Annotated in this window: 57 protein-coding genes, 4 pseudogenes and 1 other annotated feature; of the genes and pseudogenes, 17 read left to right on the top strand and 44 right to left on the bottom strand. The window is 36.8% G+C overall.

Going from position 1 to position 57,671, the window contains the following annotated elements; translation table 11 throughout:
- Positions 1–118: 118 nt before the first annotated feature.
- Positions 119–1,102 carry a S66 family peptidase gene (locus AB1279_RS04030; protein ID WP_429757909.1) on the bottom strand — a complete coding sequence of 328 codons (984 nt, stop codon included), beginning with the start codon at positions 1,100–1,102 and terminating at the stop codon, positions 119–121.
- Positions 1,103–1,769: 667 nt separating this feature from the next.
- Complete coding sequence (trmB, locus tag AB1279_RS04025) at positions 1,770–2,423, bottom strand: tRNA (guanosine(46)-N7)-methyltransferase TrmB (RefSeq protein WP_429757908.1); 654 nt, start codon at positions 2,421–2,423, stop codon at positions 1,770–1,772.
- A 186-nt stretch (positions 2,424–2,609) separates the two neighbouring features.
- Between trmB and AB1279_RS04020 the strand changes: the two genes are divergently transcribed.
- Positions 2,610–2,888: a YtzH-like family protein gene (locus tag AB1279_RS04020; protein WP_336484467.1), complete on the top strand. Its 279-nt coding sequence runs from the start codon at positions 2,610–2,612 to the stop codon at positions 2,886–2,888.
- A 1-nt stretch (position 2,889) separates the two neighbouring features.
- On the opposite strand, the gene AB1279_RS04015 is transcribed toward AB1279_RS04020, so the two are convergent.
- From AB1279_RS04015 to pepV, 4 genes are all read right to left on the bottom strand, one after another.
- Positions 2,890–3,687, bottom strand: a complete 798-nt coding sequence (locus AB1279_RS04015) for a phosphotransferase (RefSeq protein ID WP_429753493.1) — start codon at positions 3,685–3,687, stop codon at positions 2,890–2,892.
- A gap of 244 nt (positions 3,688–3,931) precedes the next feature.
- Entirely contained in the window at positions 3,932–6,073 is a 2,142-nt protein-coding gene (gene pulA / locus AB1279_RS04010; RefSeq protein ID WP_429757907.1) for a type I pullulanase, read from the bottom strand.
- 67 nt (positions 6,074–6,140) lie between these two features.
- On the bottom strand, positions 6,141–6,695 hold the full coding sequence (gene thpR, locus AB1279_RS04005; RefSeq protein ID WP_429757906.1) for an RNA 2',3'-cyclic phosphodiesterase: 555 nt from the start codon (positions 6,693–6,695) through the stop codon (positions 6,141–6,143).
- Between the two features lie 379 nt (positions 6,696–7,074).
- A complete protein-coding gene (pepV, locus tag AB1279_RS04000; protein WP_429757905.1) occupies positions 7,075–8,481 on the bottom strand; it encodes a dipeptidase PepV in 1,407 nt (468 codons plus the stop codon).
- A 354-nt stretch (positions 8,482–8,835) separates the two neighbouring features.
- Between pepV and AB1279_RS03995 the strand changes: the two genes are divergently transcribed.
- The gene (locus AB1279_RS03995) at positions 8,836–9,057 is read left to right on the top strand and encodes a DeoR family transcriptional regulator (RefSeq protein WP_035436379.1); all 222 of its coding nucleotides are present in this window, start codon (positions 8,836–8,838) and stop codon (positions 9,055–9,057) included.
- A 91-nt stretch (positions 9,058–9,148) separates the two neighbouring features.
- Here the strand turns inward: AB1279_RS03995 and AB1279_RS03990 are convergent, their stop codons facing one another.
- Positions 9,149–9,886, bottom strand: coding sequence for a pseudouridine synthase (locus tag AB1279_RS03990; RefSeq protein ID WP_429757904.1), 738 nt, complete (start codon positions 9,884–9,886; stop codon positions 9,149–9,151).
- 45 nt (positions 9,887–9,931) lie between these two features.
- The gene (locus AB1279_RS03985) at positions 9,932–11,587 is read right to left on the bottom strand and encodes a putative polysaccharide biosynthesis protein (RefSeq protein WP_429757903.1); all 1,656 of its coding nucleotides are present in this window, start codon (positions 11,585–11,587) and stop codon (positions 9,932–9,934) included.
- A 151-nt stretch (positions 11,588–11,738) separates the two neighbouring features.
- On the opposite strand from AB1279_RS03985, the gene AB1279_RS03980 reads away from it, so the two are divergent.
- The 3 genes from AB1279_RS03980 (at position 11,739) to AB1279_RS03970 (ending at position 14,923) form a co-directional block, all read left to right on the top strand.
- Positions 11,739–13,004, top strand: a complete 1,266-nt coding sequence (locus AB1279_RS03980; RefSeq protein WP_429757902.1) for an NAD(P)/FAD-dependent oxidoreductase — start codon at positions 11,739–11,741, stop codon at positions 13,002–13,004.
- A gap of 66 nt (positions 13,005–13,070) precedes the next feature.
- On the top strand, positions 13,071–14,519 hold the full coding sequence (locus tag AB1279_RS03975; RefSeq protein ID WP_429757901.1) for an MDR family MFS transporter: 1,449 nt from the start codon (positions 13,071–13,073) through the stop codon (positions 14,517–14,519).
- A 173-nt stretch (positions 14,520–14,692) separates the two neighbouring features.
- Positions 14,693–14,923 carry a DUF3973 domain-containing protein gene (locus AB1279_RS03970; RefSeq protein ID WP_429757900.1) on the top strand — a complete coding sequence of 77 codons (231 nt, stop codon included), beginning with the start codon at positions 14,693–14,695 and terminating at the stop codon, positions 14,921–14,923.
- A gap of 153 nt (positions 14,924–15,076) precedes the next feature.
- Here the strand turns inward: AB1279_RS03970 and AB1279_RS03965 are convergent, their stop codons facing one another.
- Both AB1279_RS03965 and AB1279_RS03960 read right to left on the bottom strand, forming a co-directional pair.
- Positions 15,077–15,262: a sporulation protein Cse60 gene (locus AB1279_RS03965; RefSeq protein WP_429757899.1), complete on the bottom strand. Its 186-nt coding sequence runs from the start codon at positions 15,260–15,262 to the stop codon at positions 15,077–15,079.
- 1 nt (position 15,263) lies between these two features.
- On the bottom strand, positions 15,264–15,500 hold the full coding sequence (locus AB1279_RS03960; RefSeq protein WP_098306719.1) for a DUF2553 family protein: 237 nt from the start codon (positions 15,498–15,500) through the stop codon (positions 15,264–15,266).
- Positions 15,501–15,820: 320 nt separating this feature from the next.
- Between AB1279_RS03960 and AB1279_RS03955 the strand changes: the two genes are divergently transcribed.
- From AB1279_RS03955 to AB1279_RS03945, 3 genes are read left to right on the top strand one after another with little or no spacing between them, the layout of a single operon-like run.
- Positions 15,821–16,378 carry a TetR/AcrR family transcriptional regulator gene (locus AB1279_RS03955; protein ID WP_429753481.1) on the top strand — a complete coding sequence of 186 codons (558 nt, stop codon included), beginning with the start codon at positions 15,821–15,823 and terminating at the stop codon, positions 16,376–16,378.
- Positions 16,379–16,392: 14 nt separating this feature from the next.
- Positions 16,393–16,755 (top strand): DMT family transporter, encoded by a 363-nt coding sequence (locus AB1279_RS03950; RefSeq protein WP_429753480.1) that lies wholly within the window; start codon positions 16,393–16,395, stop codon positions 16,753–16,755.
- On the top strand, positions 16,752–17,159 hold the full coding sequence (locus tag AB1279_RS03945; protein ID WP_429757898.1) for a YvaD family protein: 408 nt from the start codon (positions 16,752–16,754) through the stop codon (positions 17,157–17,159). Before AB1279_RS03950 ends, AB1279_RS03945 begins: the two co-directional genes overlap by 4 nt.
- Before the next feature lie 268 nt (positions 17,160–17,427).
- Here the strand turns inward: AB1279_RS03945 and AB1279_RS03940 are convergent, their stop codons facing one another.
- A complete protein-coding gene (locus tag AB1279_RS03940; protein ID WP_429757897.1) occupies positions 17,428–17,832 on the bottom strand; it encodes a VOC family protein in 405 nt (134 codons plus the stop codon).
- Positions 17,833–18,275: 443 nt separating this feature from the next.
- On the opposite strand from AB1279_RS03940, the gene AB1279_RS03935 reads away from it, so the two are divergent.
- Positions 18,276–18,776 carry a CPBP family intramembrane glutamic endopeptidase gene (locus tag AB1279_RS03935; RefSeq protein ID WP_429761291.1) on the top strand — a complete coding sequence of 167 codons (501 nt, stop codon included), beginning with the start codon at positions 18,276–18,278 and terminating at the stop codon, positions 18,774–18,776.
- 86 nt (positions 18,777–18,862) lie between these two features.
- On the opposite strand, the gene AB1279_RS03930 is transcribed toward AB1279_RS03935, so the two are convergent.
- The 8 genes and pseudogenes from AB1279_RS03930 to AB1279_RS03895 all read right to left on the bottom strand — a co-directional run bounded on the left by AB1279_RS03930 (position 18,863) and on the right by AB1279_RS03895 (position 25,083).
- The gene (locus AB1279_RS03930; protein WP_429757896.1) at positions 18,863–19,162 is read right to left on the bottom strand and encodes a YjdJ family protein; all 300 of its coding nucleotides are present in this window, start codon (positions 19,160–19,162) and stop codon (positions 18,863–18,865) included.
- Positions 19,163–19,565: 403 nt separating this feature from the next.
- Positions 19,566–20,405, bottom strand: a complete 840-nt coding sequence (locus tag AB1279_RS03925) for a DUF2935 domain-containing protein (protein ID WP_429757895.1) — start codon at positions 20,403–20,405, stop codon at positions 19,566–19,568.
- A gap of 396 nt (positions 20,406–20,801) precedes the next feature.
- Positions 20,802–21,140, bottom strand: coding sequence for a YmaF family protein (locus AB1279_RS03920; protein ID WP_429761290.1), 339 nt, complete (start codon positions 21,138–21,140; stop codon positions 20,802–20,804).
- A gap of 209 nt (positions 21,141–21,349) precedes the next feature.
- Positions 21,350–22,520, bottom strand: a pseudogene (locus tag AB1279_RS03915) (nitrate/nitrite transporter).
- 91 nt (positions 22,521–22,611) lie between these two features.
- The gene (moaD, locus tag AB1279_RS03910; protein ID WP_429757894.1) at positions 22,612–22,845 is read right to left on the bottom strand and encodes a molybdopterin converting factor subunit 1; all 234 of its coding nucleotides are present in this window, start codon (positions 22,843–22,845) and stop codon (positions 22,612–22,614) included.
- Entirely contained in the window at positions 22,842–23,312 is a 471-nt protein-coding gene (locus AB1279_RS03905; RefSeq protein ID WP_429757893.1) for a molybdenum cofactor biosynthesis protein MoaE, read from the bottom strand. The genes moaD and AB1279_RS03905 overlap by 4 nt, the downstream gene beginning before the upstream one ends.
- Positions 23,309–23,824, bottom strand: a complete 516-nt coding sequence (gene mobB / locus AB1279_RS03900) for a molybdopterin-guanine dinucleotide biosynthesis protein B (protein ID WP_429757892.1) — start codon at positions 23,822–23,824, stop codon at positions 23,309–23,311. Before mobB ends, AB1279_RS03905 begins: the two co-directional genes overlap by 4 nt.
- Positions 23,791–25,083 carry a molybdopterin molybdotransferase MoeA gene (locus tag AB1279_RS03895; RefSeq protein WP_429757891.1) on the bottom strand — a complete coding sequence of 431 codons (1,293 nt, stop codon included), beginning with the start codon at positions 25,081–25,083 and terminating at the stop codon, positions 23,791–23,793. The genes mobB and AB1279_RS03895 overlap by 34 nt, the downstream gene beginning before the upstream one ends.
- A gap of 95 nt (positions 25,084–25,178) precedes the next feature.
- On the opposite strand from AB1279_RS03895, the gene moaC reads away from it, so the two are divergent.
- Positions 25,179–25,661 carry a cyclic pyranopterin monophosphate synthase MoaC gene (gene moaC, locus AB1279_RS03890; RefSeq protein WP_429757890.1) on the top strand — a complete coding sequence of 161 codons (483 nt, stop codon included), beginning with the start codon at positions 25,179–25,181 and terminating at the stop codon, positions 25,659–25,661.
- Positions 25,662–25,705: 44 nt separating this feature from the next.
- Here moaC and AB1279_RS03885 read toward each other — a convergent pair whose 3' ends face one another.
- The 3 genes from AB1279_RS03885 to AB1279_RS03875 form a co-directional block, all read right to left on the bottom strand.
- Entirely contained in the window at positions 25,706–26,719 is a 1,014-nt protein-coding gene (locus tag AB1279_RS03885; RefSeq protein ID WP_429757889.1) for a molybdopterin-synthase adenylyltransferase MoeB, read from the bottom strand.
- 16 nt (positions 26,720–26,735) lie between these two features.
- The gene (gene moaA / locus AB1279_RS03880) at positions 26,736–27,749 is read right to left on the bottom strand and encodes a GTP 3',8-cyclase MoaA (RefSeq protein WP_429757888.1); all 1,014 of its coding nucleotides are present in this window, start codon (positions 27,747–27,749) and stop codon (positions 26,736–26,738) included.
- 296 nt (positions 27,750–28,045) lie between these two features.
- Positions 28,046–28,384 (bottom strand): winged helix-turn-helix transcriptional regulator, encoded by a 339-nt coding sequence (locus tag AB1279_RS03875; protein WP_429757887.1) that lies wholly within the window; start codon positions 28,382–28,384, stop codon positions 28,046–28,048.
- Positions 28,385–28,509: 125 nt separating this feature from the next.
- Here AB1279_RS03875 and AB1279_RS03870 point away from each other — a divergent pair, with 125 nt between their 5' ends.
- Positions 28,510–29,181, top strand: a complete 672-nt coding sequence (locus AB1279_RS03870) for an NAD(P)H-dependent oxidoreductase (protein WP_429757886.1) — start codon at positions 28,510–28,512, stop codon at positions 29,179–29,181.
- Positions 29,182–29,348: 167 nt separating this feature from the next.
- On the opposite strand, the gene AB1279_RS03865 is transcribed toward AB1279_RS03870, so the two are convergent.
- The 5 genes and pseudogenes from AB1279_RS03865 to AB1279_RS03845 form a co-directional block, all read right to left on the bottom strand.
- Positions 29,349–30,575 carry a YHYH domain-containing protein gene (locus AB1279_RS03865; RefSeq protein ID WP_429757885.1) on the bottom strand — a complete coding sequence of 409 codons (1,227 nt, stop codon included), beginning with the start codon at positions 30,573–30,575 and terminating at the stop codon, positions 29,349–29,351.
- Positions 30,576–31,088: 513 nt separating this feature from the next.
- A pseudogene (locus tag AB1279_RS03860) lies at positions 31,089–31,364 on the bottom strand (hypothetical protein); the annotation flags it as partial.
- Positions 31,365–31,383: 19 nt separating this feature from the next.
- On the bottom strand, positions 31,384–31,605 hold the full coding sequence (locus AB1279_RS03855; protein WP_429757884.1) for a spore germination protein: 222 nt from the start codon (positions 31,603–31,605) through the stop codon (positions 31,384–31,386).
- Between the two features lie 132 nt (positions 31,606–31,737).
- A complete protein-coding gene (locus AB1279_RS03850) occupies positions 31,738–32,043 on the bottom strand; it encodes a rhodanese-like domain-containing protein (RefSeq protein ID WP_098306683.1) in 306 nt (101 codons plus the stop codon).
- 78 nt (positions 32,044–32,121) lie between these two features.
- Positions 32,122–33,246: an alpha/beta fold hydrolase gene (locus AB1279_RS03845; protein ID WP_429757883.1), complete on the bottom strand. Its 1,125-nt coding sequence runs from the start codon at positions 33,244–33,246 to the stop codon at positions 32,122–32,124.
- 307 nt (positions 33,247–33,553) lie between these two features.
- On the opposite strand from AB1279_RS03845, the gene AB1279_RS03840 reads away from it, so the two are divergent.
- From AB1279_RS03840 to AB1279_RS03825, 4 genes are all read left to right on the top strand, one after another.
- On the top strand, positions 33,554–35,275 hold the full coding sequence (locus tag AB1279_RS03840) for a spore germination protein (RefSeq protein WP_429757882.1): 1,722 nt from the start codon (positions 33,554–33,556) through the stop codon (positions 35,273–35,275).
- Positions 35,276–35,291: 16 nt separating this feature from the next.
- Positions 35,292–36,386, top strand: a complete 1,095-nt coding sequence (locus AB1279_RS03835) for a GerAB/ArcD/ProY family transporter (protein ID WP_429757881.1) — start codon at positions 35,292–35,294, stop codon at positions 36,384–36,386.
- The gene (locus AB1279_RS03830; RefSeq protein ID WP_429757880.1) at positions 36,362–37,468 is read left to right on the top strand and encodes a Ger(x)C family spore germination protein; all 1,107 of its coding nucleotides are present in this window, start codon (positions 36,362–36,364) and stop codon (positions 37,466–37,468) included. Before AB1279_RS03835 ends, AB1279_RS03830 begins: the two co-directional genes overlap by 25 nt.
- Before the next feature lie 127 nt (positions 37,469–37,595).
- Positions 37,596–38,024: an HAD family hydrolase gene (locus tag AB1279_RS03825; protein ID WP_429757879.1), complete on the top strand. Its 429-nt coding sequence runs from the start codon at positions 37,596–37,598 to the stop codon at positions 38,022–38,024.
- 358 nt (positions 38,025–38,382) lie between these two features.
- On the opposite strand, the gene AB1279_RS03820 is transcribed toward AB1279_RS03825, so the two are convergent.
- The 3 genes from AB1279_RS03820 to AB1279_RS03810 form a co-directional block, all read right to left on the bottom strand.
- Positions 38,383–38,637 (bottom strand): hypothetical protein, encoded by a 255-nt coding sequence (locus tag AB1279_RS03820; RefSeq protein WP_429757878.1) that lies wholly within the window; start codon positions 38,635–38,637, stop codon positions 38,383–38,385.
- A gap of 162 nt (positions 38,638–38,799) precedes the next feature.
- The gene (leuS, locus tag AB1279_RS03815; protein WP_429757877.1) at positions 38,800–41,208 is read right to left on the bottom strand and encodes a leucine--tRNA ligase; all 2,409 of its coding nucleotides are present in this window, start codon (positions 41,206–41,208) and stop codon (positions 38,800–38,802) included.
- A 66-nt stretch (positions 41,209–41,274) separates the two neighbouring features.
- Positions 41,275–41,491 (bottom strand) — a binding site (T-box leader).
- A 50-nt stretch (positions 41,492–41,541) separates the two neighbouring features.
- Complete coding sequence (locus tag AB1279_RS03810; RefSeq protein ID WP_429757876.1) at positions 41,542–42,735, bottom strand: MDR family MFS transporter; 1,194 nt, start codon at positions 42,733–42,735, stop codon at positions 41,542–41,544.
- A gap of 315 nt (positions 42,736–43,050) precedes the next feature.
- Here AB1279_RS03810 and AB1279_RS03805 point away from each other — a divergent pair, with 315 nt between their 5' ends.
- The gene (locus AB1279_RS03805; protein ID WP_429757875.1) at positions 43,051–43,800 is read left to right on the top strand and encodes a hypothetical protein; all 750 of its coding nucleotides are present in this window, start codon (positions 43,051–43,053) and stop codon (positions 43,798–43,800) included.
- Between the two features lie 273 nt (positions 43,801–44,073).
- Here AB1279_RS03805 and AB1279_RS03800 read toward each other — a convergent pair whose 3' ends face one another.
- The 4 genes from AB1279_RS03800 to AB1279_RS03785 form a co-directional block, all read right to left on the bottom strand.
- Entirely contained in the window at positions 44,074–44,946 is an 873-nt protein-coding gene (locus tag AB1279_RS03800; RefSeq protein WP_429757874.1) for an ABC transporter permease, read from the bottom strand.
- Positions 44,918–45,883, bottom strand: coding sequence for an ABC transporter ATP-binding protein (locus AB1279_RS03795; RefSeq protein ID WP_429753446.1), 966 nt, complete (start codon positions 45,881–45,883; stop codon positions 44,918–44,920). Before AB1279_RS03795 ends, AB1279_RS03800 begins: the two co-directional genes overlap by 29 nt.
- Before the next feature lie 65 nt (positions 45,884–45,948).
- On the bottom strand, positions 45,949–47,124 hold the full coding sequence (locus tag AB1279_RS03790) for an anti-sigma factor family protein (RefSeq protein ID WP_429757873.1): 1,176 nt from the start codon (positions 47,122–47,124) through the stop codon (positions 45,949–45,951).
- A 3-nt stretch (positions 47,125–47,127) separates the two neighbouring features.
- Positions 47,128–47,655 (bottom strand): RNA polymerase sigma factor SigX, encoded by a 528-nt coding sequence (locus AB1279_RS03785; protein WP_429754420.1) that lies wholly within the window; start codon positions 47,653–47,655, stop codon positions 47,128–47,130.
- 336 nt (positions 47,656–47,991) lie between these two features.
- Here AB1279_RS03785 and AB1279_RS03780 point away from each other — a divergent pair, with 336 nt between their 5' ends.
- Positions 47,992–48,384 carry a DUF5412 domain-containing protein gene (locus AB1279_RS03780; RefSeq protein ID WP_429753444.1) on the top strand — a complete coding sequence of 131 codons (393 nt, stop codon included), beginning with the start codon at positions 47,992–47,994 and terminating at the stop codon, positions 48,382–48,384.
- Positions 48,385–48,649: 265 nt separating this feature from the next.
- On the opposite strand, the gene AB1279_RS03775 is transcribed toward AB1279_RS03780, so the two are convergent.
- The 10 genes and pseudogenes from AB1279_RS03775 to AB1279_RS03730 all read right to left on the bottom strand — a co-directional run bounded on the left by AB1279_RS03775 (position 48,650) and on the right by AB1279_RS03730 (position 57,496).
- Positions 48,650–49,177, bottom strand: a complete 528-nt coding sequence (locus AB1279_RS03775; RefSeq protein ID WP_429757872.1) for an isochorismatase family protein — start codon at positions 49,175–49,177, stop codon at positions 48,650–48,652.
- A 161-nt stretch (positions 49,178–49,338) separates the two neighbouring features.
- Positions 49,339–49,797 (bottom strand): annotated as a pseudogene (locus AB1279_RS03770) (S-layer protein); the annotation flags it as partial.
- A pseudogene (locus AB1279_RS03765) lies at positions 49,798–50,277 on the bottom strand (choline-binding protein A); the annotation flags it as partial.
- Between the two features lie 412 nt (positions 50,278–50,689).
- A complete protein-coding gene (locus AB1279_RS03760) occupies positions 50,690–51,151 on the bottom strand; it encodes a DUF2231 domain-containing protein (protein ID WP_429757871.1) in 462 nt (153 codons plus the stop codon).
- A gap of 249 nt (positions 51,152–51,400) precedes the next feature.
- A complete protein-coding gene (locus tag AB1279_RS03755; protein ID WP_429757870.1) occupies positions 51,401–51,658 on the bottom strand; it encodes a hypothetical protein in 258 nt (85 codons plus the stop codon).
- Positions 51,659–51,800: 142 nt separating this feature from the next.
- A complete protein-coding gene (locus AB1279_RS03750) occupies positions 51,801–52,223 on the bottom strand; it encodes a hypothetical protein (protein ID WP_429757869.1) in 423 nt (140 codons plus the stop codon).
- Between the two features lie 11 nt (positions 52,224–52,234).
- Positions 52,235–53,731, bottom strand: coding sequence for an FTR1 family iron permease (locus AB1279_RS03745; protein ID WP_429757868.1), 1,497 nt, complete (start codon positions 53,729–53,731; stop codon positions 52,235–52,237).
- Between the two features lie 275 nt (positions 53,732–54,006).
- Positions 54,007–55,857 (bottom strand): FtsX-like permease family protein, encoded by a 1,851-nt coding sequence (locus AB1279_RS03740; protein ID WP_429757867.1) that lies wholly within the window; start codon positions 55,855–55,857, stop codon positions 54,007–54,009.
- 16 nt (positions 55,858–55,873) lie between these two features.
- Positions 55,874–56,635: an ABC transporter ATP-binding protein gene (locus AB1279_RS03735; RefSeq protein WP_429757866.1), complete on the bottom strand. Its 762-nt coding sequence runs from the start codon at positions 56,633–56,635 to the stop codon at positions 55,874–55,876.
- A 237-nt stretch (positions 56,636–56,872) separates the two neighbouring features.
- Complete coding sequence (locus tag AB1279_RS03730; protein WP_429757865.1) at positions 56,873–57,496, bottom strand: hypothetical protein; 624 nt, start codon at positions 57,494–57,496, stop codon at positions 56,873–56,875.
- Positions 57,497–57,671: the final 175 nt, after the last annotated feature.

Raw genomic sequence — 57,671 nt, 5'->3', positions numbered from 1 at the left:
TTTAACTAGATTATTAACACAAAGACTTGTATGCTTTTTGCAATAGAAAAAGTCCCTTTAGATTTTTTTCTGAAGGGGCTTTTGTAGCGTTCTAGTTATACCGAGTATAAGTAAAAAGTTAAAAACTCAAAATGCGAACCGTTTTCTGTGTTGCATTTAATTCAATCGTCGCTCCAATTGGCATTGTTACGATAGGATGTGTATGGCAGCAATCAAAATCCGCTAAGATTGGGATGTCAGTGTCCCCGATTACTTCGAGTAAAATGTTATATGGTGTTAACCCTGTTCCTTGATCGTCAAACTGTTCATGCTTTCCTAAGATAATCCCACTAACCTTGTCGAATACACCATTTATTTTTAAGAAACTAAAATGCTTTTCAACGATCGCTGCTGTTTTTTTGCAGTCTTCGATCATTAAAATATCTCCCTTATGAATAGCAGGCATATACGGACTTCCCCATATACTTAACATTGTCATTACATTTCCAGCTATTAATCGCCCTGTTGCTATACCTTCTTTTACACAAATCCATTCATTGGGATAACTTTTTTTGGAGCGATTTTGTTCCTGCCAATTTAATTGCTCATCTGTCCAAACAGGATATAGCGGGTATTCATATGGAAGTGCTTCATTTTTTATTAGCACATCTTCAAATGATGAAAATGTATGATTCACATACGGAGGAAATTCTCCCAATGACGAAATTAAGGAAGGCCCATAAAATGTTTGAATACCTGTTTGAGCATAAATCCCCAATAAAATTGCTGTAACGTCTGAATATCCAACAAAAATCTTAGGGTGTTTCTTTATTGCTTCGTAATCCAAATAAGGAAGTAAAGAATTTGAATTGCTCCCTCCAACAGACGACATAATACACTTAATTTCTGGATTTCGAATGAGTTCATTTAACTCTTGAACACGATCCATTATACTTCCAGATCGATACCCATCATGTTTTCCAGTAAGACTTCCATCAACGATACGAAATCCTTTACTTTCTAGAAACTGTTTGGAACGTTTGAATCTATTAGGCGATGTATATGTACCTGGCAGTGATGGTGAAAAAATACCTATTTGATCTCCTTTGTTTAACTGAAACAATCCTTTTCACTCCTATGTATTACATGTAATGTCCACATTTAATATGACCTAATAATAGCTTAGATGATTCTAATGTAAAGTGAAACTTCCATCAATGTTTTTTCACTCTCCACTGATAGAAAGCCCTCACCAATCAGGCGCATGCCAGCAGTTATCTCCCACCTATCTTCTGTAGAAAAGCGGAAGCGGCTCGCCCAGAATCGCAGGACGTTGGAGCACCCGACAGAGAGGCGCTTTTTGCCTCGTACGAGGGGGCGAAACGACCGGAGATTCTAGCCGCTAGAGCTGGACAACGCTTTCCTCACAATCTTGAGGTGGGGGTCTACTTGCTAACGAATGGCGGGAGTGCAGCGAATATCTAGATATATTAAGTTTTCATAAGTAGGCTTATATCAATCTACTTAAATGTCGAATTATAAAGAAAATTGTCTATTTTTTGTTGATTTATTTTATTTTTAATGATAAACTCATAATCATAAAGAAAGAGTAGAAAAAAACACCCTATAAGCTTTATATTTTTCTGAAAATTGAGTTTTTGAACCGTTTTACTTTCATTGACATTCTTGTGCTTCTCTAACTCTTTCTTTTTTCCAAGAAGCTGTCACAAAGCTAGTACTTTGTGGCGGCTTCTTTACTTTATTCCCTAAAAAAAGAAAAAACCTGCGCATTATTGCGCAGGTTCTGTACGATATTTTGCTTCAACGCGGTAAATACGATTTCCCTTGCTTGAGAATTTTTCTTCGTATTCCGTCATAATATTGCCTTCAAAATCACTGTTATGAAGATCTAAACTAATATACGGCAACAGCATGCCATATTCCGCCATACTTGTAAGAGAGTATTCGAACAAGGCTTGGTTATCTGTTTTGAAGTGAATTTCTCCACCCTTTACAAGTACCGTTTCATAATTACGTAAAAACGTTTTATACGTTAAACGACGTTTTTCATGACGATTCTTTGGCCATGGATCAGAGAAGTTTAAATACACGCGATCAATTTCATTCTCCGCAAAGAATACTGTTAAATCTTCTGCATCTTTATTAATCAATTTTAAATTTGGTACTGCTTCTTCAATTAGCTTATCAAGCGCATCTACAATTACACTTGTAAACTTCTCAATTCCAATATAGTTTACATCTGGATTTGCTTTTGCCATTTCGTACATGAAGCGGCCACGGCCTGTTCCAACTTCAATATGGATTGGATTATCGTTACCAAATAACTCTTTCCATTTCCCATTCTGTTCTTCCGGATTTCCAATTACAAACTGCGTATATTCTTTCGTTCGGTCCATTGCATATGGTTTATGTCTTAAGCGCATAGTTCTCTCCCTCTCTGTATTTCAAGATGTGTGTATCAAATAAAAAACCAAGTACGTACGAGCACTCGGTCCGTTTCTTTCAAGTATAAGATTTGCTATTTTGATGGAAACTACAAAGTGTATTCATCAGCGGTTCATTACGCTCGTTTCATTGTTACGATAACAACTGAAAAGGATGTGTCAAAAATGCCACTTAATCATGAACATCAAATGGCAATCTTAAAAGACATCTTAGTCAATCATCAAAGTGATTGCTGTGGAACGGTTTCTGAGTGTGAACAATTAGAACGTCTTATTCAATCATTACTCGCAAATGACAGTGTGAGAAATGAAGTGAAAACAATGTTAAACGATGTATATTACTATAGTCAATCGGGTAAATACTCTTCTGATTTAGACGGCCATATTTCTGGTCATCAAGAACAACTGTCACAATGGATTACAGGAATGGATAGTTTTTCTTAAATTATTCTGAAGCGAGTAGTTGCATTAAATATTGAAGCCAATATTCTGCTTCTACTTGCTTATTTTTTGCTGTATACCATTGTACGAAAATCATACATTGCAGCGTAACATACCATTTCATACGGCTCAACAAAGAATCAGTCAGTTCTAATCCGTAATGCTCAAGCCACTCATGCCATTCATCTCTTGGGATGTACCAATGGAGTAACATTCCAATATCAAGAGCTGGGTCTGCAATAATTGCCCCATCCCAATCAATCAAGAACAATTCATTATCATCTGTTAATAACCAATTGTTATGATTCACATCGCAATGACAAACAGCAAGATTATCAAATTCTACATTTTGAAGGGACTTTTGTAAATACTGAAGTCCTTTTTGAATGATTTCATTTTGCTTTACATCCTCTTGCAAAGTGAGAAGCGCTTCTTCTAATATATCTTGCGCTTGCAAAGGCTGTTTACCAAGCTTTTGAATCATATGCACTAACGCTTCAGAAGAATGAATTTTTTTCAGCAATGCTGCAACTCGCTTAGATTTCATATCTTCAGGCTCTAATCTTTGCCCTGGTAGCCACTTTTGTGCCGAAATGACATCACCATTTGTTAATCTCCTTGTCCAAAGTAGCTTCGGAACAATCCCTTCTGCTGACAATACCGCAAGAAAGGGCGATGAATTGCGCTTTAAAAATAGTTTATGTTGTTCATCATGCGCAATGTAGGCATCTCCTGTCGCCCCTCCGGCTGGTATAACTTTCCACTCTTCTCCTAACAATTGTTCCAACCATTCCATGTTCATTACCCGTTAACAATTCCTTATCTTTTATAGTTATGAAAGGAAACACCGCAACATATTTCAAAACATGTTGAGGGTTTCCAGCCATTCTGTTTCACTGTATGCAAATGTAAGAAAAAAGAGACAAACAAACTGTTCAATCTTTTACTTTATTTTACAAAAACAATAATATATATGGCAACTTATATGAATAGCCACCTTTGTCAATTCTACATTTATTATATTCGCATCGTCAAGGGTCGATTCGTCACATTTTCGCCAATATATAGGTACTAATCGGAGCAACCACAAATGTATCTCCATTAAATGAAGAAATTGGAATTTCTGCTGCCTTTATATCATTTGCAAGTACATGCCATACACCGCTATTTGGCAATGAAACAGTTTTCTCTTCTGTTCCATTATGAAAGAGCACAACAATTTCTTTCCACGTTCCAAACTGCTGCACATCTTGTAAATAATAGGAAATAACAGAAGGATCTGCATGAAAAAAAGACATATGCCGCTTAATGAGCTCCGACGACCTAAAACGAAATGCTCCGTGTGATTTTCGAATACGAATGATTCCTTTTATATAGGAAACATTTTCTTCTTCCCGCTCTTTTTGATCCCAGTCCAACTGATTGATGCAATCTGGAGCATTATAACTGTTTTCATTTCCTTGTTTTGTACGGTAAAATTCTTGACCAGCATGTAAGAACGGAATACCTTGTGCTAATAATGTCATAGTTGTTGCGAGGCGATGACGACGTTTTTGCAACTGTTCCTCTTCTTTACTGCTGCTTACAATCTTATCCCACATTGTCATGTTATCGTGACATTCTACATAATTAATGCTTTGCACAGGCTCTTGAAATAAACTAGACGACTTTACATAAGGGATACTTCCTGTAAGTAAATATTGGATATGTTCTTTATTTGCTGTTTCACCAAGAGCGTAACCGCTTTTTTGCACATCAAATGTACTTCCCTTGATTCCATCTCGAAATTGATCATTAAACTGAGCAATACATGGAATTTTGATGGCATTTTGCAATGTTGCTTTCTTATCAGCAGCAAGCGGTGTTTGCAAATCCCATCCTTCTCCTAGCAATACTACATGTTCTTTCACTGTATTTGTTTTTTCACGAATTTCGTTCATCGTATCAACATCTAAAATACCCATTAAATCAAAACGAAACCCGTCCACATTGTATTCTGTTAACCAATATAATACCGAATCGACAATAAATTTCCGCACCATATTACGCTCTGACGCAATATCATTTCCAACCCCCGTCCCATTCGAAGGCATCCCATTTTCATCGTGCCGAAAATAATATCCTGGTACAAGCTTTTCAAAAGAAGATGTTTCTCTTTCATACACATGATTATAAACAACATCTATAATAACGCGTAGACCGTGCCGATGAAGTGCTTGAATCATTTGTTTACATTCCACAATTCGGTTGTACGGATCAAGCGGATTTGTTGCATAGCTGCCATTCGGAACGTTGTAATATAACGGATTATATCCCCAGTTATACGTTTTGAATGGCTGCTCCTCATCTACTCCGGCATAATGATGAATAGGCAATAGCTCGATATGTGTAACTCCCAATTCCTTTATATAAGAAAGAGCTGTTAACGTCCCAAGTTTTCCTACTGTTCCTTCTTCCGTTAATCCGAGGTACTTTCCTTTATTCCTTGCACCGCTATTAGGATGAACCGTTATATCACGAATGTGTGCCTCATAAATAATGGCATCCGTCATAGAAGTCATTGGCGGTAATGGTTCATGGTCTTGTACATATGTTTTCGCAAGATTTACGACGATTCCATATGTGCCATTTAAAGAAACTGATTTTGCATATGGATCAACGGCCTCTCGCCAAATGAGATTGATACAGACAAGAAATGTATATTGCGCACCATCCCAGTCTCCCGGCAACTCATAACACCAAACGCCTTTTTCTTGTCCATTCATTTCATAATCTGTATACGCATCAGCGCTTTCATAAATACGAACTTTTGCTTTAGTGGCTGTTGGTGCCCACACTTTAAACTTAGTTTGCTCCTTTGTATAAGAAGATCCTAAATCGTTTCCTTCATACATATATAACTCATCAAACTTCGCTGTGCGAATGACAGCACCCATCTGCAAATCCGTTTCTACGCCACGCTCATCACATATGATATAACACTGATTCAGTGTTATGAATTCATTCACTTTACATTCATATTTTATTGCATGTGGAAGAGAGGTGACACGTTCGATAGAGAGCTCCCATTCATTTGCACCTTGTTTTAAATGGAAGATGCTGCTCTTTCCGTACGCATGCGGAAGTAAAATTGTGATTTTATCCATTTCATCTAAATATGCTTCAAACGTACGTTGTATGTTTAACATATGTACTCACATCCTCCCGAGAAACATTCCATTTTCTATAGTATATTCAAAAAATCAGAAAACGTTTTCAAGCTTGTGTCTTCTGTAAAGATATTTCATAGATTGCCTCATACTTCGGCATCCGGTCTACATGAGTTTCGTATAAGGTTACTGTTTCGACTTCAAATGCACGCCGCGGCACTGCTGAAAGCTGTTTTTCATCAAATTTTTCTTCCCCTTTCCATTTACGAGCTATCGTAATGTGAGGATGATATGGGCGTGTTTCTAATTGAAAACCATTCTGTTCACATATCGTATACACTTGTTTTTGTAAGTCAAACAAAGCTCTTTCTTCTTCTACTCCCACCCAAAAAACACGCGGCTGTTCTTTTCTTCCAAACGTATGACATCCTTGCAATGTAAGTGAAAAACATGAAGTTTTGGCTAACTGCTGCAAATCTTGTTTCAGTTTTTCAAGTTGCGTTTCCTCAGTACTTCCTAAAAACGACAGTGTAATATGATAGTCCTCTTTATGCACCCAAGAACGAAACAGAGCGGTTTCTTCTATCGCTCCTTTCCACTCTGCCAACACGTTCTTTATCTCATTCGGTAATTTCACTGCAATAAAGTAATGTCTCGCCATCTTTTCCAACTCCTTTGCCCAGTATTACATTATCTAACACAATACAAAGCAGAATTTTTCACTATTATTAGTGTGAAACGTCTTCTTATTCTCCATACATACAAAAGAAGCCGCTCTCCTTGTAGAGAGCGGTTTATTCATTGGTTTCGATTTTTCAACATGTCATATTGCAAATAGCAGAAAGATGCTTTCCCCTCTTTCTATACGTAACCAGTGTCGCTGGTACGGCAAACAAAAAGTGACTTGTACTCGTTTGCTCTCTTTGTTTTCGTACGGCACGTGGCAGAAATAGGCCCTGACCGCTTCTATGCACCGCCAGTCCCTCTCGCCTACCTAAAAAAGAAAGGTTTTATGTTTTTTAATTTGCATTTCCATACTACTATTTCGCTAATTCATAAATAGCATGCGCATAGATAGCTGTCGCTTTTAATAAATCCTCAATTTCAATATACTCATCTTTTTGATGCGCTAATTCTTCTTTTCCCGGGAATAGAGGACCAAACGCAACGCCAGCTTCCAATGAACGTGCATATGTACCGCCACCGATTGCTAATAACTCTGCTTTTTCTCCTGTTTGCTCTTCGTATACACGCTGAAGTGTACGAATTAACACATGATCTTTATCTACATGATGTGGACGAGAGTCTGACACATTTGTTATAGCAAAGTCCTGTGCACTCACATAATTCGTTAATGTTTGCAGCGTTTCTTCTAAGTTTGTTGTAACTGGATAACGAATATTTAATCCCAGTTTACCGCCTTCTTCTTGTGTATAAGAAAGAAGACCAACGTTTACTGTTAATGGCCCAGTAATCTCATCTGCATAAGCAATGCCAGCTTGTTTTCCAAGCGTATCATTTGTGAATGTTTCCGCCGCTAGGCTCACAAATGCTGCACCTTGCTCATCTAAAGAGATTGCTGTTAAAAAGTTCGCAAGTGTTAATCCTGCATTTTCTCCTTGTTCAGGCGTAGAACCATGTGCAGAAATGCCTTTTACTTGCAGTGTAACTGTATTTCCTTCTACAATTGCTTTTCCATTTTTCTTTGCTTCTTCCACATATTGTTCATACTGACTTGCAAGTTCTGCTGCTTTTTCGCTCGTTACAACAGCCTCTGCAAAATCAGGAACCATATTTAAACGACGTCCAGATGAAAATGATACTAATCCATTCTCTCCTGCTGCATGTTCTTTTTTATTTTGAACAACATATAAATCGCAAATTCCTTTTTCAGCATTAATAATCGGGAAATCTGCATCCGGTGCAAATCCCATCGTTGGCATTTCTTCATGTTTGAAGTAATGATCCACACACTTCCAATTACTTTCTTCATCTGTTCCTAAAATCATACGAACACGCTTAGAAAGCGGCAATCCTAATTCTTTTACAATTTTCATTGCATAGTAAGCAGCCATCGTTGGCCCTTTATCATCAATTGCACCGCGTGCAAAAATTTTACCATCGCGAATATCCGCACTATATGCAGGAGTTGTCCAGCCGTCTCCTTCTGGTACAACATCAACATGACATAAAATACCAAGAAGTTCTTCTCCTTGTCCCATCTCTAAATGACCTGCATATCCTTCTAAATTTTTAGAAAGAAATCCGTCAGCTTCTCCCTTATCCAGCATGAAAGATAAGGCCTTTGCTACACCCTCTCCAAACGGTGCACCTTCTTTTGCCGTATCTTCTTCCCATACACTTTTAATTTGTAAAAATTGCTGCACATCGTGAATAAGAGCATCTTTTCGTTTCTCTACTTCTTGCATCCAATTTATATTTGCCATACCTTCACCTTCTTCTCTAATCTCTCTTTCATCATAGCAAACGATTTCTTATTATGCTAGCAAGGAAAGGTAGAATACCGAACAATTTAAATATTTCAGATAATTAAATTTAGGTTTTTCTTATTTTTCTCAAAATTTTTTGCAGGAATTTGACGTTTTCCGTAGAAATTTAGTAAGATAGTTGATAAAGAGAAACAAAATGTCAACAACTTTCTTTCTACAAACTCTATTACATGTTAAAATTTTGTAAAAATTGAGCAAGTTAGAGCATGATTTTTTTCATATGGAGTACAATGGAAGTAAAGACCTTCTTTCCTGAATGGGTCAAAAAACTTGTAGAGGAGTGGTTTTTTGATAAAACCTACAACTACTCGTATGCTAACACGCATTAAATCTATCTATATGTACATTAATGAGAAAGGCACCGTAACGACGCAAGACCTTGTAGATGAGTTCGGGATCACACCGCGAACGATACAGCGCGATCTGAATGTGTTGCAATTTAATGAACTCGTGTATAGCCCTTGCCGCGGCAAGTGGACAACAACAGGAAAGAAAGTGAGAATGACCTCGTGACAAATATAACTTGATTTACAATATACATCCCCTTCCTATACAGAGAAAGGGGATTCTTTTTCGTTTTCGGAATCGGTCTCAGGATACTATATTAATTATCTAAACCCTCTGCTTGAGAATGATATGACTTCAGCATTTCTACTTCTTCATCTGTTAGCTCACGATATTGGCCAAGTTCTAATTCTTCATCTAACACTAAAGGTCCCATTTCTGTACGCTTTAAGTACACAACCTTTTTTCCAACTGCTTCAAACATGCGCTTTACTTGATGAAACTTTCCTTCTGTAATGACAAGTTCAATTTCAGAGACATCATCGCTTGTTAGAATTGTCAGCTCTCCTGGCTTCGTTTCATATCCATCCTCTAAAATAACACCTTTTTTGAATGCTACAACATCTTCTTCAGTAACTTTTCCAGCTACTCTCGCAAAATATTTTTTCGGTACGTGCTTTTTCGGAGACAGTAATTGATGTGCTAGCTTTCCATCATTCGTTAATAATAGAAAACCTTCCGTATCGATATCAAGTCTTCCAACTGGAAATGGATCAAAAATAGCATCTTCTAGTTCTAATAAATCAACAACCGTTTCATGGTTATCATCTTCTGTTGCAGAAATAACGCCTTGCGGTTTATGCATCATTAAATACACAAATTCTTTATACTCCACTACTTCACCGTGAATCATAACCTCTTGTTCTTCCACATTCACATGATATTTCGCATCTTTTACCGGTACGCCATCTATTTTTACAACGCCGTCTTTTAATAACTTCTTCACTTCTTTGCGGCTACCATAGCCCATGTTTGCTAATAATTTATCTAATCTCATTATTTCACACCTTCTTTTTATACTAAGAAAAAGAGAGGCGCACAATTACGCCCCTTTCGTTTTCACTTTAATCTTGAATCTATTACCAAGTTTACGCTGAATCTTCTCTAAAAATTCACCGCCAAGTACTCGTTCGATTACGCCTGTACGAAGTGCTAAATAGCCATATACAGCCGCTCCTCCCAATGCGCAAATACCTACTGTAACCAATGCCGCAAAACGGCTTGTCTCATATGGAAGCATAAAGGATAGAATCCATAATAATAGCTTTACAACAATCACCATCACAGTTGTTAATACTGCAATTTGGAACGTTCGTTTATATACAAGTCCAAATGAGAACTGGGCATATTTTCGAATTTGTTTATTTGTATACCAAATGGATACGAAAAACCCTACACCTGTTGCTACGATGGCACCGATTGTTCCAAAATAACGAATAAACAGCACATTACATAAAAATTTTAAAATAATCCCAATGCCAAGTGCAATAATTGCATGCTTTTGTTGATTAATTCCTTGCAAGATGGCTGCTGTCACTGTGAATAATGCAAATAATAATGCGACTGGTGCATACCACATTAATACTTTTCCGCCAAGCGGATCAGCTTCGTAAAATGCTGTATAAATCGGATAAGCTAAAGCGGAAATTCCAGCTACAGCTGGCAATGTTAAAAACATATTCACTTGAAACGTTTGTGTAATTTGCTGTTTTAAATAACGGAATTGTCCTTCTGTAAACGACTTTGTAATCGCTGGTACAAGCGTTAAACTGAACGCCGTTGCAAGCGATACTGGAATCATAATTAACTTATGTGTCCACATCGTAAAAATACCAAGAGCACGTTCTGCAATATCACCCTGTCCAATTGCTTGCATAATTGAGTTAAATGTTAACGCGTCAATTTGCTGATAAAGCGGAATCGTTAATCCAACTACAACGTAAGGAATCGCATAAGCAAACAGTTCTTTAAATAAGTCAAATGTACGAACTGTTGATTCTGGCACTGTTTGATTCATAATATATTGATCTAAATGATGCTTTCGTTTCATCCAATACCAAATGAGCACAGCTAATGCTCCAACTGCGGAAACAAACGCTGCAAACGTCGCCACACCAACTGCTGTTGCGACTGAACCCTTCCATACTTTTATTACGATAAAACTACCTGCAAGTAAAAATACGATACGAATAATTTGTTCAATAATTTGCGACACTGTCGTAGGTCCCATCGATTGATGACCCTGAAAATAACCGCGAATTAAGCTCGCTGCCGGTACGACAATAAGTGCAAAGCTGACTAGGCGAATAATCATTGTTACATCTGCTAAGCTGTTATGTAAACTCTTTTTCCCTAGCATTGCCTCGGCAAATAACGGTGCTGACATATACAATACGAAAAAGGAAAGAATTCCGCTCACAATCATCATGATCATACCCGAGCGAAACATTCTTCGGCTCGTTTTATAATCTCCGAGCGCATTATACTTCGAAACAAACTTTGAAACTGCAAGCGGCACTCCCGCTGTTGCGATGCTTAAAAAAATTGTATATGGAATATATCCATACGTATATAGCGTCCCGCCTTCTGTACCAACTAACGCATGAAACGGAAAGACGTAAATCATACCAAGGAACTTTACTAAAAATGTCCCAAGCGTCACAATAAGCGTTCCGCGTAAAAATTTTGAATCGGACATAAAAAATCCTCCTCCATTATTCAAAACGCTGAACTCAACTTTTGTATTGTACCACAATTTCTCGTGTAAACAGTACCTTCCCTCATTTTTCTTTTCTATGAAAACGTGATATTCTTGAATGCAGCAAAATAAGAAAATGAGGTCGATTTATATGCATTATGATGTAATTGTCATCGGAGGAGGTCCTTCCGGATTAATGGCAGCAATCGGAGCTGCAGAAGAAGGTGCACGCGTCTTACTTCTTGATAAAGGCGATAAGTTGGGGAGAAAGCTTGCGATTTCTGGTGGAGGACGCTGCAACGTGACAAACCGTCTCCCGCTTGATGAAATTGTAAAACATATCCCTGGAAATGGTCGTTTCTTATATAGCGCGTTTTCTATTTTTAATAATGAAGATATTATTCAGTTTTTCGAAAAGCTCGGCGTGAAATTAAAAGAAGAAGATCACGGCCGCATGTTCCCAGTATCGAATAAAGCACAGTCAGTAGTCGATGCTTTGTTAACACGCTTAAAGGAACTGCGCGTTACGATTCGTACCAATCTTCCTGTTAAAACAGTAGAGTATGAAAATGGACAAACGAAAGCGGTTATTCTGCAAAATGGAGAAGTTCTTGAAACAAATCATGTTGTAATCGCTGTTGGGGGTAAATCTGTACCGCATACTGGCTCAACTGGTGATGGCTATGCTTGGGCTGAAAAAGCTGGGCATACCATTACAGAACTATTCCCAACTGAAGTACCGATCCTTTCTAATGAACCATTTATTCGTGACCGTACATTACAAGGCTTAGCACTGCGTGATGTAGAACTAAGCGTATTAAATCCAAAAGGAAAAGCTGTTATCTCTCATAAAATGGACATGCTCTTTACCCACTTTGGTATTTCTGGTCCAGCTGCTCTTCGCTGCAGTCAATTTGTTGTAAAAACGATGAAAAAATTCAAAACAAACAAAGTAACAATGAGCATTGATGCATTGCCGGATGAACATAGTGAACAACTCTTCCAGCGCATGATGAAACAAATAAAAGAAGAACCGAAAAAAGGATTAAAAAATGTACTAAAAGGTTATGTACCTGAGCGTTATTTCTTATTCCTATTAGAAAAAAATGAAATTGACGGCAGTCAGCAATGCGGACAAATTTCTCATGAAAAAATCCGAGCTCTTGCTGCAGACTTCAAAGGATTTACCTTTACCGTAAATGGAACGCAACCCCTTGAAAAAGCGTTTGTAACAGGCGGCGGTGTTTCTGTAAAAGAAATTAATCCGAAAGAAATGTCATCAAAACTCATGAACGGCTTATATTTCTGCGGAGAAGTTCTTGATATTCACGGCTATACAGGTGGATATAATATTACTTCTGCACTTGTTACAGGACGAATTGCTGGAATGACTGCGGGGCAAAATGCTAACATGTAATAGTAAAAATGTAGGATATTGTAAAATAACCGATATATCAGTATAAAGAACCAAAGGGGAAAACAGATGAGAAAAAAAGTAATGATATCTTTAATGTTAATGACGTTTCTCTCCGCCGTTGAAGGAACGATCGTTAGCACAGCTGTACCTCGCATTACAAGTGAACTTTCAGGTGTGGAACTTGTAAGCTGGGTATATGCGATTTATATGTTAGCAACCGCTGTATCAACACCGATCTACGGAAAGCTAGCAGACTTGTTTGGTCGTAAAAAAGTACTATTAATTGGTGCAACTATCTTTTTAATCGGCTCTACATTATGCGGCCTTGCAGCCACAATGGGACAATTAATTCTTTTCCGTGCTCTGCAAGGGTTAGGTGCAGGAGCTGTCATGCCAATTACAATGACAATTATTGGTGACTTATACAGCGAAGCAAAAGACAGAGCAAAAGCGCAAGGCTGGCTGAGTGCTGTTTGGGGTGTATCTGGTGTTGTTGGACCGTTAGTTGGCGGTTTTTTAGTTGATTCACTATCTTGGCGTTATATCTTTTTCTTAAACATTCCATTCGGAATCTTTGCTTGTGCGATGATTGCGATTTCTTATAAAGAATCCATCAAACCTGCAAAACATCATATCGATTATCCAGGTGCTGTTATCTTCTCACTTAGTACGATTGCCTTACTTTATGCACTATTAACAGGAAGTCAGCATCAAAACTGGGGCGATATCACAATCATTGGCCTGCTGTTATTTGCAGTTTTCGCATTTATACTCTTCTTATTTGTAGAAAAAAAATCCCCAGAGCCATTAATTCCGTTAGATCTTTTCTCTAACCGGGCGGTATCTATTGTGAACGCATTAACGCTAATTGCTGGTGGTATGATTATTAGTATTACAATGTACCTCCCAATTTGGACTCAAGGTGTATTAGGAAAAAATGCAACAGAAGCCGGTTTGATTCTCATGCCAATTCCAGTCCTTTGGACAGTTGGGGCCATGCTATCCGGTAACTTAGTTGGGCGGTTACAAACAAAACAAATTATTTTACTTGGCGGCAGCATTATATCCGTTTCTACATTCCTGTTATTCACATTGTCTACTCACTCGCACCCAGCTCTCATTTACATCGCAATGGGTCTGTTCGGCTTAGGAATGGGACTTGTGACACCAATCTATATGGTCACAATTCAAGCTTCTGTCCCTGCAAATAAACGCGGAACAGCGGTCGGTTTAAATACATTTATTAATACATTTAGCCAAACGCTGGGAGCAGCTGTATTTGGAACGATCTTCAATACAATGATTCACGGCGCAGGTGAGGGAAATGTAAACTTAGTGACCTCAGAACACGGAAGTGCCGTATCAGGATCGCAAGAAGTATTAGCTTCAAGTGTTCATATGATCTTTAGCGGGACGTTTATATTAGCTGTTATGAGTTTACTCATTTCATGGCTGTTCTTACAATCAGCGAAACCCGAAACAGATGCACCTGCGCAAAAAACAGCAAGTAATTAAATCATGACTCTTTATAAAGTGAGTCACACTGTAGAAAAAGTGTTGAGAAATTCTCAACACTTTTTTCATGAGACAAGCACTTCTCTCAACATTTCCTCATACACTGCTCACATAAGAAATCAAAAATCAATTTAACCTTACAAAAAATGAGAAACATAAAGGAGATGGGTGAAATGTACTATTGCATCAGCTGTTCTGAAATTCATTACAAAAGAAATGCAACAGACAAAGTTTTCGAAAATGGTTTCTATATTGATCCATTTGGAGGCAGACGACTTCATTTAGGAATGTGTCAATCGGCATTAAAACATGAAGTACCAATTCCTCATGAACTCGAAGTAGAAATACCCGACGTCCAAACAATTCTAGACAATTTCCCTGTTACTCATGTAATACCACTGTAATCGTTCCTTTTCAGGCGGAAGAAGCATCCTCATTTTCGCCGTAACCTCCAAAATAAATACAGAACCTTTTCACATGCTTGGATAATGAGAACACTTTCGAAAATATGTTTAAAAACAACATGAAAAAAGAGCCGGGAATGCTCCAGCTCTTTTTCATGTTGTTTTATAAATAATCATTGCCGAAAAACAATAAATCTGACTCTCTTCATCATTGTTCGAAACCGATACTTGGTACTTAATATCTACAATTTTTTCTTCATCCATTTTCTTTAAAAAGACATTGATCGCCTCTTCTAAATCCTTTTCATGACTTTCATCAAATATCTTCACGCGAATCACATTAACACCATCCTAAGTCACAGCCTTCTACTGCTGAACTGTTATCTCGGCGCGTATCAATGATGCGATAAAACTTACCATCTTCATACAAATAACCATCTTCTAATACATACTGCTTCTCTTCAGTATAGACATAAAATTTACCAATCATAAATTTATTAGAGTATAATTCCAAATAATCTGTCTTAAATTTCGCAACTACCTTGTCTGTAATATCAATTTTAATTGTGCGACTCATCTCCCACCCCTCCTTTCGAAAAAGAACGGATTGGTTTATTGTATTAAAAATTTTTTATTTTATGAATGAAATTTAAGGGGGAATTTTGTTTTATTAGCTTGATAGTGATGTGGCTGTACCCCTATAAATACCCTCAATAACAATTATTTGGTAAATATTGTATCACTATGACCCGTTTTTACACGTATCTCGGCTGTTCCCCTAATTCGTTAGATAAAAAAGGGCTTGTGAAATGCTAGTTGTTTAGATGGTGTTAAATATTGTAAAATGAAATGGTACCAAAAAAACCATATGGGTACCCAAGGTTTAGGGGGCAGATTATGAAACAAAGAATCTTAACAGAAACAATTCATCAAATTCAAACGAAGGGGTTTACATTTACAATTAGTGACTTAGCAAAACAATTAGCTGTGAGTAAGAGGACAATCTATGAGCACTTCTCTTCAAAGGATGAGATAGTAGATGAAGTTATTCGTAATGTAATAGAAAGTATTCAAGAAAAGGAAAAAAATATTGCTGAAGATGATACGTTACAAACAGTTGAAAAAATAAGACGCATCTTAATTTGTATTCCACAACAATTTAAATTCATGGATGCACGTTTATTAGTAGAACTAAAAAAACACCATTATAATCAATGGTTGAAATTAGATCAGTTTTTACGTGAAGGTTGGTCTACTGTAATCCGGTTAATAGAAGAGGGAATGAGAGAAGGGAGTATTAGACAAATTCAAGTTCCGTTTTTTATTGAAGTATATTTAGGCGCACTGAATCGCATATATGATCCTATATTTATTGAAAAGAGTGATTATACATTGGGGAGTATGCTCGAATCTATTATGGACATGTTGCTGTATGGAATTTCTAATTCAAAATAGAAGGTGGGAGAATAATGCAGTGGATTTATTTATGCTTAGCAATTTTATTTGAAGTAGCGGGTACAACTGCGATGAAACTATCTGATGGATTAACGAAACTTGTCCCAAGTATTCTTATTTTTGTATTTTATATAATAAGTTTTTCATTTCTGTCATTTGCATTAAAGGGGATGGAGATGTCCGTTGCATATGCGGTTTGGTCAGGTATGGGAATTGTTACGATTACAATAATTGGTTTCTTTTATTTTGGAGAAAGTATCAATGTAATTAAGATACTAGCGATTCTTTTTATTTTAATTGGAGTCGTGATCTTAAATTTTAATAGTGCGGCACATGAAGAGAAAAACAAAAAAATGGTGGAGGAACGTGTACATTGAACCGTTTAAAATATTTTTTCCTTATTACTGATATTGGGTTTATTATATATTGGTTCATAACAATTTTTCATATGATTCCACAAGAATATTTGTTTAAAGATTATCAAAATCCTATTTTAGTGGCATGGAACTGGTCTTTTCTACCTTTAGATTTGTTAATCTCGTTGACGGGATTTTTAAGTTTGTATTTATATTCTAAACAAAAGCATATTTGGAGCCATTTTGCGTTCTTATCATTAATTTTAACTTTTTGTTCAGGATTACAAGCTCTAGCATTTTGGACAATCCGTTTAGATTTCGATATTTCTTGGTGGATTCCTAATTTATATTTATTAGTTTATCCATGCTTTTTCTTAAAAGGTATTTGGAGAGAGTGTGGATGGTATGAGACTAACATGAAATAATTAAGAAAGGAATTCAATAGGTATAATCGGAGCGGAAGAAGAAAGTGAACTTACAATAGAGGTCTCGTCGCATCTCCATCAAGTTAAGAAATACATTGTTCCTCAAAACGAAAAAACGAACCGAATTCCCATGGACAACTATGAAGAAATAAGATTTTTGTTTTGGGGATACTTCAAAATCTTAACTTGATGGGCATGGAGCGGTACTCCTAATAAAAATAAAATTTATAATATATAGAATCTCTGCTCCGTTAATGCTCTTACGTCTTCAATCGCGGGAGCGCAGTCCCTCTGTATTCATGAGTACAATTCTCCATCCATCAGGGTCTTCTATTGTAATTCCTTTTTCTTTCCAATAAGGATTTTCTGGCTCAACTTCATCATATCCCATTGTATGTAGTCTATGATGTATTTTTTCGATTTCACTTTTATCAGGAAAATAAAATACAAGTAAGTTATCCTTTGTTGGAGCAGGACATGGGCTTCCATTTATATGTCTTGTAAACTCTAAATGATATTCTACACCAGGTAAGCCAAACATTACCCCATCATAGGCTTCATGATTATGAAACTCGCCTATACGTTTTAACCCCAATCCTTCTTCGTAAAACTTAATTACTTCTTCAAGTTTGTCTGTCGGTCTTGCTATTCTAAACTGAACCCATTTTTTCATATAAATTCCTCCCTCTATGAATTTAAGAGCACTTTCATCTACTACTACTATAAAATAGCGATATGCTTCTTAAAATCCCCCATTAGAGTTAGAACGAGGTACGAAAATAGGAGTATGAATCAATAGTACGGCCCAGTGCTCATCTTTTATTGAAAGTATTATATACATCAAAAAAACGAAATATTTTTACATTTTATGTTAAAATAAAACTGCAAATACTTTCCAATTGTAATGAAATAGTTTGATAAAAACACTTGCTATTATTTTTGAAGGAGTGATTTTAAATATTTAGTTTAGAGCATAAAAAAAATAGATTAATAGTTATACTATCTCCGCTAATGATTATTTTATTTATTCATTTTGCTACATCATTAATTTATCCTTATGTCTTGAAATACACCTGGATTATTACTGCTTTATTATATTGGGGAGTATTAGGTTTGATGATCTTACTTTTTTCCTCACATAATAGAATGAAAGGCTGGTTTAAAAAGCCTTCTTATAATAAGATTTGGTTAATTGCAGGAGTACTAATCGGTCTATTTCCTGTTTTAGGAATTTTACTTCCAAATTATAATTTGATTTTCGACTATCCGGGTTTATCTATATTAGTAATTTTATTTGCAGCTATTAACCCTTGGTTTGAAGAAGGATATTGGAGAGGTTTGTTGTTAGATGCTGGGGAAAATTTGCCTACTTGGATGAGAATTCTTTATTCTAGTGCCCTATTCGCCTTTAGTCATCCTCTTATTTGGGGGGTATTTTCAATTGGAAATAGATCTTATCAATTACTCTTCACTTTATTTGTAATGGGGATTGTCTGGTCTTTCATTCGGTATAAAATGAAGAGTTTACGATGGTCTGTATATTCTCATATACTTGTAGACCTAGGAAATTTATCTGTTTTTGTATTTTTAAATGTCTATATTCCACCTGGAATGTAATTCTCTCTATTTCATAATTACATTAAGGAAAAAAGCGTACCGTCTCTTATCAGATCGTACGCTTTTTATGTATGATAAGACCATCTTTACGCAAACAGCCTTCTTTTCAAAGCAATATACACACTCAAAAACAACATATATCCAAAACTAGCAATCATAATCATTACCGGTATAGGGTAAAATTTAGCTGCATATACAAAAAAATCGATTTGCATAATGTCATGGGAATCTGAAACCGACCCTTTGAAATAATTCGTAAACTTAGCTGAATACTTCCAGTCAAATGAATCCTCAATTAAATTACTTCCTTCGTACCAACTGATAATTGCTGAAACGATGAAGAATATAAAAACTACTCCGAATTGAACCATGTATCTTATTTTCACAGAACTCTCCTCTTTCTATGTATTGAAACGATAAGTGTTGTTGTAATGTAAATAACAGTACTAGCTATTGCAAGAATAGAACCTTTATATTTTTGACATACAAATCCACCTTAACATAAAAAATACATAATATCCCATATATTCATAATAGAGGTTGATAGGGTGTGGTTCAATATCCCATTTTATAATGGCGTAACACCACATGCCCATCAAGCTAACATCGATGATTTGAAATTTCATAAAGTGAAACTTCCATCAGTGGGGGATCTTACTGCTCGCGAATAGCGGGATAAAAAAAGAGCTTACAGTAATATAAGCTCTTTTTTTGTATTTAATTCTATTAGGTTGATAGCAATACGATACTACCTCATAATTTTAAGATAGAAGTCCGACATTCCTTCAATTATTGCCTAGATTGTGATTTAACGCTTGTAAGATGAGCATCAAACATATCAATTATTTCAAGGAATCTATCAGCTTCACGGAAAACATGGTCTGCTAATAGTGGGTGAATGATACTCTTTATTTTACATTGCTGAATTAAATCACGTGCCGTTTTCTTAAAATCCCGAAGAGATGTGACTGACACACGATTTTGATCCAGGAATTGATCTAAAAGAGGAACTGTTTGAGATTGTGGTTTCATAGATTCTAAGTCAATTGCCTGATACATCAATTGATCAAAATCATTGCTGAAATTCCGAGCCATATCTACAAGCTTTCTTTCCGATGGATCAAGAAGATGACCAATAAATTTAGCATGGTCTGCCATAATCCTTAAAAAGAAAACATTTTCTTTAATAATAGCATCAGGAAGAGCATCCAATTTACCTTCATTTAATTCAATTAAACGATTTCTAAAATAATTAGCTTCCCTACTTGTATGATCAACTAACAGTGGAAAATTATTTTGCCCTGGCAATTTGCATGTGAGAATTAATCCTAGAATTTTTCGTTTAAATCCGAAAATATTAGTTGCAGCTTGTTGTACTTCTGAATTAAATCTTTTTATTTGCTCAGGATCTGTTTGATTTGTATAGGAATGTGCAATTTGTTCGATCTGTTCAAACAATCGGTAAAATTGATTAGCCTCTTGGATTAGTTGAGTATCCTCACATCTAAACCCCAATCGCAGAAATAAAGAATGCTCTTTCATGATTCTAGACCAAAAACGAATTTCATTTAATGATCGTTCAACAAACATTCCAGATGTAACACCCGTATCAGGATGTATCCTATTCATTTTCAATCCCTCCAGTAAATACTATGGTTCTATTCTCATGAATAGATATATATAAATACCATCAATAAAAGTTCAGTCTGGCTATGAAAATAATCTTATTTTTTCTATTCATCACAACATAAATAATAATTCTAATTTATTTACCAAACAGACGACTCCAAAGTGATTTCTTCTGTTCTGAATCTGCTATTAGGCGCTTGCGTTTTAATTATTAAAAACAAACACAAGACAGAAAAACTACTATTTAACAGCAAGAGGGGGTTTCGTATTAACTTTATCCCGCTCTAACAAGCAGTAAGCAAAGATGGGAATTGCGAGAAGAGGAACTGCTTGTAAGAACCCGATTGGTTCAACTAACCATTCGGAGAAAAAGCATCTCCGAACGGAAGTTTCACTTTATTTATCACCTGGAGCAGGCTGATCCACTCCCTTAACACGGTGTTTATGCCCATTATTTTCCGTCGTATAAAAATCGTAATAATGAACATGCATCCCATTTCCAACTGGAATTGCTGGTCCTGAGTGGGCCTTATAATAGTGTGTATGTCCATCTTCGAACAAAACATATCCTTCTGTATAATGTATATGCCCGCCCTCTTGTATCTTAATGGGCGGAGATGTTACATCTAGACATTGATGTACATGCCCTCCCTCAACAGATGTATAATCCACTGATCCATGGTTATGATGTGGTACAAACCCAGAAACAAAATCATTTTTTCCTACCCTGTTCATTCTATTCATTCTCCCCATTCCCCTTATACATAAAGATAAGCTCTATAAACTAGTATGCTTATACTATCGAGATAATTCCTCTCACATGTATCCTGCTGCTTTTGGGAAAGGAGAGCTCGATTGGTGAGAGCTTTCCATGAACAATCTCTCCTAAAAAATTAAAAAAGGTGTCTCCAAAATCGCGACTTGGAAACACCCTCTTCTACCCTTTATCTATGATTTAGCATTGCAAGTAACTTTTCTTGACTATACATCCAAACTGTAATAATTAAACAAGCAAGCGCTACTCCTGATAACGCCATAAATCCAATTGCATAGTGTCCTGTTAATTGGAATAGTAACGTTAAAATTAATGGCGGGAAGAAACCGCCAAGTCCCCCAAGTGCCGATACAAGACCGTTTACGATACCAGCTTGTTTCGAGAAATACATTGGTACAAGTTTAAAGATTGTTCCATTTCCAATACCAGCGCAAAAGGCAACTAATAAACAGCCAAATGTATATACGTGCATGCTTGGCATAAAGGATAAAATAATGCCTGATAATGTTAATCCAATAAACACAAAGATTAAAATTTTAAATGGATTAAATTTGTCACCAAGCCAACCCCCAATTGGACGCATGATTGTTGCTAGCACGATAAAAACCTGCTGTGCGTAATCCAGCATCTACTTTAGCTAAGCCAAAGTGAGATACAAGAAAGTTCGGTAAATAGACTGTAAATGCAACGAACGAACCGAAAGTTAAGAAATAGAAAATGCATAAGAACCAAAGTTTTTCATTTTTATATACACCTTTAATTTGTTCCATTAATGGTGTGTTCACCTTTTTCTCGTTACGATCTCCTAACAGGAAGTTTACTAACACAAATGCAGCGAGTAAAATTAAGTACATTTGTACAGTCGTTCTCCAACCAAACGAAGTTGCAAGTACTGGTGCAAAAAATGATGTAACTGCTGTTCCTACATTTCCTGCTCCGTAAATTCCGTTTACAAAGCCATGCTTTTCTTTCGGATAGTATTTCGGAAGAGCTGTTACCCCAACAGAGAATACAGCACCGCCAACTCCAGCAAATAAACCGCCAATAATTAAATCTAGCATCGATTTTGCCATACTAATATAAAAGACAGGGAATAATAGAATAATAAAACTAATAAAGAATAATTTTCTTGCTCCGTAACGATTCGTCCAGTAACCAATTGGAATGCGAAGAATAGATCCTAAAATAACTGGTACTGCTGTGACAAGAGAAATCTGTCCTGCTGTTAACGCAATGTCTGCTTTAATAAATGGCATTTAAGAAGATAAAATAACCCATACCATAAAGCCAATTACAAGATTTGAAGTTTGTAATTCTAACTGAAAATTCGGATTTTTCATTAGTCTCTCCTTCAATTTTGTTCAATATTTCACTATTTCTATTGCTTCCCTCCTGCCTAATCACGATAAAGCGTGATTAGGCAGGAAAGAATCAGCCTCCACTTACTGGCGGAATCAATGCGACAACGTCACCATCTTGAATGATATCATCTTCATTTGCATATTCTTCATTAATTGCAACCATTGTGTGCTGTGAAAGAGATACATTGTAGTCTTTCGTCACAAGTTCCTTCAATTCTGCTACGGCAAGGTTTTTTACATCAATTTGTAATTGATGCGCTCCAGCTTCTTCTTGTAAATGAGAAAATAATAATACTGTAATCATTCTATATTCTCCTTTCCTGGTTCTCCCTTTGGATACGACGTTTGTTCTAATTGATCGCCAATCCATTTCTCACCGTCTTCCCAAAACTCTTTCTTCCAAATTGGAACAATTTGTTTAATGCGCTCCATAATGTACTCATTTGCCTCGTATGCCGCTTTTCGATGCGGCGTCGATACCGCGACAACTACCGCAATATCAGAAATTTGCAGCGTGCCGATGCGATGCGTAATTGCCACATGTGTTCCTGGCCACTTTTCTTTCGTTTCTTCACCAATTTTGGCAAGCATTTTTTCGGCCATCGAACGATACGCAGCATATTCTAAGTAAAGTGTACGACGTCCTTTCGTGAATTCACGCACTGTACCAATGAATGTCGTCACAGCGCCGCATTCACGACGAATGACTTTCTGCGCTACTTCTTCAATGGAAATGGGTGTATCCACTACTTCAAAATACGTATTTGTCATTTTGCATCCCTCATTCTTTGTACAAACCAATTTATATACTCTTCATCTTCTGTTATATGAAAAACTTCATAGTTCTCGTACCATGTTTTCAGTGCCTCATTCCATGTAATAACAGCGATCACATTTTCTACACTTTCTAATAAAGAGGCATCTTCCTCTGACCTAAGTAAAACAACTTTCGGATATGGTTCTTTTTTATATCCTTCAACGATAATGACTTCTGCTTCAAAACATGTATACAAACGAATGATTTCTTCTAAAGACCAGTGACTCATAGCAGATAAAGACAATAATCCGTCCCCTTCTACTGCACTGACGATTGCTCCAGCTTGGCGATGACGTTCGCTATCTTTTTGCAGCGGTAGCTCTGGATATCCTCCGTGTCCATGATGCTTAATCGTCCCTACTCGCACGCCTTCATTCGTTAACGCCTTAACCAGTTTCTCTGTCAATGTCGTCTTCCCGCTATTTTGATACCCTACGATTTGTAAGACTGGAACGGTTCTTTCCATGGCCACTCACTTCCTTGCTCTGCTTCTAGTAAAAGGACAGTAACAGTCATCCCCTCTTCAAAGCCGCGCGTACCACCTGGTAAGACGATAAAAGCATTCGCATCAGCGAGTGAAGACACAGCGCTTGATTTATCAAGCCCAACTGGCACTGCTTGCAGTTGTCCGTTTACTATTTCTACTTTCCCTCTAACAAAACGTGTAAATGGATTCGCTTTCGGAAACCCCTTCATTAAAATGGCATCACCGCGGTACATATGAGGCTGCTTCCTATGTAGAAATGTCTGAACAATAGGACGTACAAACAATTCAAATCCAACATAGCAAGCAGACGGATTACCTGATAATCCAAATAGTAATTTTCCATTTACTTCCGCTACCGTCGTTACACTTCCCGGCCGCATCGCTACTTTATTGAACAGTACATGAGCTCCAAGCTTCTCATAAATAGCCGGTAAGTAATCATAATCTCCAACTGACACGCCGCCTGTTGTAATGAGGATATCGACTTCTTCCATTGTCTTCTTTACCATCTCATAGCAAGTATCAAAGTCATCTGCGAATTGTCCATAATATCGAACCGTGCCGCCCGCTCGCATAATTTGTGCAGCAATCATATACGAGTTACTGTTACGAATTTTTCCTGGTTTAAGCGGCTCATGAACTTCTAATAATTCACTTCCTGTCGTTACAATTCCAATAACAGGACGCCTTGCAACAGCTACTGTACTATAACCAAACGTTGCAAGAAGCGCTGCCACTCCAGGATTAATCACTGTTCCCTTTTCCACAAGCACATCATGTTTCTTTACATCTTCACCTTTATATGAAATATTATCGCCTGCATGAAACGGACGCTTCAGTTTCATATACGTCTTCCCGTCTTTTCGAAAACCTTCTGTAAGTTCTAGCATGACAACCGCATCGCAACCATTCGGAATCGCTGCACCGGTCATAATGCGCACAGCTTGGAAAGCCTTCACTTCTTCTGTAAAAACAGAACCAGCACCAATTTCTCCAACCACTTCAAATTGGGCCGGATGCTCCTGACTTGCCTTTTTTGTATCTTCTGCACGAATCGCAAAACCATCGTATGGAGAGCGATCGAAATGAGGAACATCATGATCCGCTACTACATCCTCGCCAAGAATTCGCCCATAACTTTCTGTAAGCGGTACTCGCTCTGTTTCTCCATGTTTTGCATATTGCATCACATGTGCCACTGCATCGCTAACAGCAATTGGTATTCGTTTTTCTAGCATCATTTTCACCCCACGTTTGCAAAATATCACATCTTCATTACAATTTTTATTGTACAATGCTAATCATAATAGCAATTACTTCAAGGAGGAATTCCATGTCTTCATTTACTCATTTTAACGAACAAGGCCGCGCAAAAATGGTCGATATTAGCGATAAGAAGATTACCGTGCGAACAGCTATCGCTCGTTCTAGCATCATTGTGACGAAAGACATTTATGATAAAATCACTCATAATGAAATCGGAAAAGGTGATGTCCTAGCCGTTGCACAAATCGCTGGTATTATGGCAGCAAAGCGTACTTCTGATATCATTCCGATGTGTCACCCGCTGCTTCTAAAAGGTGTCGATATTTCCTTTGACTGGAATATTGCAGATGAACAATATCGTTTACTTATTGAAGTAAAAGTGAAAACAGAGGGCAGCACCGGTGTTGAAATGGAAGCTTTAACTGCCGCCTCCGCTACTGCTCTTACCGTATATGACATGTGCAAAGCTGTCGATAAAGGCATGATCATCGGCGAAACATACTTGTTTGAAAAAACAGGCGGTAAAAGCGGCGATTATACAAGAAATTAGCCTTAAACCCCTTCACCGAATCCAAAGGGGTCTCCCCTTTGGATTCACCCTATATAACGCGCGTATAATCGCTTTGCCACTTGTATATCATTTGTACCATGAACAAATGCTCGCCCATCTTGGAATATAACGAAGCGATAATCATCAACATGAAATGATAATAAGTATGGTGTCCTCTGTACAGATAAACTTCTTTGTAAGCGCTTTTCTATTTCTTCTAAGTTAAGAAGCTGATTTATGCCTGGGCGAATCTGCACTGTATTTCGGCCGCACAGCACTTCTGTTTTCATTTGTGCCTCAAATGTTAAGCTTGGATATGTACGCAATTTACCGCAAGACAGGCAATTCTCTTTTTTCTGCCTGTTTACTTTAAATGCCATATACTGATTATTCCAAAGGTCAAATGATACCATCGTTTCTCGCAATGCTTCAAAGTCCCCAACTAGTATTTTTAATGCTTCTGCAACTTGATAAGCAACGACCATTTGCACGGCTGGTTGAATAATCCCCGCTGTATCACACGTCGCTCCGCTCGTTGGATGCTCCATCAAACATCGAAAACATGGTGTTTTCCCTGGGATAATCGTATACGTTACACCATAACTGCCTACACAACCACCGTATATCCACGGAACGTTATACTTCTGAGAAATATCGTTAATAAGAAGACGCGTATCGAAATTATCTGTTGCATCTATGATTACATCCACGTTCTTAACAAGCTGTTCCATTTCTTGCACCGCTACATCCGTTACAACTGGTTCGATATCTACTTCAGAGTTAATTCGCCTTAAATGCTGCGCCGCTGCAACTGCTTTCGGTACATAACGATTCGCATCTTCTTCTGTATATAATTGCTGCCTTTGTAAATTGCTCCACTCGACATAATCACGATCCGCAATCGTCAACTTGCCAATTCCCGCTCGGACAAGCGCCTCGGCATTTGCTGCACCAAGTGCACCAGCACCAATAATTAATACATGTTTTTCACCTAAATTTCGCTGGCCAATTTCACCAATCTCTGAAAATAGTACTTGCCGTGAGTACCGCTCTTGCATCTCGATCCCTTCTCTCTTATCCGCCAATATATGACATTTCAATTTTCGGGCGGTTATTTGCACTTTCTTCCGTTCGTTCATCTGAATAACGATCACTGCGCTTATTCCACACATCTTGCACAACTTGGAATAATTCATCATCATCTATGCCCCTGCGTAGAAGCGTTCGTAAATCCGTTCCTGTTGTTGCAAATAAACATGTGTAAAACTTACCTTCCGCTGATATGCGTGCTCTCGTACAAGAAGAGCAAAATGACTCAGAAACAGATGTGATAAAGCCGACTTCTGCCTCAGTTCCAACATATCGGTAACGCTTTGCCACTTCACCAAAATAATGCGGATCTACTGGCTCAATTGGATACACACGTCCAATCATATCGATTAACTCTTTTTTCGTAATCACTTGTTTGAAATTCCAGCCGTTCGTACTTCCAACATCCATAAATTCGATAAAGCGAAGAGGGATGCACTGCTCTTTACAATAAGCAGCCATCTTCAAAATTTGGTTATCGTTCATTCCTTTTTTTACGACCATATTGATTTTTACTTCTAATCCAGCTGCCCTTGCCGCTTCAATTCCTCGTAATATAGGCTTCGTGCTTACATTGCGGCCGTTAATGCTTCGAAACACATCATCATCTAGTGCATCTAAACTGACGTTTACTCGCCCTAAACCAGCTTCTTTTAAAGCTTTTGCTTGCTTCATTAAATGAATACCGTTCGTCGTTAGCCCAATATCTGTTAGACCTTCTAATTTCACAAGACGTTCTATGAGCTTTGATAAATCTTTACGAAGTAACGGTTCGCCGCCAGTTAATCGAATTTTCTTGACACCCATGCGAACAAAAAGTTTAGCTACTCGCTCAATCTCATCAAATGTGAGCAAAAACTCATCTTTTAAAAACGTATAATCTGGTCCAAACACTTCAGCCGGCATACAATATGTGCATCGAAAATTACAACGATCAATAACAGAAATGCGTAAATCTTGAAGCGGACGCTGCCATGCATCTAAAATCTTCTCAGTCATCTTCACCCCTCCTTCTTGCTGTATGTATATCTATTTTTATTCTATTATAATATATTTTTAAATGGGGGGTTTTTTACCCAAAACTCTTTATCTTTTTTAACTGCCTTTCATTTGCCTTTATCATAAAAAAGAACGACAATCTATGTTGTGATATTTCTCACATCATATATACCATTCAAAAATTCTTCACAAATCTGTCCGTATTTTGTTCACATTGTATGAAATTCCTGATACCCAACCCATTACAAAAAAAGTGTACAATCTAAGTTGCACACTTTTTACTGCTTTTAATCCACTTATACTTGCGTCCGATATTCCTTACCCCATTCACACATAAGTGTAATAATTGGCGTAAGGGATCTTCCGAAATTCGTTAAAGAATACTCCACTTTTGGCGGAACTTCTTTATATACCTCCCGATGAATTACACCTGCAGCCTCGAGCTCTCGTAACTGTCTTGTTAACATGCGCTGCGTTATGCCAGGCATTAATCGTAAAAACTGATTAAAACGAATTTCTTCCGCATTCATTAAATGAAACAAAATAACCCCTTTCCATTTTCCCCCAATTACATCTAGTGTTAACTCTACCGGACAACGATATATCTCTTCATTTTTCATTTCATCACTCTCCATTAGTATACAAATTGATACTATATGCTAAAAATGTGCATACTTACATCATTTATTGTACTACTGTAGAATCTATTTTGTAATCAACTTACTATAAAAAAGTAAATTACGAAAAGGTGGTTATGTAAATGGAACATACAAAAGAAGAAATTTTAAAAGCTTATCACTTTAGACATGCGTGTAAAGAATTCGATGTAAATAAAAAAATCTCTGATGAAGATTTTCATTTCATTTTAGAAACTGGCCGACTTTCTCCAAGTTCATTTGGTTTTGAACCTTGGAAATTTGTTGTCATTCAAAATCAAGAACTTCGCGAAAAACTTCTCCCTGTAGCATGGGGGGCTCAAAAACAATTACCAACAGCAAGCCACTTTGTCGTTATATTAGCTCGTAAAAAAGAAGAAATGCTTTATAATTCTTCCTATATTTCGAATTTCATGAAAAATATTCAGAAGCTTCCAGAAGAAGTCATAGCAATGATGAGTGGCTTTTATATGAAGTTTCAAGAATCTGATTTTCAATTATTAGAAAGCGATCGTGCAATGTTTGATTGGGCCTCTAAACAAACTTACATCGCTCTTGGTAATATGATGACTGCAGCTGCTCAGATTGGTATCGATTCTTGTCCAATTGAAGGATTCAATCCAGAAAAGGTAAATGCAGTTTTAAAAGAAGAAGGAATTATTTCAGATGATACATTTGGTGTCTCTGTTCTCGTTGCTTTTGGTTATCGCGCGGAAGAACCAAAACATGATAAAACGCGTCAATCAATGAATCAAGTTGTTGAATGGATTAAATAAAGTGCAACTAACCGGGCTTTTACAGGCAGTTATCCCCCACCTATCTTCTTTGCTTCTCTCTGAATCTTGAGGTGTGGGTCTTACTGCCCACGAATAGCTGGATAAAAAATAGCACCTATCTCATCTTTCCATGATTAGGTGCTATTTCATCTTTCATTTTCACTTCATTATTTTGTAATTTCTCCTCCGTCAAAGTCATAATGATGCGTTAAAGTATACTGACCTGATGGAAGCCCCCATGCACTACTGCCTCCTGAGTTTATTGAAATATTTAAGTATACTTTATTATCTTTTAATGTAATTTCAATCTTACCAGAATGTCCCAATCCATCATTTTCAAAATTCAAGACTGCTTTATTATTTTGGAATGTTACAGTGTCATAAGCTGCAGCATGCTGTATAGCCCCTTGTGACGTGTAAGCTACTGCAACACCTGCCTCATTTCCAGATATAAAATTAATTGCTGTACTTAGATTCATTGGAATTTGATTCCAATCCTCAATCTCTGCTGGCAGGTCAACATTACTCCAAGCCCCTTGATATTCGGTAAGACCATTCGGATCCCAAATACCGTCACTTGCTAAATAGTACCACTTACCATTATCTTGAATCCAACCTGTTCGCATTGCTCCGCTTCCGCTGAAGTAATACCATGCGCCTCTTACTTGTTGCCAACCCGTTTGCATTGCTCCATTTCCGTTGAAATAGTACCATGCGCCTCCTACTTGTTGCCAGCCCGTTTGCATTACTCCGCTTCCGTTGAAGTAGTACCATACGCCTCCTACTTGTTGCCAACCCGTTTGCATTGCTCCGCTTCCGTTGAAGTAATACCATACGCCTCCTACTTGTTGCCAGCCCGTTTGCATCGCTCCGCTTCCGTTGAAGTAGTACCATACTCCATTAATTGACTGCCAACCTGTTTGCATTGCTCCGTTTCCGTTGAAGTAATACCACACACCACTTATTTGTTTCCAGCCTGTTTGTTTCACGCCGTTTTCATTGTAGTAATTCCATACAGAACCGTTTTGTTTCCAACCCGTTTGCACTGTTTGCGCTTGTTGCATTGCACCGTTTGCGCCAAGTGTATAACCGTCAATCGTTGTATTAGCTGCCATTTGGCCATTACTATAAAAATAGTACCAAGTACCATTAATAGCCTTCCAGCCTTTCGCTTTTGTGCCATCCTTATCATAGAAATACCATTTTCCATTATCCTGTTTCCAGTTATTGTGATAATGATATTCGCCTGTTTCAAGTCCATATTTTGCACAGTTTGTATAACAATGATGACCTCCGTTTGCATCTAATCCGCCAGGACTGGCATATACAGATGTCGTTGATCCAACAATAGCTAGTCCAAGTGTCATAGCTAACATTTTCATGCTTTTTTTCATATTTTCCCTTCCCCCTTCTATTTTTCTATGTATCAATCATCATTATATTACATCCAAATAATAGTAATAAACATTTATTTTACCATAAACTGTATATTTTAATAAAAGAAACAATGGATTATTTCTATTCTACAATAATTTCCATACATAATATGATTAACCATAATTCGCATTCCTATCTTCTTCGCTTTCTCTAAATCTTGAGGTGAAGGTCTTACTGCCCATTAGTACGAGATACATGTTTTTACAAAAGCGAAAAAGCATTCCTTTCATCGGAATGCTTTTTCCTTATTCTACTATACAATCTGTACGCTCCACATTCGGAGCTCCCTGTACAGTACTTGTCATCCCACTACTATTTTGAGCCCCCGGTAAAGCACTTGTCATCCCATTGCTATTCGTAGTTCCCTGTGAAGCACATGTCATTCCGCTGCTATTCTGTGCTCCCTGTGAAGTACTTGTCATACCGTTGTTATTCTGGGCTGTCTGTGAAGTATTGGTCATCCCATTGCTATTTTGAGCCCCCGGTAAAGCACCTGTCATCCCGCTATTACTTGCAGCAGCACCTGTCAAGGTGCTACCTCGTGTAATAGTTGTTGTAATTGTGTCTCCAGGTTTCAGACAAACTTCAGCTGTATTTCCGATAACGACTACAACATCCATACATGTTGGTCCTGTTGATCCGGTAAATGTTTTCGTTGCAACAAACGAAGTATCCCGCAAATTATCTCCTGTGAATATATTTCCAGAATTATTTACAATAACAAACTCCTTAATACAAACTCCCATCTTCATACAACCTTCCTATTTACACTCCTGCTGTTGAACTTATTTCCGCCGAAGTAAATTCAGTATTACCTCGTGGTGCTGTCAATGGCGTTACCCTCCCATTTAACAATCTAGCAGAGCTTGATCCACCAGCTCCACTAAAGCTCTTCACCGCAATAAACGGAGAAAGGTCATAACAATTCCCCATATTAATTGGTCCTGTATTGTTTATAATTTTAATTTTTCGAATAGTTGGATTCACCCGTAAGCCACCTTCCTTAGCAATATCTCTTTCTTTCTACACTGTATGCAAAAGAAAAAAACTTGAAACGGACGCGTTTCAAGTTTTAAAAAATTATTCCTAACAGAGATCCCCCCTGATGGAAGTTTCACTTTATTTTATTTCACCTTCATATTGCATCATGCCGCCAACCATGTTTACTGTTTTATAACCTAGTTCATTTAGGTAATGACAAACATTTTCACTGCGTACACCTGATCTACAAATAAAAATGTATTCATTTTCTTTATCAAAGAAGTCTACTTTATGCGGAATATCATTCATTTTAATATGAACCGCTTCTGGAATTTTCCCGTATTCTACTTCTTCATCTTCACGTACATCTACTAAAAATAACGTTTCCCCTTTTTCTAAACGCTCTTGTACTTCTTGTGGCATAATTGTTTTAATTTCAGACATGGAACTGCCTCCTTCTTTCGATTCATTCTCAATTTTAGCATGCAACAGCTAGAAAACAAGATATGTACCCAAGTCTCATTAGAGAATCTTTGAAATTCGCTGATTCATAAATTGATGCACTTTATTCGCAAACAAATGCGTCTCTAGCACACCTGCCATATGTCCATATATACTTTCAATCTCATACACTTCTGCAAATTTTCTATTCTTCCTCAATAATTCAACCATTTCATAATTATAACGAGAAGGCTGTAGTACATCTTGCTTACAAGGAATCATAAGGACGCTCGCTTCTACTTGTCGAAGTGCTTCTTCTAATGAAGAAAAACCGCGGGCAATATCGTGTAATAACGTTGCCTTTGCTGTATACATCCATGAATTTGCATCGACAAATGCAATATTCTGTAATGTTACTTCATGAATTGCTTCTTCAAATGAAGTTAATGTAAAGAAATCTTGATAAGGCGCAGATTCTGCATAGCTCCGCGAAAATGTCGTCTCATAATAATGCGCATCAAATGCGTTTATAAACATCATTTTAGCGGCCATATGCAGTCCTTTCACCGGTTGCTTCCCTCCGTAATTCCCCTTATTCCAAGCTGGGTCTAATTGAATTGCATCTATTGCATTTTGCAAAACATTAACAGCCGTCACAATTGGATTTTGCGGATTTGTAATGACACCAATCATTCGCTCCATCATATGTGGATAATGAACCGCCCATTGCTGTGCGATCATGCCCCCAGCTGATGGACCAATCACGGTATGCAATCTAGCAATCCCCATATGCTGTATTAATTCATATTGAATACGAGCCATATCAAGAAACGTGAAGACGGGAAAAATCATTCCATATTCTGCACCTGTTTCTGGGTTTATCGTCTTTGGCCCTGTTGTCATAACATAGGGATTTTTCACTTGCACGTTACACAGATTGTCCGTACAAATAACAAAATATTTATTTGTATCGATCGCTTTTCCTGGTCCGATTAACTCATCCCACCAACCTGGCAAAAAATCTTGCTCTGTATACTTTCCTGCTGCATGGCTCGTTGCACTAAAATAATGACATACTAAAACCGCATTTGACTTCTCTCGGTTTAACTTACCGTATGTTTCATAACCAATTTGAATTGGAATGGACGCACCGTTTTCAAATGTAAATTTCTTTAATCTGAATTCTTGTTTTTCTACATATAACACCAGTTTGCCCTCCTTGCGTAACACCTTTTTTCATTTTTTTCATACAAACAAAGTGTGATACTGAAGACAAATCAAAAAAGAAAACGGCCTTTCTTTGGTAACATATCAGAAAAAGCCGCTGCAAATATATCCTTTGTTACAAGAATACACATACGTCATCATTAATTATTTATTCGTACGATAAGGCATGATTTCCTTCTATCATAACCAAGCCATCTGTTTCACTTCCCCAAATACAAATATGTGCATAATATATAAAAATTCCCACAGACTAAAGTTATCTTATTTGGATAAAGAGGGAATACATATGTTTTTCAAATGGTTTCATAGAAAAAAGAACAGTACAGATGCAACAAAGACGGAACAAATGAAAGGCACGCAACAAACTAAGCAAACGGAGCAACAGCCGGAACAACAAGCTCAAGCAAATAAACAACAGCCAGAACAACAACAAGCTCAAGCAAGTAAGCAACAACCAGAGCAGCAACAAGCTCAAGCAAATAAGCAACAACCAAACAAGCAATATTCCAAACAAAGTAAAAATGGCATTTTCGATTTTAGTAAGCCAGAGCACGAAACAGCTCATTCACTACAAGAACTTTTTCAAAAATTACAAGAATCAAGCGATTTTGTTCGTTCCCATACTTCTGAAGACCCAGCTAAACCTTATTGGATTTCTTATTTTCGTACGTCAATGGATGGTATGAGATTACAAAATTACTTAATGCCTGCTTTATTACACCATACTGCACCAACACTAGAAGAAATAAAAGAAATGATTCCAATAAGCGGCCTTATCATTACGAGTGACGTAAAAAAAATTGAAGAAATGGTCCTAAAAGGTCACGCCATTATTCAACTGCAAGAGCATGATACGAAATGTCTACTTGCAAATATCGCAATTGAGAAATACAGATTACCGAGTATACCATTAAATGAATCAACTGTTACTGGACCGCAAGAAGGATTTGTAGAGGATATCGATACAAACATTAACCTTGTTCGTAAACGGTTGCCCGTTCTGGAATTAAAAACAAAAGAATTGCTGATTGGAGAATTTTCAAAAACAAAGGTTGTAATGATGTATTTGGATAATGTAGCAGAAAAAGAAACCGTCACATATTTAGAAGATCTCCTGAACAAAATTCAATATGATCAAATTAATGATAGCAATTATATTGCTCATCTAATGGGCGATACATCTATTTTCCCAACTTTTATTACTACAGAACGTGCTGATCGTGTGAGCAGCGGGCTCGTTGACGGAAAGATTGCTATATTTGTCGATGGTGCACCAAATATTTTATTAGCACCTGTATCTCTACTGGATTTCTTCATCTCGCCTGAGGATTACAGTGTGTCATGGTTTTATGCAACCTTTTCTCGCTTATTACGTTTTATAGCAATTATTTTTTCAATTGCCGCAACACCTCTATATGTAGCGATACTTAGTTATCACTACGAATTGATTCCAAGTGATTTGCTGGAGACATTAGTTTTATCGCGGGCACAAGTACCATTCCCGCCTTTAATAGAGGCTATTTTTCTAGAGTTAGCTATTGACCTTCTCCGTGAAGCAGGAGCACGTTTACCAATGAAGGTTGGACAAACACTCGGTATTGTAGGCGGTATTGTTATTGGACAGGCATCGGTACAAGCAGGATTAACAAGTAATATTTTGTTAATTATCGTCGCCTTATCCGCACTAGCATCATTTATTACACCGATTTATAAAATGGGCAATGCCGTTCGTGTACTTCGTTTTCCATTTTTAATACTTGCAGAGCTCTGGGGACTATTAGGAATTTCGATAGGATTTATCTTTCTTTTAACGCGACTTTTTCGATTATCGTCCCTTCGAAAGCCATATGGTTTTTTTTATCCATTTCGGAAACAGTCAATAAAAGACTCACTCATACAACTACCCTTATCTAAAATGGATACGCGTAATATTCAATCAAGACCGCAACATGTCGGTCGTTATGTAAAAGAAGCATTTAAAAAACGTATGACAGATTTTGATGAGTAGGAAACGAGGAGAGCATATGAGTACAGTTAAAACAAATTATAAAGTATCTCCCATTTTTGTTTTTTTCTTAATCCATGGTGCTCAATTCGGTGTTGGGGTTCTCGGATTTGCACGTATTATTGCAAAAGCTGCCGGATATGATGCATGGATGGGTGTAATTATTGCAGGGATAGGCGTTCACATTCTTATGTGGATGATGTATCGTCTATTAGGAAACGCAAACGGAAACTTGCTTACAGTACACCAAAATATATTTGGGAAATGGCTAGGAAATGCATTCAATCTAATGTTTATTACATATTTCTTTCTAGACAGCGTATCCGTTATACGCACATATGTAGAAATTATTCAAGTTTGGATGTTCCCAACAGCAGCTACATGGAAACTAACAATCTTTTTATGCATACTTAGTTATTACATTATCTCATCTGGCTTTCGAGTTATGACTGGTATTTGTGTTGTTTCTGTTGTCGCTACATGCGGATATATCATGATGCTGTTTATAACCATTAAATACGCTAATTTTGGAAACCTATTACCTATGTTTTCTCATTCTTTTGGGGATATTTTAAAATCAACTGAAGCGTCGATTTATACAATGATTGGCTTCGAACTCATTTTGATGATATATCCGTTTATCAAAAATCCGGAAAAATCTCATAAATTTGCACAATATGGCGTTTTGTTTTCTAACTTTTTATTTTTACTAAGTGCCATTCTTGCTTTTGCTTTTTTTAGCGAAAAACAATTATCAAAAACAATTTGGTCACAGCTATCTATCACACAAGTAATTCGTCTTCCTTTTATTGAACGTCTAGAATATATCGCCATCTCCGGCTACGCAATCATTGCAATTACAAGTTTCATCTTACCCTTATGGGGTGCAACAAGAGGATTTTATGAACTATTTCACATAAAGCAGAAATACATATTAATTTCCTTATTATTTTTAACCGTCATTATTTCACAATTCCTAACGGAACGGCACGATATTAATAACTTTATTACTCAGGTCTCAAAAGTAGATTTTTGGATGATTTACGTGTACATCCCGGTTTTATTTCTTATAATGTGGGTGAAAAACAAATGGAAAACATCAAAAAGCAAGTGATATTCCTTTTTAGTTTATGCTTACTTTTTACAACAGCATGTGTACCCAAAAGCATAGTTGACGATGTAAGCCTCCTTCAAGGAGCTGTTTTTGATGTTGCTTCAGATACAGATTCAAACAAGAAAAGAGTAAAAGTTACTTCTGTTAACCCTATCCAAAGAAAAGGGAATAAAGTAGAAGTACTTCAAGGATATGGGAATACAGTTAAACAAATTAAAATAACAACTTCTTTAGAATCTGGAAAACCGCTTGTTAGCGGACAAATGCGCGTTGTTCTTTTCACCGAAAAAATAGCTAAAAAAGGACTCTCTAGTATACTTGATACGCTTATTCGTGATGTCAATATTGGTAATGTAATATATGTTGGTCTCCTTGAAGGCGGCGGAAACGGAGAAGGTGAAAAACTACTATCAGGCAAATATAACACATCTGCTAACGTAGCAATTTACATGACAAAAATGTTAGAACATAATATGCAATCGGGGGTAGTACCAAAAGATAATTTACACCTTCAAGCTTTTCGCTATTACCGTGAGGGGCAAGATACATATATGCCTATATTAAAAAAGAAAAAGAAAAGCATTAAAATTACAAGTATGGCTCTTTTCCAAAAAGATAAGTACGTAGGAAAAATAGAAGAAAAAGATATGTTTCTTTTTAAAACACTGCTCGAAAAAAGTGAATTGGATTCACATGAATTTAAAACAAAATTAGGCTATACAATCATTAACAACATTCGTTCTTCTCCTTCTTATCATGTATATGTAAAGGACGGCAAGCCTTCCTTTTTTATTCAAGTAAAAATGAAAGCTCGCATTCAAGAGATTTCGGAGCATGCCAACTTAGAAAACAAAAAAAATGTAGACAAAATAAGAAAGGACATTGAAACAAACTTAAATAAAGATGGAGTAAAATTAATTAAAAAATTTCAATCTCTTGGTACAGACCCGCTTGCTTTAGGGGCCAAATTTAAACAACATTACAGACCTTTTAAGTTAAAAGAGTGGAAAAAAATGTACAAAGATGTTCCTGTAAAAGTTAAATTTACAGTCGATATTACAAATTCAGGCGTTATTGAGTAAAAAATTTGATTCTCTTTCCTAAAATTAAATTGAAAGAGGATCTTTTTTGGTAAAACAGAATTTAAACCTCCCTAACGTAAATCATGTTACAATAAAAGTCGGCAAAGAACGAGAAAGGATGAACAACATGACAAACGAAAAAGGTTTAGATAAAGGATATGAGCTTGTTGCGAAAATGCATGAAGTATTCGGCCACCCTGTTGCTGATGCTCCAACAAAATTAACAGAAGAGCGTGCAAAAATTCGTGCAAGCTTTATGCAGGAAGAACTAGAAGAGTTCTTAGAAGCAAATACAGTGGAAGATCAATATGATGCATTAATTGACTTAATTTATTTTGCATTTGGAACGTTCGCAGAAATGGGTGTACGTCCTGATAAAGGTTTTGAGATCGTCAACAATGCAAACATGGCAAAATTATTCCCAGACGGTAAACCACGTTTCCGCGAGGGTGACGGCAAAATTTTAAAACCTGAAGGATGGGAAGCACCAGAACCACAACTTCGTGCAGAAATTGAGCGTCAGCGTCAAGAAGCACTTGAAAAGGTAGGAAAATAACAGCGAAATCACGTCATATATCGTCGAAGGGGCTTTCTTTTGTATCGAAACACCCTTATATCTTAAAAAACGCCGGTATATTGATACTTTGAAAAGGAGCTATCTATACAGATAGCTCCTTTTCTGTTATTTCTTCTTCGGTGCTGTTTGTTGACTTTGTTTCCCTTTAGAGAAATTAGATGAATCATCGAAGTTCGGTTGTTTTTGTCCAGCGTTATTGCTTCTTCCTTTACCCATATGTATACACCCCCTTTTTCTTTATCATTCCCAAATAAAAAATCTCCTTACATAGAAGGAGATTTTCTTTAAGGAACTAACGTCCTATTCCATAGTTGTTTACTCTTACATTCATCTGTTGTTATTGATGTGGCATACCTTGATGCGGCATACCATAATGATGACCGTGATGGTAACCATGATGATGGCCATGGTGAGGATAATAACCAACATGATGATAGCCATAATGGTGATGGTATGGATGATACCCCACATGTTGATAGCCATAAGGATACCCTCCAGGATATCCTCCATATGGATGGTATCCTACTTGTGTTGTTGGGAATCCACCCATACCATACGGACTAACCATTTGTCGTTGTTCATTATAATTCATTTCGTTCACCTCTTCCTCACAATTTAATGTGTCGATGTTATCATATTGCAAAAAGAGAAATAGGTGTTTGTCTGCTCTAAAATTGAGCTCTTCCATCAGTCGGGCCTTACTGTCCACAAATAGCACGATAAAAAGAGCACCTAAAAATAGGTGCCCTTTTCATTAATTCGCTACGATATTTACAAGTTTTCCAGGAACAACAATTACTTTACGAACTGTTTTCCCTTCAATTTGCTCTTTAATCGCCTCAAGTGCAAGTTGTTCCATTTCTTCTTTTGATGCGTCTTTTTTCATTGTTAGCTTCGCACGTACTTTACCCATGACTTGAACAACGATTTCAACTTCATCTTCTACAAGTTTAGACTCATCAAATGTTGGCCAACTTACATATGAAATTGTTTCGTTATGTCCGAGCTTGTTCCAAAGTTCTTCCGCTACGTGCGGCGCAACTGGCGCTAACATTTTTACGAAACCTTCTACATATTCTTTCGGAAGTGTTTCTGCTTTATATGCATCGTTTATGAACATCATCATTTGAGAAATCGCAGTGTTAAAGCGAAGTTCTGCGTAGTCTTCTGTTACTTTCTTCACTGTTTGATGATATACTTTTTCAAGATTTTGGTTTGCTGCATCTGTAATTTTCTCGCTTAGTTCACCATTATCTTGAACAAATAGACGCCATACACGGTCTAAGAAACGACGAGCTCCGTCAAGGCCATTTTCAGACCAAGCAATAGAAGCATCCAATGGTCCCATAAACATTTCGTATAGACGAAGTGTATCTGCACCGTGGCTTGCTACGATATCATCAGGATTTACAACGTTACCTTTTGATTTACTCATTTTCTCGTTGTTTTCACCTAGAATCATACCTTGGTTAAATAGTTGTTGGAATGGCTCTTTCGTTGGAACCACACCGATATCATATAATACTTTATGCCAGAAGCGTGCATATAGTAAGTGAAGTACCGCATGCTCTGCACCGCCGATGTAAATATCAACCGGAAGCCATTGTTTTACTTTTTCAGGATCTACAAGTGCTTCGCTGTTATTTGGATCAATATAGCGTAGGTAATACCAGCAGCTACCTGCCCATTGCGGCATTGTATTTGTCTCGCGGCGACCTTTCTTACCAGTCACTGGATCAACAACATTTACCCACTCATCAATGTTTGCAAGTGGAGATTCGCCTGTACCAGATGGACGAATGTTCTCTGTTTTCGGAAGAACTAATGGTAATTCTTCTTCTTTCACAGCTGTCATTGTACCATCTTCCCAATGGATAACTGGAATTGGCTCACCCCAGTAACGTTGACGGCTGAATAACCAGTCACGAAGACGGTATGTTACTTTTTGATTTCCTGCACTTGTTACTTCAAGCCATTCAATCATTTTTGCAATTGCTTCTTCTTTATTTAATCCGTCTAGGAATGCAGAGTTAACGTGTGCACCATCACCTGTATGTGCTTCTTTCGTAATGTCTCCGCCTTCTACAACTTCTTTCATTGGAAGATCAAATGTTTTCGCAAATTCGTAATCGCGCTCATCATGGGCTGGAACTGCCATTACAGCACCTGTTCCATAAGTAGCAAGTACATAGTCAGCAATCCAGATTGGTAATTTCTCACCGTTTACTGGGTTAACTGCATAAGCACCTGTGAACACGCCTGTTTTTTCTTTCGCAAGCTCTGTACGCTCTAAATCACTTTTCGCTTTTACAGAATCAATGTATGCTTCCACTGCTTCTTTTTGTTCTGCTGTTGTAATTTCTGCAACAAGCGCGTGTTCTGGAGCAAGTACACAGTACGTCGCACCGAATAATGTATCTGGGCGCGTTGTAAATACAGTAAATTTCTCATCTGTACCGTCGATGTTGAAGTGTACTTCTGCACCTTCAGAACGACCGATCCAGTTGCGCTGCATATCTTTTAAGCTTTCTGGCCAATCAAGCTCATCTAAGTCTTCTAGTAAGCGATCTGCATAAGCTGTAATTTTAAGCATCCATTGTTTCATCGGACGACGCTCAACAGGATGTCCACCGCGCTCACTCACGCCATCGATTACTTCTTCGTTCGCAAGTACTGTACCAAGTGCTGGGCACCAGTTTACAGGGATTTCATCTACGTAAGCTAATCCTTTTTCAAATAGCTGTAAGAAAATCCATTGTGTCCATTTGTAGTAGTTTGGATCTGTTGTATTTACTTCACGGTCCCAATCATAAGAGAAACCTAATGCTTTAATTTGGTTACGGAACGTGTTAATGTTTTTTTCTGTAAATTCAGCTGGGCTATTTCCAGTATCAAGTGCATATTGCTCTGCTGGAAGACCGAATGCATCCCATCCCATTGGATGAAGTACATTATAACCTTGCATACGTTTCATACGAGATAAAATGTCCGTTGCTGTATATCCTTCTGGATGTCCTACGTGCAGCCCCGCACCTGATGGATATGGGAACATATCTAGTGCGTAAAATTTCGGTTTATCTGTTTCATCTGGCGTACGGAATGTCTTATTCTCTTCCCAATACGCTTGCCACTTCTTTTCAATTTCTTGATGATTGAAGCTCATTAAACACCCTCCATTCAAATTCTATATATTTTCACCGCCAAAAATACAAAAAACCCCTCATCCCAGAAAAGGGACGAGAGGTTATAGATTCCCGCGGTACCACCCTAAATTAATGTCATACATACATTCGCTTAGATCCGTAACGTGGATGAACGGCAATTGCTACTTCATTTCACAACTGCAACTCAAAGGCGAGTTCATAACGAAACGTGGATTGACTTGCACCAACCGTCAACTCTCTAAACCAGCTTCTATTACTACTACTCCTTATCACTGTTATTACATATGAGTTATTTAAAATATATTCTAAAACAAGTTACATGTTCCGTCAAACTAAACTGCAATTTTTTCTTCAACTGTTTCTTCAACTTTGACTTGTTTATCATAAATACTCGTTGCTATAAAGGCTATTACAAGCATTACCATGATTGCAATAAATAATACTTCCATATTATATATATCAACGATTGCTCCGCCGACAACTGGTCCAAACATTTTCCCAACAGTTGCTGCACTATTTACAACGCCTTGATAAAAACCAAGCTTATCATTTGGTGCAAGGATATTCGCAATCGTTGGAACAGCCGGCCAAACAAATAATTCACCAATTGTTAAAGTCACCATCGCGACAAGGAACATTGAAAATTGCTGCGCTTGGCTTAATACGATAAACGACACTGCGAAAATACCGATTCCGATCATAATTTGTTGTTTTAAAGAACGTTTCATCGCACGAATAATCATACTTATTAATGGCTGCGCACAAACAATCATCGCTCCGTTTATCGTCCATAATAAACTATAATGACGAAGACTAATATTCAATTCTTGCATATGCGTTGCAATCGCTCCTTGCCACTGTACATATGTAACCCAGCATAAAGCATATGCTACACATACAATAAGAAGCGCCTTGAATCCTGGTGTAAGTGACCAACCTTCTTCCGTTTTGACTGTTGCTTGTGCACCCTGTTCTTTTCGATCTTCCATACCACGAAATCCTAAAAATGCAATTAAAAAGAAAATAAAATATAAAATAAAATTTGCTAAGAAAATATAATCAAAGCGGTAAGAAGCAACTAAACCACCGCACGCTGTTCCAACAGCAATCCCAACGTTTTGTCCAACATACATCGCATTAAATGCTCTCCGTCCGCCTTCTGGCCAAACCGACCCAACCATCGCATACATCGACGGGAAAACCATTCCAGAACCAAATCCAATTAATGCAAGCCATACAACATAAAATGGCCAACCATGGAAGAATACCAATCCTAAAATCGCTAATAATGTAATAACAATACCAACTAGAATGGACTTATATCCGCCCCATTTATCAAATAAAACACCGCCGAGTAAATTACCAATTACTCCTGTTAACGAGTTAATCATTAATACCATTCCGGCCACAGATAATGACTTCCCTAAATGATCATGTAAATAAATTGTATTAAAAGGCCATAAAAAAGAAGCACCCGTGACATTAATAATCATCCCAGCTACTAATAGCCATACTTGCCTTGGCATACCTCTTCCCTCCTATTCTATTATTTTTTCGGTCTTCAATAACAGTAAAATTGTAGTCGTTTTTGGATAGGAAGGCAAATGATTAATAGTTGGTGAAATTCAGATAATGAGCTGAAATCGTGTTCATAGGAATTCTTCAACCACAATCTGAAAATATTAGTTCTCTATGTAACATCAATATATAAGAGGACGAACATTTTAAAAATTATTCCCGAAGATTTTTCGCCTCAAAATATCATTTCATGAACATTCAATATAAATATGGTGTATTATTGAATAAATTAAAAATAATGTAATGATATTAGGAGAAAAATCATGAAAAAAGCTCGTTATTATTTTATTTTTTCTCTCATCTTACTCGCTCTTTCTTGTATTCCGATGTTTCATATGCTAAGAGAGTTATGGATTGAAACAAAAATGGAAAACACTTATGAAATACACGAAGCTTATATAGGTAAAGATGGATTTGAAAATTCATTAGATGTTCAAGAATTAAATGTGAATGGTATCAATCTTAGAATAGAAGAAGAAAAAACAAATAAACTAGCACCACTCACTTCTTTTGATGCAGAAGAAAATGTTCCTCCTGGTGAAATCGTTAAGATCCATCTTTTTATAAATAATAAAGAAGTTTCTACTCCTGATGAGATATGGCTCTCTAATCGCCCAAGAGGTGGAAGGTACTTTTCATGGTTAGATGTATTAAACGTAAAAAATAAAATAACTGGTGAACAGCAAGTTTATTTTGTGCAAAGATTAACAGGCGACGAAGATCCTATAGAAGAGCAAAAGTGGAAAATCATTGGTATTAATCAAAACGGCACCTACTTCGAAGAACGCTTCACTTATGTGGAAAGAAGCAACCATGCACTTGGTGTAGAACTTATTAATTTTTCTTACACGGGCTTAATGTCAATGGGGCATCATTCAAACATAACGAAAGCATATCCAAGCATATTCTTTCCTATAATTTATCCGATACTCACATGTTTATTAGGCGTTATTTTGTTAATCATAGCTATTATATTAACAGTAAAAAAAAGAATCTCTTCCGTTCATAGTTAAAGCTCCTTCTCTACAATTGAAAGAGCTTTAACTATGATATATAAATTGAAGCTTCCATCGGTGTTTTTTTATTTCCCACTGATAGTTAGTTAAACCAATCGGGTGCATGCCAGCGAATAGCAGGATAAAGCTTATGCTAAACATACATCCTTTTCTCAAAATCCAAATGGTTGTTTCTCACACTTTACAAGATTGGACGCATACAACGATTGAAGCATAATTACTACCAATAGAGTGAATCTGAAATTTTAGCCAATTGGTTTAGGCTCTCCCCTATAAATCACGTGATTTAAATGTTCGAATCGCTATAAAAATAGCTGCTAACACATATAAAACAGCATAAACAATCATCATGTTACTCGGTGTTGAAACACTCCCGAACACGCCTTGTGAGGCTATTGATAAAGGATTGTCTGCTGAATCAAATAAATAAATTGTCATTTTACGATACATCGTATCAATTGGGAATAAAAGGCTTGCAATTATGCCCATGTTCACAAGTGCTGTTTTGTGTGCCAATGTACCGATTTGTTCAACAAATCCGCCAATAAATCCAGTTCCGTATAAAATAATTAACACAATACCAGCATTTAATGTCGCCATACGCGTGCTTAGTAATATCGCGATGCTAATTAAAATAACAGGCTGTAGCAAAAAAAGAGCCAATGCTTTTATAATCTGCGCAGCCGTGAAATCTAAATGAAACGCGCTTCCTCCCATTGTTTGATGAATGATCACAATACTTATAAACAGGAAGGCAGCATATGCAATCAGTAACAAGCATAAGCCGATCCATTTCCCCATTAAAAATGAGAAGCGTGAAATCGGTCTCGTTAACCATGTATCAATTTGATGACTTTCAATTTCATTGGCAATACTGCCAACACTACTTAAAATAGCTAGCAATGCAGTAATAAACGAAGAAAAGTATAAACCAATGCCAAGAAGTTGTGTAGAAAAGAAACTCTTGCTCATAAAATCTTGAGCTGTCGAAAGACCGCTAGATTCTCCTGGAATGATTTCACTGACGGCGTAATGAATGGCCACTCCATAAAATATTAAAAAGGCAAAAGTCATACATAACGTAATGGTAAAAATACGCTTTAACAGGATTTCTTTAAATGATAACTTGGCGATTGTCCACATGCTGCGTCCCCTCTTTCTTATTTACCCAGTACATAAACACATCTTCCAAATGCGGGTGAACCGGATTTAACTGATATACAGGAATATGTAATGATACAAACGCTTCTAACAATCTAGGAATGTCGTCTTCTTGTTGCAGCGTTATAATCCAACGTTTACGATTTTGCTGTTCTTCTATCTTCCTTACATTTTTAATAAACGAAGGCAGTTGTTTAAAAAATAATTCGCTCTTTTCACCAAGTGTTACTTCGACTTCCGTTTGAATCATCACCAATGAGCGCCAATCTCCTTGTACAATTAACTCTCCCTTATTAATAATCGCCACGTGATCACATAGATGTTCAATTTCATTTAATAGATGGCTGTTTAAAAATACGGTCTTCCCTTGTTCACGAAGCTCTTCCATTAAATGACGTACTTCTTTTCGCCCAATTGGATCAAGTGCTGATGTTGGCTCATCTAAAAAAATCAATTCCGGATCAGAAAGCAGGGCACAAGCAAGTCCGATACGCTGCTGCATTCCTTTTGAATAACCGCGAATTTTTTCTTTTTCCCTTCCCTTTAGACCAACTTTTTCAATAACCTCATTCATTTTTGCTTTCCGCTCTCGAAAAGGAAGATCGCATAATTTCGCATGCGTTTCAAGTAACTGCCATCCAGTCAGCCAATCAGGATAGCGAAATAGTTCAGGTAAATAGCCAATGCGTCGTTTGGATTCAATTGTCCCAATCGGGTGTCCTAACATTTGCGCTGTTCCAGAATCCGAATGAAGTAAGCCTAGCATCGTTCGTACAAACGTACTTTTCCCGGCACCATTAGGACCTATAAATCCGAATACAGTACCGCGCGGCACCTCTAATGAAATGTTGCGGATACCGCCTTTTCCGTTATATTGTTTTGTTAAGTTCTTCGTTTGAATAATCCAGTCTTCGTTCATGTTTTACCTCCGCCCTATACAGGAACAGAGCCGCCCCTTTTTGCGGAGCCGCTCTTGTTCAATCATTATTTTAATTCATTTGCAAGTTTAATAAGATCACTTGCATTCATATCTTTCCCCTGCTCCTTATGTTGCTCCATCATATGCATTTTCCCGTCTTTCTCCCAAATAAGCACATTTTCATATTCTGTATTATATAAAACGGCCTTTACTCCTTGAACACTTGTCTCTGATACTTTTGCATCTTTTGCTACATAAGGAATCGGCAATGTATGTGTCCAATCTTGAATACCTGCAAGTTGCGTTTTCACATTCCCAGGAATAATTGGAAGCTCTAAAACTGTTTTTTGTAATTTCGTAACGTCTACACCTTCTGGAACAGAAATTTTTGGTGCATCAATCACATTATAAGAAAAACCACTTGCTATTCGATTGCCCTCAGTTTCTATTTGTGTACGTATTGATTCCGGAACTGTGATCGAAAACTGCTTACCATTCAAAGCACTCTCAAACTGTGTATTGCTTTGTAGCTGTTTCAACAATTTATTTGCTTTTTCTGTATCGAGTTCAAATTGCATAATAAATGACGGGTTCACATGCACATTCGTTACACGGTATCCATTTGGCACTTTTGGGACAGCATATCCAGCTTCTCTTGCTTGCTGCTCTGACTGAAAATGAGCATCTTTTTTACTTCCGTTATCTTTGATTCCTATTTTCCCAATTCCTTTAATGGACTTTTCTCCCTCTTCCGTTTTAGAGATCCATCCTTCAATTTCACGTAAGTCCGAATCGGTAAGTTGAACGAGCTGTACATTCTTTACTCGAAAAATCGATAACAAGCTGCTTGCTCCTGCTCGTACTTCTGGAACTGTTAAAGACACACACACAACTGCCGCCGCTGCTGCAGCAGTAATCCAACGTTTAGATGATTTCTTCATATTATGCCATCTTCCCTTCTTTTTACTTTCTTCACTATTTCTTTCTTCTGTTTTATGACTTTTAATATTCTGTTCAAATGTTTTCCAAGCTTGATCAACATCGATATCAATTTCTTGACTAACGTTTGTATATTCATCATCCAATACAACTTCTACCCATTGATTAAGCTTGCTCACTTCTTCTAACGTCTTTTGACATTCTTTACATTGGTCAAGATGCTGAATATATTGTTTTCTGTCATCGCGGTTTAATTCTCCATCTAAATACGCCTGAATAAATCCAATATCTTGGCACTTCACTTGTCACTCCTCCTTCATCACTCTATACATCTTCCGAAATTTCGCTTTCGCTCGTGCTAGCAATGTTCCAACCGAAGATACTTCCATATGAGTAGCCTCCGCGATTTCTTTGTATTGAAACCCAGAAAACTTCATTAATAAAAGGGTACGTTCCCGCTCATCCATTTCTTTTAATGTATTTTGTACACGAGTAATTTCTTCTTTTTGAATACATTGTTCTTCCGATGACGGACTGCTAATTGACTGTTTATTATTAGCTTCTTTTTCGATTCTTGCTTGATGCCTTTTTTCAGAGCGCAAATAGTTATACGCTGCATAAATGGATGCTTTTGCAAGCCATGCTGATAAACTTTCAATCTGTTTCCATTCTGTATGATATAATTGCAAAAATACTTCTTGCGCTAAGTCTTCAGCAATTGCTTGATCTCGCACAATCCGCATAATTTGTCTAACAACGTGAGCATAATATTGTTTAAATACATCCTGAAACTGTATATGTGAAACTGAATCTTGTTCATATATATTTAGCAATGAAGCTTTCACCTCCACTCGTTTCTTCCTCCTTATTAGTCGCTTTCACTATAAAGAAACCATAAATTAACTATTTGTGACAAAAAAATAAAAAATATTTTCTTATAATCGTTTCATCTTGTATTGAAACCAGTTTTAATCCCTTATCCTCTAAGGGATTTTATTGGAAGGCACGTACAAAGCATAAATCTATAAAGTGAAACTTTCATCAGTATTTTTTCATTACTACTAATAGAAAGTCCGCTTTCATTAGTTAGGCGAGAGCACCTAGCCACACATAGAATTTATCCATAAAATGGTATAAAATACATATAACCATTTTTAAAGGAGAAGCAAATGGATACAAAAAAAGCACAAATAGAAATTAAGAAAACAAAAAGAAAAGTAGCAGTTGTATTATTTTCTATGTTGATCATTGGAGTTAGTTTTGTATATTGGAAGTTTTTTAGCTTGCAGGGTGTTCCAAAAGGTGAATTGATTCAAGAGGTAAACTCTCCAAATGGTACATATACGTTAAATGCCTATATCACAAATGGCGGAGCGACTACAAGCTTTGCGGTGAGAGGTGAACTTATTTTTAACAAACGTAAGATATTTAAAACAAAAAATATTTATTGGAATTACAAAGAAGACCAAGCCAATATTGAATGGAAAGATGAAGATACTGTTATTATCAATGGCCATACGTTACACGTACCAAATGAAACATATGACTTTAGAAAAGATTAGAAATAAAACCTAATTTGGAATTTAAATATCAAAAGAGTTCGTAACACATAGATAATACGTCTAAATGAACACAAGAAATGAAAGAATCCATAAATGAATAAAAAGATGAAATACATCATCTAAAAACAGAAAAAGAAAAATACGTAAATAATGATAGAGAGGATACGAATGACATACTATGAAAAAAGCTAGGGAAACATTCATGTATTCTATCGAATGTTCCTTAGCTTTTTTCCATATTTGTTATTGAATGAGATACATTTAGTTATAGTACTGTATCTAATTCTACAATTTTTAAAAATCGATTATGCCAAATGTTTTCGTGATGTGTAATAATGGTTTGTGCTTCTAATACTGTACTCGTTATCGTACTATGAGTATTCTTATAAAGAATGTTATTTTGATAACCTAAACTATAAGCAGCTCGAATTGTAGTATCCAAGCAAAATTCTGTTTGTGCTCCTGCAAAAATAATTTGCTCAATTTCTTTCTCTTTTAAGTAGTTTAATAGTTCTGTTTGATAGAATGAATCCCATTTCGTTTTTTGAATAACTTTATCTGAAGAAGTTTTCATTAGCCCCTTATGTAATTGCCACCCATCTTTCCCTTCAAACATTTCATCTGTTTCCTCTGTGCCCGTATGTTGAATGAAAATAACTGGGATATTTTTCTCGTGAGCGTTCATGATTAATTCATTTATATTTGCAACTACCTGTTCCTTGTCGTACAAAAAATTTTGCGGTTCATTAAAAAAGATCTCTTGCATGTCAATAACAACTAAAGCTTGCTTCATTATCTTTTCACATCCTATTCGTTTCTTTGTAATTATAACATTTTATTCAAACAAAGGTCCCACACTTAAAAAGACATCCTGCAACCAAAAATTACGCTCGATACAAAAAACATAATAAAATAAGTAGGAAACTATTAAAGTCCCCTACTTATTACCTTTAACTATTCTGCTTTATACAAATCAACGCGTTCAACAAAACCATCATAAAAGTATGCATACAAGGTATAGTTTCCACGATGATATGCAAGGGCCTCGCCATCCATACCACCTTCTATGCCATCAGGTTCACCGAGCCATTCTTTTAATTCTTTTACAGATACATTGACTGGCATCCAGACTCTGCTAACTTCTGTAGGAAACATATCAAGACCGTAACCATTATAGATTGCAGTATTAGGTGAATCGCATTCTGTACAACCTGCTTCCCACCATTCGTCCGGTGCACCAAATTCTCTTTTAACTTCTGAGAAATCTTTTCCAATCACATCATATCCAAAAGGTCCTAATTTTCCTTCATTTAAAGCAGTTTGTAAAGTACGTTTTATGTCTACAGCTTCTGACTTCATTGCACCGCTTGAGTCAAAATAATAGTCTTTTCCGTTAATTGTTTTAAAACCTGTTAGCATAGATCCATTCGTATTTAAGTAATACCATTTTCCGTTTACTTGTTTCCAGCCTGTTGCCATAGAGCCGTCTGCATTTAAGTAGTACCATTTCCAATCTACTTGCTTCCAGCCTGTTTGCATAGATCCATCTTCATTTAAGTAATACCATTGTCCATTCACTTGTTTCCATCCCGTTGCCATAGAGCCGTCTGCATTTAAGTAATACCATTGTCCATTTACTTGTTTCCAGCCTGTTGCCATAGAACCGTCTGCATTTAAGTAATACCATTTTCCGTTTACTTGTTTCCAGCCTGTTTGCATCGCACCGCTATTCTCTAAGTAGTACCATTTTCCATTGATGTACTTCCAACCTGTTTGCATAGCGCCATTTTGGTCTAAGTAATACCATGAACCATTTATAAACTGCCATCCCGATGTTTTCTGCCCACTTCCGTTATACAAATACCAATTTCCACTTTCTTGCTTCCATGACATTCCATTTCCAGCCGCGAATACATTTGCTATATTTGCGAACATAGCTAACCCTAACATACATGCTACTAATTTTATTTTCATTTCTTTCCCCTCCCTCTTCCATATCATTTTACCACACAAAAATTCCCATATATGCCCATTTGGAAATTAATACCATTTTTTCAGAACACTATTCTTCAATTATCAAACATTGATAATTGAAGAATAGAATTTATCACCCTCAAATATTAAAATCTATTAATACGAAAAAATACCGAGCATCCTGTGCTCGATATTTTTCAAATCCTATTCTTCTTTCAGAAGAATAATTTCTTTATACAATTAAGAGGCAAATTTATATTTGACGCTCCATATGCGTTGCACCAATCCAATAAGAAACAGCCAGCATTACTTAATTACTATGATGAAAATTTCACGGTTTTGGAGGGTTTACATATTTATCGTTCACTTTTACGCCTACTCCTTGGTCATAAACCATTTTTCCACCGAAATACCCTACAGAAAGGATCGCAACAGAACATATTACTGAAAGCAAACAATATACAACCAGTATAGACCTTTGAAATTCCTTCCTTTTAATAATGAAGAAGGTACGGAAAGCAACGACAAGAAACGCCAATATAGTGGTAAGATCCGCTAAGTTTTGATGATACTCGAAAATATTCGTATTTCCTCTTGCATCCTCTTCTGGACCTGTGCCAACCGCAATCCAAGCAAAAATAAAAGCAAGCATCCATAGCCAATAACCTTTTCTAGGCGAAAGCTCACGGTGCGTGATAATCCAAAATAAATCGTAACATGTAGCCATAATAATTAACACAATAGGAAAATGTACCATGATGGGGTGAATATGAGAAAACACTTCTTGAAACATCTTTTTTCCTCCTCTAGAAAAAATGTATACCAAGAATTCTATTATTTGAGTTTTAAAATTTCTTTAAAAATACAATTCATATTCTTAACGAAAATAGCTATTTTAACCATAATGAATCAACTGATCAAAATGACCTTCTCTTTAGTGCCTCACCACATTGCCATCAAGCTAAGTTTTAACAGCTAAAACTATTACTTACATATCAAACAAAAAGGGTCCCCGACTGAGTATCGAGAACCTTTTTGTTTTTCAGGAATATATTTCTTTTAAAATTTTAGGAATATGACTCATAAACAATATATAATTTTGTTTTTTCGTTTTAATTAAAATCCGATTCGTTGTACCGTATGGGGCACCTATTCGAATTGCATCAGCCCTTTCGCCGCCGTAAGTATCATCTTCGGTAATTTCAATGATTTCTTCCAATGGAATATTAACTGTTGCAAATTGCCACTTAATAATTAATTCTTTTTCCGTTTTTTTAACATCAATCCCTGCCGTAAACATATAATCAGAACCTTCCTGTTAATTTCTTTTCAATTTCATTATAATTAAAATCCCTTTATTTATCATTACATGTTTTTATTTCCATTTATCTCTTTTGCAATAAAAAAAGCACCTTATTCGATAAGATGCTTTTTTTGTATTCTTATTTTAGTTTTCCTACTTCAGTTAACACAGTATCTAAATCTGCCGCTGCTTTATTTAGAGTTTGTACATCAAGCGGTTCGACTTTTGCACCTGCTTCGATTGTGTGAAGCGGTGTTTCTAGCTTTTCATATAAATCAGCATTCTTTTCTTTTACTGAATCTTCAAATGTTTGCCATGTTTTCTCTAATTGTTCTGCATCGCCTTTTACTTTGGCAGCATCCTTTGCTTGTAATTGAGCTTTCAAATCGCTCACTGTTTGTTTCATGCTAGTTGCCCCATCAGCAATAGAGACTGTTTTTTTCTCAGATGCCTGTTCCGTAGTTTTCGTACTTTCAGCTTTCTTTTCTCCTTGCGCTCCGCAAGCACCTAATGCTAGAGAAGTTGCTACGATAACCGGTAAAATTAGTTTGCGAGATTTCATATTGTTTCCTCCTATTGAGCCTGTTTTTGTTGTTGTGATGCTAACTTTGTATCTTTTTTCTTATTCCATACTGCAAGTATTACCGCAGCAACAAGAAGAATTACTTGTGGGATCGTACTTTCCCATGATGGATAAATCGCGAAAAAGTCTATAGTTGGGATTGAAAGGTGCGTAGCTGGCAATAATCCAGCAAGTTGCAAGCCATGAATCCCCATTCCTGTGAATTTAAAGCACAAGTAAAACATGAGAATACTTGAAACTAAGAAAAATGGACGCATCGGAATTTTCAAGCCTACCTTTAAAATTAAATACGATAGGATGATGAGTATAACAGCTCCAAGCGCAATGCCTATTAACAGACTTGATATTTTAATGGAAGATGCCATACCAATGAAAAACAATACAGTTTCTGTTCCTTCACGAAATACCGCAAGGAATGACAAGATCGCTAATGACCATAGACTTCCCGCATTCAATGCTTTTGTGCTTTGGGTACGAATATACCGTTGCCACTCTGCAATACTAGATTTACTATGAAGCCAATAACTCATGTACATCAGCATCACTGCAGCAAATATTCCCGTCCATCCAGCAATGAGAAAGTTATTACTCCCAAATGCACCTGCGGAGAAGAGCATATTCACAATTACACCAAGAATGATACTAACGCCAAGCCCTGTTCCAACACCAATCCAAATCCATTTGCTCTTCTCTTCATGTCCAGCCTTTTTTAAGAAGCCGAGCAACGCTACAACGACCAATAGCCCTTCCAATCCTTCTCGTAACAGAATAGTAGTTGCATCTAACATGTTATAGCTCGTCTTCTCAACAAGCGGTGCTAAGTAATTCCGCATGTCTTCAATTGTTCGTTTAGCCCCTGCTATATCAGGAGAATCGGAAGCAAGCATAGCATACGAAGTAACCATATCACGCTCAGCATCTCCGTATATTTTTGAGGACTGCGTCAACACTACGCCCTCTACATCCAACCATGAGGAACGAAATGTCTCAATATCCTTTTTCGCTCCTTCAATGTCATGTTTGTCGATTTTAGAAAGTGAATCATTTAAAAGGGTAATCAAACTAGCCACGTCCGCTTTTTTTGTATTCCCCTCGTCTTTTTGAGTAGATGTAGCAGAGAACTTACCGGCAATAAATTTATCGTTTACGTCCTTTAGTTTTTGAAGTGCTGTCTCTACCTTTTCTTTATTTGCTGGTTGCTGAGCAAACGCAAATTGCACCTGCCCCATTGCATCTTCAATATCGCGATATGCTTCTGAAGATTGTTTTTTGATTCCATCTTCAATGGAAAGCCATGTCGATCTAAAGGCTTCATATTGTTTGGAAGCTCCATCTATATCTCCTTGTTGTACAAGCTGAAGTGCTTGTATAACCGGTTTATTTGCTTTTCCTAAATCATCTGCCGCTGTTGCAGCAAACCCACGGAATGGCAAACTTATGAAACCTAATAACACAATTAGTAAAAAGGTATGTACTTTCCACCTCATGTTAACCCCTCATTTCTATATATCAACAATTTCCCATTAAATGTAATGTAAATAACATTGAAAATCATTATCATTTAAATCGCTAACAAAATTATAGGATTTTATATTTCGAATGTCAATCATATTCTTTGCATTTATCCTCTGCATAAAATTACCATATGATTAAAGAAAAATATTTCCATTTGAAACACGCAATTAGAGCGTTTATTTAGTAACCATAAGCCCCTCCTTACATAAAAAATACCGAGCAGTGTATGCTCGGTATTTTCCAAATTCTATTCTTCTTTCGGTAAAACAATTCCTTTATACAATTGAACGGTAATGAAATAATAAATCGCGTAAATGACTACGAAAATAACAATTGGAAGCCAAATGCGGAAGTACGGATCAAGTAAAATAAAACCGAACATTTTCATTCCAATTAACACGTGTACAATTCCGACAATTGCCGGGAATAAGAACACTAAGAATAACTCTTTATAAATAGACTTCGTTAGTAATTCACGGCGCACACCGATTTTACGAAGCATGTTGTAACGCGTAATATCTTTTGATGCACCAGAAAGGATCTTAAACATTAAGCAACTTGCCATCATTGCTAGGAACGCAATTCCTAGGAAAAAGCCCATAAATACAGTTCCGCTCGCAATGCCATAAAATCCTGTATACATCGCATATTTCGTTACTAGATCATTAGCTTTTACATCTTTATATTTTGCTAGCTCCAACTCGTCAAGTTTTTTCCATTCATTTTTGTGCGCTATAAAATCATCTGTTTTTCCAATGAGGGCAATTCCTTCTTTTCCTTGCACTTCATTGTACATCTTTTGATCAACAATTTTCATAGTGTGATCACGGTATAGGTAGAATGGCTGAATATTTTTTAAAGCCTCGTCCCATTCTTCTGGAATTGCCACTGCTTGTTCTGCCTTTTCTTGACCATAGCTAGAAGTTGCACCTACAGGAAGCTCTCCCGAAGCACGTTTAAATTTACCAAAGCTTTCTTTCCCTTTACCTTCATGTACTAACGGGCGATTTTTTTCTAAATCCTCTTTTAAATAGTAAACAAATTTATCATCGACTTTATAACGATATTCATTTTTCTCATTGAATGTAATACCGTCTAAAATTTTCTTCTCTTCTGCTGTTGGATTATGAATGACTGTATCATATATTGCAAAGCCATCAACTGTCATCATTACATTATTTTTAAAAGCCATACCGCCAGAAATGGCACCTGCACCAAGAGCAACTAACATCGCTACTGTTGCTAGTACTCTCGTTAAGCTGTTAATACGGAAGTTTAGCTGTGCAAATGTAAATGCGTTAAGCCCTTTTTCGCTTCGTTTTTTATTACTTTTCAGCTTTTTAATAATAAGTGGAAGAACAGAAGCAAATAACATATACGTTCCTGATGTTATTGTAATGAGCGCAATGATGATACCAAATTGTTGTAACTTGTCCATATAAATCATAGAAGCATAACCGATTGCTAATAAAATAATTGCAAGAAATGCTACGATACCAGTCATTTTTCCTTTTACAGCAACGCGCTCTATTTGCGCATCCGCATGCACAAGCTGCAATACTGAAATACGTGATAGTTTAATACTATTCAAAATTGCTGATAACACAAATAATGCAAAGAAGAAGATACACGTAACAGTCATGGATGGAACATAAAATGCATGATAGCCGCCTGCAGTAAACTCAAGCTGCTTCATAAGCAGCTGCCCAATTCCTTGTGCCAGTCCTACACCAACTGCAATCCCGATTACAAGAGACGCTACTCCTATTACGATTGTTTCTATAAACATAAGCAATGTAATCTTATGTTTTTTTGCCCCTAACATCATATACATGCCAAATTCTTTTTGACGCAAAGATAATAAGAAAGAGTTTGCATATAAAATATAGAAGAACGTTATAATGGCTAATAAAAATGAACCAGCTTGAAAGACAAACCCAATTGCTGCAATAACAGAATTCGATTCAAGAAACGCTTTATTCATTGCAAGCGTTTGAAACATATAAAAAATAGAAATTGACATAACAAGGCCGACAAGTAAAACGATATAGTCTTTTAACTTACTTTTCAGCCCTGACATGGAAAGCTTAAATAACATGCTTGAACCTCCTTTCTTACGCTTTTTGTGTGCCTAAATCGGCAAGCACATCTAAAATTTCTTTATAAAATTCTTCACGTGTACCCTCGCGGTGAATTTCTTTATATAACTCTCCGTCTTGAATAAATAAAATGCGTCGGCAATAACTTGCACTATACGGGTCATGTGTAACCATCATGATCGAAACACCTTGTTCTTCATTTAAGTTTGTCATCGCATCTAAAAGGCTTGTTGCGTTTTTCGAATCAAGCGCTCCTGTTGGCTCATCCCCTAAAATAATTGCTGGTTCATGTACAAGCGCACGCGCCGCTGCTGAACGCTGCTTTTGTCCGCCAGAAACTTCTGAAGGGTATTTTTGAAGAATTGCTGAAATCCCTAACATTTCCGCTACTTTTTCTACTTTTGGACCAATCTTTTTAGAAGAAACGCCTTGCAGAGAAAGTGGCAATGCAATATTTTCATAGATTGATAGATTCTCTAGTAAATTAAAGTCTTGGAAAATGAATCCTAATTTTTGTGAACGGAAATCAGATAGTTCCCCTTGCTTCATTTTCGTAATATCCGTACCTGCAATTTCAACAATGCCATCCGTAGCTTTATCTAACGTTGAAATAACATTTAATAAAGTGGTTTTACCAGAACCAGATGGTCCCATAATCCCAACAAATTCCCCCTCTTGAATGGAGAATGATACGCCCTTTAATGCATGAGATTGGCTCTCACCTTTTTTACCGTATACTTTTTGAACATTTTTTACGTCAACAACTGGTGTTTTCATATAAACCCTCCTGTACTTTGTTTCCCAGCTCCTATTTTGCTCCTTTTGGACATCCTCTGCCATTGATTAAACTTACATTTAACTTACATTTTTGTAAGATAAATAAACGGCTCCATTTAAAATAAAAGCCACTCTAACAATGATATGATCTCCTTACGAGGGCTTTAGTTTTTCTGTGTTATGAGCTGCAACACAAAAAGACAGCTGAGATCAGCTGCCTTTTTGTTCAAATTCATCTTATTTGTTAGCATTAATTTCTTGTTGTAATTTCTGATTAGACTTTTGTAATTGTTGATCAAATTTTTCTAATGCAGCATTAATAGCTGTTTTGTCTTTCTTTTGAACAGCCGTTTTCAATTCTTTTTGAATACCACGTTCGCCTTGTTCTTTACCTTTACCTTTACCTTTATCTTTACCTTTATCTTTATCATGATCTTTATCTTCGTGTTTTCCAAATATCGCTTCTAATTGCTTATGCTCTTGTTCCTTTGTTAATTTTCCATCTTTTACTTGTTGTTTAATAGAATCAATTTCTTTTTTATGAGCTTCGTAAAAAGCTTTTCGTTGTGTTTTCTCTTGTGCCTCTTGTTTTTGGAAACCAGCTGTTTTATGCAATTGTTGTTCTAAGCTTTTATGTGTTGCTAAATCTTGTGTAAGTTTCGTTTTCAAATCAGAAGAAGCGTATTGATTCATGATATTCGTAAGCTCCTTCTCATGGTTACCTTTATAGTGATGTTCTGCTGTTTCATGTGTAGCTGATTTGTTAGATGTATTGGAATGATTCACTACTGCACTTCCTGCTGCTGGAGTCAATATTGTCGCTGCTAAAATAGGTGCAATCAAACTTGATCTTAGTTTCATTTAAAATTCCTCCTAAAATACGTAATGATGTTACAAGCAGAATTATCGGACATGTTCCTTAACTTTTCCTTAACTTTTAAAATGTACAAAAAAATAATAGGGGTCCTGACACAGTACAAGGTGCATTGAAACTACCCCCACCTACCGTTTCGCGCTTGAGGTGGGGGTCTTACTG

Origin of the sequence: Bacillus sp. S14(2024) (assembly GCF_050473785.1) — a bacterium.
GTDB lineage: Bacteria > Bacillota > Bacilli > Bacillales > Bacillaceae_G > Bacillus_A > Bacillus_A yunxiaonensis.
This window is presented reverse-complemented; position numbering and strand designations above follow the sequence as displayed.

Bases quoted from the DNA above. Each gene is read 5' to 3' on its own strand.
- AB1279_RS03885 (WP_429757889.1), bottom strand. From the start codon at position 26,719: ATGCAAGAGCGGTACTCACGGCAAGTACTATTTTCAGAGATTGGTGAA.
- AB1279_RS04020 (WP_336484467.1), top strand. From the start codon at position 2,610: ATGCCACTTAATCATGAACATCAAATGGCAATCTTAAAAGACATCTTA.
- AB1279_RS03755 (WP_429757870.1), bottom strand. From the start codon at position 51,658: ATGTTTACGGCAGGGATTGATGTTAAAAAAACGGAAAAAGAATTAATT.
- AB1279_RS03905 (WP_429757893.1), bottom strand. From the start codon at position 23,312: ATGACAAATACGTATTTTGAAGTAGTGGATACACCCATTTCCATTGAA.
- AB1279_RS03810 (WP_429757876.1), bottom strand. From the start codon at position 42,735: ATGCCAAGGCAAGTATGGCTATTAGTAGCTGGGATGATTATTAATGTC.
- moaD (WP_429757894.1), bottom strand. From the start codon at position 22,845: ATGATTACAGTATTATTATTTTCTCATTTACAAGAAGAAGCTGGAGCG.
- AB1279_RS03740 (WP_429757867.1), bottom strand. From the start codon at position 55,857: ATGTTATTTAAGCTTTCCATGTCAGGGCTGAAAAGTAAGTTAAAAGAC.
- AB1279_RS03835 (WP_429757881.1), top strand. From the start codon at position 35,292: ATGAGTACAGTTAAAACAAATTATAAAGTATCTCCCATTTTTGTTTTT.
- AB1279_RS03895 (WP_429757891.1), bottom strand. From the start codon at position 25,083: ATGCTAGAAAAACGAATACCAATTGCTGTTAGCGATGCAGTGGCACAT.
- AB1279_RS03735 (WP_429757866.1), bottom strand. From the start codon at position 56,635: ATGAAAACACCAGTTGTTGACGTAAAAAATGTTCAAAAAGTATACGGT.
- AB1279_RS03980 (WP_429757902.1), top strand. From the start codon at position 11,739: ATGCATTATGATGTAATTGTCATCGGAGGAGGTCCTTCCGGATTAATG.
- AB1279_RS03800 (WP_429757874.1), bottom strand. From the start codon at position 44,946: ATGTGGACAATCGCCAAGTTATCATTTAAAGAAATCCTGTTAAAGCGT.
- AB1279_RS03865 (WP_429757885.1), bottom strand. From the start codon at position 30,575: ATGAAAAAAAGCATGAAAATGTTAGCTATGACACTTGGACTAGCTATT.
- moaA (WP_429757888.1), bottom strand. From the start codon at position 27,749: ATGACTGAGAAGATTTTAGATGCATGGCAGCGTCCGCTTCAAGATTTA.
- AB1279_RS03775 (WP_429757872.1), bottom strand. From the start codon at position 49,177: ATGAAGCAAGCTTTAGTTGTTATTGACATGCAAGAGATCTTTTTTAAT.
- AB1279_RS03940 (WP_429757897.1), bottom strand. From the start codon at position 17,832: ATGAAAAAATGGGTTCAGTTTAGAATAGCAAGACCGACAGACAAACTT.
- AB1279_RS03875 (WP_429757887.1), bottom strand. From the start codon at position 28,384: ATGGAGAGTGATGAAATGAAAAATGAAGAGATATATCGTTGTCCGGTA.
- AB1279_RS03820 (WP_429757878.1), bottom strand. From the start codon at position 38,637: ATGAATTATAATGAACAACGACAAATGGTTAGTCCGTATGGTATGGGT.
- AB1279_RS03805 (WP_429757875.1), top strand. From the start codon at position 43,051: ATGAAAAAAGCTCGTTATTATTTTATTTTTTCTCTCATCTTACTCGCT.
- trmB (WP_429757908.1), bottom strand. From the start codon at position 2,423: ATGCGCTTAAGACATAAACCATATGCAATGGACCGAACGAAAGAATAT.
- AB1279_RS03825 (WP_429757879.1), top strand. From the start codon at position 37,596: ATGACAAACGAAAAAGGTTTAGATAAAGGATATGAGCTTGTTGCGAAA.
- thpR (WP_429757906.1), bottom strand. From the start codon at position 6,695: ATGGCGAGACATTACTTTATTGCAGTGAAATTACCGAATGAGATAAAG.
- AB1279_RS03990 (WP_429757904.1), bottom strand. From the start codon at position 9,886: ATGAGATTAGATAAATTATTAGCAAACATGGGCTATGGTAGCCGCAAA.
- AB1279_RS03850 (WP_098306683.1), bottom strand. From the start codon at position 32,043: ATGTCTGAAATTAAAACAATTATGCCACAAGAAGTACAAGAGCGTTTA.
- pulA (WP_429757907.1), bottom strand. From the start codon at position 6,073: ATGTTAAACATACAACGTACGTTTGAAGCATATTTAGATGAAATGGAT.
- AB1279_RS03925 (WP_429757895.1), bottom strand. From the start codon at position 20,405: ATGAATAGGATACATCCTGATACGGGTGTTACATCTGGAATGTTTGTT.
- AB1279_RS03760 (WP_429757871.1), bottom strand. From the start codon at position 51,151: ATGTTTCAAGAAGTGTTTTCTCATATTCACCCCATCATGGTACATTTT.
- AB1279_RS03935 (WP_429761291.1), top strand. From the start codon at position 18,276: ATGATCTTACTTTTTTCCTCACATAATAGAATGAAAGGCTGGTTTAAA.
- leuS (WP_429757877.1), bottom strand. From the start codon at position 41,208: ATGAGCTTCAATCATCAAGAAATTGAAAAGAAGTGGCAAGCGTATTGG.
- mobB (WP_429757892.1), bottom strand. From the start codon at position 23,824: ATGGAAAGAACCGTTCCAGTCTTACAAATCGTAGGGTATCAAAATAGC.
- AB1279_RS03970 (WP_429757900.1), top strand. From the start codon at position 14,693: ATGTACTATTGCATCAGCTGTTCTGAAATTCATTACAAAAGAAATGCA.
- AB1279_RS03985 (WP_429757903.1), bottom strand. From the start codon at position 11,587: ATGTCCGATTCAAAATTTTTACGCGGAACGCTTATTGTGACGCTTGGG.
- AB1279_RS03795 (WP_429753446.1), bottom strand. From the start codon at position 45,883: ATGAACGAAGACTGGATTATTCAAACGAAGAACTTAACAAAACAATAT.
- AB1279_RS03780 (WP_429753444.1), top strand. From the start codon at position 47,992: ATGGATACAAAAAAAGCACAAATAGAAATTAAGAAAACAAAAAGAAAA.
- AB1279_RS03730 (WP_429757865.1), bottom strand. From the start codon at position 57,496: ATGAAACTAAGATCAAGTTTGATTGCACCTATTTTAGCAGCGACAATA.
- AB1279_RS03975 (WP_429757901.1), top strand. From the start codon at position 13,071: ATGAGAAAAAAAGTAATGATATCTTTAATGTTAATGACGTTTCTCTCC.
- AB1279_RS03920 (WP_429761290.1), bottom strand. From the start codon at position 21,140: ATGAACAGGGTAGGAAAAAATGATTTTGTTTCTGGGTTTGTACCACAT.
- AB1279_RS03750 (WP_429757869.1), bottom strand. From the start codon at position 52,223: ATGAAATCTCGCAAACTAATTTTACCGGTTATCGTAGCAACTTCTCTA.
- AB1279_RS03960 (WP_098306719.1), bottom strand. From the start codon at position 15,500: ATGAGTCGCACAATTAAAATTGATATTACAGACAAGGTAGTTGCGAAA.
- AB1279_RS03830 (WP_429757880.1), top strand. From the start codon at position 36,362: ATGGAAAACATCAAAAAGCAAGTGATATTCCTTTTTAGTTTATGCTTA.
- AB1279_RS04015 (WP_429753493.1), bottom strand. From the start codon at position 3,687: ATGAACATGGAATGGTTGGAACAATTGTTAGGAGAAGAGTGGAAAGTT.
- AB1279_RS03840 (WP_429757882.1), top strand. From the start codon at position 33,554: ATGTTTTTCAAATGGTTTCATAGAAAAAAGAACAGTACAGATGCAACA.
- AB1279_RS03950 (WP_429753480.1), top strand. From the start codon at position 16,393: ATGCAGTGGATTTATTTATGCTTAGCAATTTTATTTGAAGTAGCGGGT.
- AB1279_RS03870 (WP_429757886.1), top strand. From the start codon at position 28,510: ATGGAACATACAAAAGAAGAAATTTTAAAAGCTTATCACTTTAGACAT.
- AB1279_RS03745 (WP_429757868.1), bottom strand. From the start codon at position 53,731: ATGAGGTGGAAAGTACATACCTTTTTACTAATTGTGTTATTAGGTTTC.
- AB1279_RS03955 (WP_429753481.1), top strand. From the start codon at position 15,821: ATGAAACAAAGAATCTTAACAGAAACAATTCATCAAATTCAAACGAAG.
- pepV (WP_429757905.1), bottom strand. From the start codon at position 8,481: ATGGCAAATATAAATTGGATGCAAGAAGTAGAGAAACGAAAAGATGCT.
- moaC (WP_429757890.1), top strand. From the start codon at position 25,179: ATGTCTTCATTTACTCATTTTAACGAACAAGGCCGCGCAAAAATGGTC.